Here is a 57,671-nt window from a genome sequence, read left to right as displayed (position 1 = left end):
AGTATGAAGATGGGGAAGCAGGCGACTTTGTGATAAGTTTGAATAACAGCAATGTGCCTCCGTTACACATCTCACCCCGTTATAAACAGATGTGGGATGATTTAAAGAAAAAAAAGAAACAGAACAAACAGACGAAGGAAACGAAATCGTTTATCAAAAATAAGATAGAATCTGCCCAGTGGTTTATTGATTCTATCCGCCAGCGCCAGAATACCCTGATGAATACTATGCAGACGATTGTTGCGCTTCAGGAAGATTTTTTCAAGCATGGCGAAGGCTTAAAGCCAATGATCCTGAAAGACATTGCAGAGCGCGTAAATTTAGATATTTCAACCATATCCAGAGTGGTGAACGGAAAGTATGTTCAAACTCATTTTGGGGTATTTGAATTAAAGTATTTTTTTAGTGAGGGGCTGGAAACGGAGAGTGGAGAGGAAGTCTCCAGTCGGGAAGTGAAGAATGCGGTTCAGGATATTGTGGATAATGAAGATAAAGATAAACCACTAAGTGACCAGGCTATTGCCGATTTGTTACAAGGTGAAGGATATAAAGTAGCCCGGAGAACGGTCAGCAAATACAGAGAGAAGCTTAATATTCCGGTAGCACGTCTTCGCAAACAGATTATTTGAGTTGCAGGCTTAAATCAATAGCAGCCCAAAAGGGGCTATTAAATCCTGTTACCCAAATAACGATTGCCAATAAAATGAGCAAATACAATCCTGCCGTTAAGAGTAAATACCTGACGTTTTTAGTTGACAGTGATTGGGAGGCATCCCATGCGGTTATGAGAAAACTACCACTGATAACAGTTACAATGAGCGTGGCGAGTATCAAAAGTATATAATCAGTCCCGCCTGAAGCATATAGCGCTATAGCTGCTGTAGCAAATAGGAAGTTAAGTTGCAGGGGCCAGGCAAAAAGCGTTATAATCTGTGTAACAGAGCGAAGTGATTTATGACTGAAGTAGAGCCAGAGAATGCTAATCAACGAGAAGAGCAGGATACAGCAGAGGATGAAGACGAAAATAACGTAAGGTTTGGCCCCAAGGAAAAAGAGTGAGGGAAAGTAAGTAGCCAATGCCTGTAGGCCTAACGGTGACCAATAAGTATCAAAAATGGCATACAGCGCGGCACTGGCCAGCAAGGCATGTTGAGCTATAATTACAAGCGCTGGAATTGGAGAGCGAATATGCCTCTTGAAAATATCATTCACAAAAAACGTATGTCCGGTAAAATATCGGAATAATGATTTTCGGTAGAGTGGGCTCATGTGGTAATGGTATGCCAGGGTGCCCCAAACCAGCAGAAGGATAATGATAGCCAGCGAGGGCTGGGTTGCCGTAGGCATAGACTCGGCAGGAACCGGAAACAGAAATTCAGAATCCGTAGCCAGGGTATGTAGTGTTTCTTTTAAGCGGGGATGGGCATCAAGCATATTTAATAGCCACTGACCATCAAAAAATAAAATCCGACTGCTATAGCTTGTAGCGTACAGCCGCTGGATGACTTGTTTTAGGGGCTTAAGCTTATACTGAAGCTCCGTGGAAGGGGAGTACCGATATGCAGCAATAGTCTCGTCGGTGGGTATATCCAGTGAGTAGATATTATTTGAAGAAAGTGCGATATCATAGACCATAAAGTCAACGGGCAGGCCAGATGATGGTTCTATTATCCGATTGTCCGAATAATAGGCCTGAATAGAGTCTAATGTCCCAATATCGTTAAAAAAAGCGGTAGCCTGTTTTTGAAAAGGGGCTTGGTCTATGGCCCCAAACTCAAATAGCTTTATGGCCTGAACGGAAGGCTGGCTGACAAATGCTGTGAATTTTTTGCGAACACCTTCTCTAAAAGAAGAGTCGGCCTGAGAAAACGTAAATATCGTTGGAAAAGAGAGACCAAGGTTCCCGTAGACTTTCAGTTCCTGATCTTGAATAGTTGACCAAAGTTCATTGGAAGGCACGGATTGTAGCTCAATAGCGGTAACCCCGGCTTCCCGAAATTGTTGAAGCTCTGCAACGGCCTGAGTATTACTTTCAGGAGGATTCCACTGGATGCCAAAGTTCTGTTGGGCTTGCAAGGAACAGGCAGACAGTAGAAGAAACCCGACCAGACCGACGAGCATGTATAAAGCCGGATTTCTCAATGACTGTAGTCTAGAACCTATAACGTTAAGAGCTTTGCAGTATATTCGACAAGGCCTCTTGTTTTGTTGGTCAGCCTTGGTTAGAGAGTCCTGCTGCAAAGAGTGACTCATAAATTATGCAAAACCCTCAATCTAATTATTTGGGATCAATAGTTTTTTCGATCGGAAGCTCAGTAGTTTCCTTAAAGCTGCTTAACACCACATTCGATCGACTTTTGCTTACGCCATCCCAGGATTGGATGCGGGACAACAGCGTTTCAAAGGAGTCGGTATTCTCGGTGCGTATTTTAAGAATATGCGAGCCATCACCGGTAATAGAATGGCATTCCAGGATTTCGGGTTCTTGGGAAGAGCGTTCAATGAATTTAGGATAATTCTCCGAGCCATCGACTTCTACAAAGACAAAGGCTGTGATATCAAATTTAAAAAGCTTACCATCCAAAATGGCCCGATACCCTTTGATCAGGTTCTTTTCTTCCAGCTTGCGCATACGTTCTGAAACCGATGGCACCGACAGATGCACAATCTCTGCCAACTGATTCCGCTGAGCGCGGCCTTCTTTCTGCAGATGCTTTAATATTTTGATATCAATTTCGTCCAGTCCTTTTGCCATAACAAACCTTTACTTCCTAAATTTTCTACGATTAGCTTAAATTAAACTAAAATAATAAGGATTTCAAGATATAGAGTATAGGTAGAGGCGAGATAATTTAGATTTATTGTGCCCAAACAAAGTCAAAAATTTCAGTTAAAACGTTGATAAAACTATTTTATCTTTAGCAAAACTATTAATTAAAGAAAATGCAAAGAAACAGATGTTAGACGTCACATATATTCGTAACCATGCTGAGCATGTTAAAGAAGGAATGCGTAATAAAGGAGAAGAAAACTCCGGGATTGTTGATCAACTGATAGAGGTTGATGAAGAGTGGCGTTCATTGGTGAAAAAGACGGACGATCTGCGTAGTGAAAGTAATACCAAGGCACAGAAAATTGGTGAGCTGATGGGGCAGGGCAAGAAGGATGAAGCCCAGAAAATCATTGAATATACCAGCAAGCTGAAGCAAGAGATTAAAGAAAAAGAAGAGAAGCTGAATGTCTTAAAAAAGGACCGAGGGAAATTATTGCTCCAGATTCCAAATGTGCCGCATGAATCAGTGCCCGTAGGAAGCTCCGAAGAAGATAATGAAGTGTTTAAAACGTGGGGTACACCAGCAGAAAATGATTGGCGGATTCCCCATTGGGAGTTGGTGGAAGAACAGGGATGGATTGACTTTGAACGCGGAGCAAAAGTAACCGGCGCGGGCTTTCCATTTTATGTGGGGCCGATTGCTAAGTTACAGCGTGCATTGATCAATTATTTTCTGAATAAAGCCGGTGAACAAGGATACACCGAGTTGCAGGTACCCTATTTTATCAACGAAGATTCGGCGCGTGGTACGGGACAAATTCCTGATAAAGAAGATATGATGTATGAAATTCCCCGGGATGAATTTTTTGCTATCCCAACGGCCGAAGTGCCGGTAACTAATTTTCATCGGGATGAAATTCTGCAAAAAGAGAATCTCCCACTAAAATATGTTGCCTATACTCCATGTTGGCGCAGGGAAGCGGGTTCCTATGGAAAGGATGTTCGTGGTCTGAACCGCCTGCACCAGTTCGATAAGGTCGAATTAGTGAAGATGGTACATCCGGATACGGCTTTTGATGAACTTGAAAATTTGCGGGAATATGCGGAATCGCTTTTGGAAGAGCTCAATATTCCTTACCGGACACTACTGATGTGTACGGGGGATATGGGCTTTACACAAACTAAGAAGTATGACTTGGAGGTTTGGAGTCCGGCGCAGCAGCGATGGCTTGAAGTGAGTTCCTGCTCTAATTTCGGTAGCTTTCAGGCCCGGCGGATGATGCTTCGGTTCCGTAATGATGAAGGAGATACCGAAATTTTGCACACACTTAATGGTTCAGGACTGGCACTACCTCGTGTATTAGCTGCGATCCTGGAAATTTATCAACAAGAAGATAGCAGCATTGAGGTTCCCGAAGTTTTACAGCCCTTCATGGGTACGGAAACTATCGGTGCTGAATAATCATTTAACGTGTTTAGTGGTTGACAGGGGTTTTGCAAAGGTCTCTGATAATAAATTGGATATAGACGCAATCGTAAAGAGTCGGTGCGGCCTACCCTTAAGATGGTCTGCATTTTATTCCCAACAAATTGGGAGTATCCGGGATGACAGGCGGTCTTTAGTTAGGGTTTAACCCCTAACACGTTATTTAACATTTATCGACAACTGAAAAGAGCAATGGAAAATACTATTTGGGGAACAGTAGATCTCAAAGAGAAGGATACTCATTTTCTACAGTTAGGAGATCTGTGTCTATGGATCAAAAGCAGGAATACTGAAATATGGATTGCCTATTGCTATACTGATGAAATCAGCAAAGCTGTTGATGAGTCGGTTCCACCTGATGAGGTAAAATGGAGCCGATGGGCGCATAAAAATGGGAATGAGCAGTTACGCCTGCTTCCGGCTTTGGCCGACTTGCCGCTCATTGTACATTCGGAGTATTCGTTAACCATAAGTCCACGTACCGAGATCCAGGTTTTTAGCCGGGTACCTTTGTGGGTTTCAATTTCGCTGGCTGACAATGGCTACAAGTTGCTGGAGTTGCCAGTGTCCAAACTGTCACGAACGTGGTTTGGGACTCCACTCGAAGGCGAGCTTTGTTACCATACAACCACTAAAGCCCGCAGAGATCTGTCTCAAATTACTCCTGAGCCTCATTTAGTCAGCTGTCCCATTACAATATCCAATAAGTCATCGGAAGCCCTCGACTTCGAACGTTTTTGTTTTCGGGTAGAGCGACTGGGAATCTATAAGTACAACGATGCTTTGTGGGCCGATGAAACGCAGATTACCTATCGGGGAGAGGAGCAACACAGCGATGTGATTATGACGGGCAAGCTACCGGAAGGCATTGAAAAACAGATGCAGCTTGCCAAGCCAAGAATGCAAATCCATTCAAGTCTGGCAACACGAACCTTTAAACGAATTTTTGAAGATACTTTGACTCTGGGACGTTAATTATGGATTTCTTACAAGAATCTCTTTTTGATATAAACACTTATCTATCCGAAGAAACCATACAGGTAGCAATAAAGCTGGCTATTTTTATAGCTATAATATTACCCGTTATTTTTCTATTGAGAGGATGGGCCCGCCGGTTTTTCACCAAGAAATATGCTCCCCACTATGGCATGCTGGCCGGGAAGGTCGTGCTCTATTCCGGAGTAGTGATCATTATTATTACGGTTATGACCCAGTTAGGGATTAGCCTGGCCCCTCTGCTGGGAGCTGCAGGCATCGTCGGTATTGCCCTTGGTTTTGCCTCACAGACCAGTGTCTCCAATATCATCAGTGGTTTATTTCTGATTGCCGAGCAACCTTTTAAAGTGGATGATATTATTACTATCAATGCTACTACCGGCATCGTTATGTCTATTGATGTGCTTTCTGTGAAGCTACGCACATTCGATAACCAATTCGTACGAATACCCAACGAGACACTTATAAAATCTGAAGTAATAAATGTCACCCGTTTCCCCATACGCCGGTTGAGTGCCAAGGTATCGGTAGCTTATAAAGAAGATATTGGTCAGGTGCGAGAGATTTTAATGGAGGTAGCTGAAAAGAATCAATACGCCCTTTCAGAACCTGAGCCTCTTATCGTTTTTGAAGCGTTCGGGGCTTCCTCCATCGATCTTTCGTTCAAGGTATGGTCGCTATCGGAAGAGCATATTTTGTTGAGAAATACCATCCAGGAAGAGATTAAACAAACTTTCGATAACAAAGATATTGAGATTCCATTTCCTCACGTCTCTTTATACACGGGCTCTGCGACCAGTCCCATTCCTATTCAGATGGTGGATGGGGCAGAAAAAGAAAATCCAGAGGATGGGGAAGAGACTTTGGGATAAGTCTCAAAAAATTGTAAATAGCTTCGGGCAGGAAGGTTGATCAAATACTGATAGCTTTAATAATTCGTTTACGGCCATTATCAGATCCTATAAATTTAAAGGCACTGCTAAGGTCCAGCCCACCACACAAGGTGGACTCCATCTTTTTTAGAGCCAGATTCGGTAAACGGGTTTACCTGCCGCATAATTTGGAAACTCATACATCTCTTTTGGATTTTAACCACTCGACGCGTTACTACCGGTTATAAAATGGGATCGTTTCTTTAACCTGAATGGGCAGTGTGGCTCCCTCTTCGTTGAAATATTTCCAGCTGCTGCCTTGTTTGCACGGCAGGGGGAAGTTATACAGGCCACTATGTCTATTGGGTATATCGTCACAGATAGCGGGAATAGTGACCTTTCCAGAGTCATTGACAACTCCGAACTTTTGACCTTTTTGCACCAGAAAAAGGTTAGCAATGGTAGAGGGATAAATTTCATCATACTTCGGTTTGACCAAAACCTCACCTTCAGGTGTCGCATATCCTTTTAAGTAACTCTTCTGGTCATCCGAATAGTTGTACAGCAGCAGATGACCATCTGTAAAGTAGTATGGCATGTAGCTGTTGGGTTTAAAATCGTAGGAAACCGGTACTACGGCTGTTCCTGAGGTATCAATGAATCCGTAGAGGGATTGGTCTGAGCCTGGCTGTTCTTTTTTGACCATTGCCAGGCCTTTCCAGAAGGAAGTGGCGCCGTCATACTGAAACGGAATGACGACTTCTCCGTTCGGGTTGATGAACCCGATCTTTCCATCTTTCTGAACCTTGGCTAATCCTTCTTGAAAGGAAGATATGGCCGTGGGAAATCCATTTTGGGTGTATTCTCCTTCAATGAAGGTTCGACTTTCGATATTATACAACTGTTGACCTCCATCGGGACGCAAAATAATAACTAAGTCACCGGAATTGGCCAGTTCTATGCCCTGATGCTTAGGCAGGGAATACACTTCGTGTGTATTCATGTCAAAGGATATGTAATTTTTTCTCGATCCATTACGAGATTCATACAGCACCATATGTGAGTCGCCAATGTAATTTATACCGGCATATTTAATGGGGACCAATAGGTTGCCATCGATTCCGGCTACCCCAATGGAATCTCCTTTTTGTAGCAAAAAATAGGTCCATTCGTCCCCCAGACCTTTTATCGAAATATTATCATAGGAGGGTGGGATAGCTTCCTCTTGCTTTTTAATGTTGTAATAGCCCACTTTTTGATTCTTAGTTACCCGGGCAAGAGATGGCGCATCATAATCGCGGATCGTAATCTCTTCATACTTTGGTGGAACCACGGTTTTACCGTTGCTATCTACCAATCCCACAAGGTCACCTTTGGTAACTTTTACATATGGATCTAAACTGGAAATACGGGTGTTAATGAGATTACTATACTGGGGATCTACGGTTTTTCCCGTCTCTGGATTATAAAATCCGTAAAGGTTATTCAGCTTAAATGTTAGTAGTTCTATCACCTTATTAGAGAGGAGAGGGGTTATCGTATATTTTCCGAGATCAGTTGCGCCGTCGGGTAAAACGCTTTGGCCGGTTTTATCCAATACTACTTTTTGCCCCTTTTGGGATGATAGGAATAGATGTCCATTGTAGGCAAGGCGAAACGGCTGGTCATATTGTGAGGGAACAATAATGGCGCCGGTGGTATCGGCAATACCACTTTTGGAATCTTTGCTAAGTGGTACAAATGGTGCTGGTAGCAGGAAGCCGGATGAATCAGCATTGTAATCTATAAAATCGTATTTGTATGGCAAGACTAATTCTCCAATCGGATTTAACAGCCCCCATTTCCCATTTTGGCGTTTTTTGACAAATCCATCTGCCAGCTCTACGGTACGCTTATCTGAGGGATCTTCTTCTAGCTTAGAGGCCGGTTTAATCACCCCCGTTTTTAGGTTAATGATCATCTGCTGCCCATTTTTATAAAGCGTTTTTACTCGCTCACTGCTTTGCATATAGACGTCTCGGTGCTCATATTCAAAAGGAATGAGTACTTCATTGTCAAAGTTTAAAATGCCCCATTTGCCCTGCTTCTTGGCAAATACATAGGTCCCTTTTCCTAAGCACGTTCTGCAATAGTCAAATGCCTGGTATTTTGCAGGAATGATTATTTTATCCGTTTGAGTATCATAGATGCCCCAGGCGCCGTTTTTCTTTACGTCAAACCGCCGCCCGTCTAAGTACTTCACCGAATCGAATTTAAAAGGAAGCACAAACCCATTTGGACCATAATAGGACTGCTTGCCGTTTTCCGTTACTTTCCAAAGGGAAGAGGAGTGGGTATCAAGAACATTATATTTAGGCAAATGGGTATCAATAACATCATATTTAGGTTTAAGCAGCCAATCGCCGGTGGAGTTCAAGACTCCTAAGCTTGAGTCTTTACGAACTTTCTTAAAATAACGGGGTAACTTTCCTTCCGGGACAGGTCTGGGCTCCTCATTAGGTTCCAACAACCGGCTTATATTTCCGATTACAAACTGGTCAAATACCCGTTGGCCATCCTGATTGATATAAAATGAACTGGAATCCTGTTCAACCCGGGCGAACCCCCGAATGAACCGAGAGCCGGCTTCATACTTTATTGTATCTTGCTGTACGGGCTCTTGTTGCGATGCGGTCAGCTTATTTGAGGTACATCCGGGTGAGATAAATAGATAAATTAAACCGCAAAAAACATAGATGTTGTTCAAATTAATAATAGTAGATGATTTGGATATAAAATTATAGTTCTATTTTAACCCGTGTACAGTTGCTCTTTTTGATGGGCTGTTTTGGTAAATGCCGGCTAATATTTTTGGAGTACCGGGAGATTTAATAGAATAGAGTTCATAGGATCCTTTACAAACCTATAATATAGTAATTGGCTGTGCCAAGCGTGGACGCTTGAAATAGCCAGTCAAAAAGGAGGTTTTGCATAGGTCTCTTACACTACTTGGTTGGGATCTGTTATTTGATTGACCCTACCATTTACTCAATCAGCTAATAACCAGATTAGGAAGCTGCTGCATACATTTTTTGGTCTCTAAATTGATACAGGAGATCCAGAATAGGTTGCATTTCACTTTCCTCCATAATGGCCCCACGCAGGCCCCGGCTGTTTCGAACGCCCTTCAGGTAATTGCCATAGTGTTTCTTCATGATGATAACCCCGTACCGCTCGCCATGGTGTTTTACGGAGCGACGCAGCTGCTCTGCGCATAAGTCAATACGGTCATCAACCGTGGGTTCGGGCAAAAGCTCCCCGGTTTCAAGATAATGATGGGTCCGCTCAAAAATCCATGGGTTCCCAATGGCACCCCGGCCAATCATGACGCCATCTACACCCGTTTCGTCGAACATGCGTTTGGCATCCTGGGGAGAGGTCACATCCCCATTGCCAATAATTGGAATTTCGAGTCCCGGTGTATTTTTAAGTTTTTTCAGCCATTCCCAGTCGGCTTCGCCCTTGTACTTTTGGTTGCGGGTACGCGCATGTACCGTTAGCGCCTTGACACCAAGGTCTTGCAGCATCAGGGCGGCATCCTGGATCCAGATGTTGCGATAGTCCCATCCAAGCCGTGTTTTAACAGTAACGGGCTTATCTTCAACCGCATCGATTACCGATCCGGCCATACGTTCCATCAGATCCATATCTTTTAGGCAGGCACAGCCAGCCCCGGTTTTGACAATTTTGTACACTGGGCAGCCAAAGTTGATGTCCACCACATCCGGATTGTTAGATTCAGCAATTTTAGCAGCACCCTCCATGGCTTCTTCACGTCCACCAAAAATTTGTACGCCAAATGGACGTTCCTCGTCACTAAAATCCATTTTATGCATAGCCTGGTCGGCATCCCGGATGATGGCTTCAGAGCTGATAAATTCAGTGTAAACAATACTTGCACCTCTTTTTCGGCAAATAGTGCGGAAAGGGGAATCTGTGACATCCTCCATAGGAGCCAACAGCAATGGTTTATGACCTAAGTCGAGATCAGCAATTTTCATCAGAAAGTGATTGAATATTTGGATATTTAGAGGTTGGGAAAATACAAAATTTATAACATAAAGTTATAATGAGCTGGCAAACAGAAAGATGATGCTCAATATTGGACACGGATGAAAAGGGTAGAAGCGATATTATGGTATTTGAAAAGCCCTCAATCGTTCTAACTGATTGTATAAAGGGAGATTAGGCAGTGAATATGGTAATCATAATTTCATTAATGACATCAACTTCGAAAATTGTTATAATAGCGCTTTAACCCTTAATTTCATTTTAATTATCAGAAAACGGGATCATGGCATTAGCATCCAAAAGTATCGAAGAACTGTTAGGTGATGAAGCAGAAGATTTGCTGACTCACAAATGTGAAACAATATCCAAAGAAAACCTCCATTTACCTTCTGGCTCTTACGTAGATGAGGTATGGTACCATTCCGACCGGAATGCGCGCGTGCTACGGAATCTGCAGGCGTTGCTGGATCATGGCCGGCTGGGAGGCACAGGATATACTTCAATTTTACCGGTGGATCAGGGAGTCGAACACTCCGGCGGAGCCTCATTCGCACCCAATCCGGATTATTTTGATCCCGAAAATATTGTAAAGCTTGCTATTGAAGGCGGCTGTAACGGGGTGGCTTCTACTTTTGGAGTGCTGGGTTCGGTAGCTCGGAAATATGCTCACAAAATTCCATTTATTGTTAAGATTAATCATAACGAGCTGATGACCTATCCGAATACGTACGACCAGGTCATGTTCGGTTCAATTGAACGGGCTTACGAAATGGGTGCGGCAGCAGTAGGAGCTACGATCTATTTTGGATCGGAACAATCCAGCCGTCAAATTCAGGAAGTAGCTAAAGCATTTGAAAAAGCCCATGAATTAGGTTTGGCTACGATTCTTTGGTGCTATACCCGTAATTCAGCGTTCAAAGTAGATGGTGAAGATTATCATGCATCTGCCGACCTTACGGGGCAGGCCAACCACCTGGGAGTAACGCTTCAGGCCGATATTATTAAGCAAAAGCAGCCGGTGAACAACGGCGGTTACAAGGCGTTGAATATGGGTGATTCTTCTTATGGTAAGCTTGATGAGGATATCTACAATAAGCTGGCCAGTGAACACCCCATTGACCTGACTCGCTACCAGGTGGCAAACTGCTATATGGGGCGTGCCGGACTGATTAATTCTGGAGGAGGTTCCGGAGATAACGACTTTGCTCAGGCGGTCCGTACAGCGGTAATTAACAAACGTGCCGGCGGTATGGGACTTATTAGTGGTCGTAAGGCGTTTCAGCGTCCATTGAAAGAAGGGGTTAAGCTCTTGAACTTTATCCAGGACGTGTATCTGGATGATGATATTACTGTAGCTTAGTTTCATACACTAATCTTTTTAAGGCCTTATGGAATTTTCCATAGGGCCTTTTTTTATAAGAATAAGGAGCCTGCTTTATATAGTCAGTTAGGCCAGAAGCTGATATAAAGGCTTCTATTTTTCATTTCTATTAGTTAGCTTTGATGGTTATTTTGGCCTGTCGGTTTTTAGATTAATTTTGAGCATAAAACCCTCTTTCTTGGCAAATAGTGACGAACAAATACAAGAAAATCCTAATCAGTATTTCTCAAAGAAATACCTTTTCCTGTCCATAGCGCTTAGTATCGCTACCATGGGTTTTCTGATTTATTATACCTACACTCCGGGCGTCCTTAAGCACTTGAAGCCTAAACGATTACCGGGGCTTGGCATTGCCGTTATTGTTTCTTTTCTGCGCCTCTGGTTTGTGGCAGCCAAAATTCGCTATTTGTCAGAAAAAAAGTTGGGTTGGTTGGCTTCGTTTCGGGTTATGCTGAGCTGGGACTTCACCTCTTCCATTACGCCTTCAACCATCGGAGGGGCGCCTATGGCAACCTATGCATTGACTAAAGAGGGTTTTAAACTGGGACAATCCACGGCTATCATTTTATATAGTGTGCTGTTAGATCAGCTGTGGTTTGCGTTGGCTGTTCCTATACTGGTTGTGACGGGTCTTTTCTTTGAGGTTGTTCCGAATAATACGGGGATGGTTGGGCACGCTTCCATGCTGCTTTTATACATTGGTCTCTTGAGTTATGCAGGACTCATGGCTTATGGAGTGTTGATTAATCCGGATGCCATTAAGAAGGTTGTTAATAAAATATTTAAGCTGCCTCTTCTTCGAAGATGGAAAGATACAGTGGAAGGGGAGGTCGATAACTTGGTGGAGTATTCTCATGAGCTGCGTAAGAAACCCAAAAGCTTTTTACTGAAAACCTTTTTCTTTTCAACGATGTCGTGGCTGGCTCGTATTGCGTTACCAACGATTGTTGTGCTCAGCTTGCTGCCTGCGGATGTTATTTTATCGGTGCTTCGGAGTCTGGCTATGAACTTAGCCTTCCTGATTATGCCAACCCCCGGTGGAAGTGGAGGGGTAGAAGGACTTTTTGCAATTTTCCAGGGACCCTTGATGGACCGAAAAGCTTTTATCGGTCTGGCTGTTTTCGCTTGGAGAGTAATCAGTTACTACATAACGATTGGCTTTGGGATGATGGCTACCACTTGGTACATCAACCGGTCGGTCTTGGAAAACCGCAGTAGTAATGCTGATGAGGCCATAGAGCACGATATTACTTCATCCAAATCTGTTTAGATAGATTATGCCCAAAGATCGAATGCAATACGTCTGCGACGAATGTGGACACACCTCAACAGAATGGTTAGGAAATTGCCCCAATTGTGGAAGTTGGCACAGTTTTAAAGAGTTTAAGGTAGAACGAAAAACCAAGTCTGAGAAAGAGCATAAGGGGAAGGTGGAGGGACTGGATAAATCACCGGATCCCCAGAAGTTAGAAGAGATCGAATCGCAGTCCGATGATCGGTTTATAAGTAAAATTCAAGAACTTGACCGTGTGTTGGGCGGTGGATTTGTTTCCGGTTCTTTTGTGCTTATTGGAGGCGATCCCGGTATCGGAAAGAGTACGCTTACTCTGCAGATAGGTAAAGCGAACCCGGATTTAAAGATTTTGTATTGTGCTGGCGAAGAGTCTGCGGGCCAAATTAAGCAGCGGGCCAAGCGTCTGGGCGTCAATTCGGATAACTTTTATGTCTACACCGATACGGATATCAACAAGGTGCTCAAAGAGGCTCGCAAGCTTGATCCGGATCTGCTCATTGTCGATTCCATCCAGACGGTATACCGTACAGAGTTGACAAGCATGGCGGGCAGCATCCAGCAGGTAAAAGAATGTGCGGCCTTACTTCAGCAGCTGGCTAAGAAACAGGATATTACTACGCTGGTGATTGGACACGTAACCAAAGAGGGGAGCATTGCCGGTCCCCGTGTGCTGGAACATATGGTGGATACGGTGCTTCAGTTTGAGGGCGATAGCAACTATAACTACCGCATGTTGCGCAGTTTGAAGAACCGGTTTGGTCCGGCCCAGGAAGTGGGCGTTTTTGAGATGAAGCAGTCAGGTTTGGTGGATGTATTAAATCCCTCTCAGCTGTTCTTATCGGATTATGACAGCAGCGTGAGCGGCAATGCGGTGATCTGCTCGATCGAAGGATCACGTCCCCTGCTGGTGGAGGTACAGGCGCTGGCCACACCCAGTAATTATGGCACGCCGCAGCGGACGGCCAATGGATTTGATCATCGCCGGCTTTCGCTCCTGCTGGCGGTGTTGGAAAAAAGAGGAGGCTACCAGTTTTCGGGACAGGATGTCTACCTGAATGTAGCCGGTGGGTTGAAAGTTAATGATCCGGCGGCCGATTTGGGCGTCGTCTGTGCGCTGGTTTCAAGCCTGCTGGATGAGTCTATCGACAGTAAGATTGCTTTTTTGGGCGAAGTCGGTTTGGGAGGTGAAATCCGTGCGGTCAACCAGGTAGATCAACGGCTGGGTGAAATAGAGAAGATGGGGTTTGGCAAAGCAATAATTCCAAAGGCCAGCAGCCCCGAGCGAAACCATGATCTCCAGTTTCTTGGGGTGTCCAATATTATGGCGGCCATAAAAAAAGCCCTTTAGCAAAAGCTAAAGAGCTTTATAGCAAGAATCATCGGCGCTTAGTACTGGTGACGCTGACGGCGCTTCTGTTCACGAATACTTTTCTTTAAAGCCTCACGTCGTTCTTTAGAAGGCTTGGTATACTGCTGATTATCTTTGTATTCGTTGAGAATGCGTGAACGAGCAACCAGCTTCTTAAAGCGGTTCACTGCTCGATCAATGCTTTCGTTATCTTTGACTTTAACTCCGACCATGTTGATGTAAAAATTAAGTTCTTTTTCGTTCTTGGACGCCAAATATAAGCATGATTTTAATAAATGTACACTTATTTAGGCGAATTTATTTCCGTGATGATTATTTATCTTCAACTTCGTTCTGAATGAGGGGAGAATTGTTTTTGCTAACCGATCTGCATTAGTTGGGAACTGTTTTCAAAGCTATATAATAGTAGTGTTCCTTTTAGCTTGATGTAATCCCGAATGCTCTAATATTCTCAAGTTATCATGCGATATTTCTTGTGACGATCCACACCGTCATCTCGACCGGGGGGGAGAGATCGTCTAACTATAAGACTAAACAGAACAGTAGAAGATTTCTCTCTATCGTTCGAAATGACCCGTCGAGAATATGATGGTTCCGCCAAGGTCTCTATAAACCTACGAAGAATGCTTATCCGGCATTTTGTTTTCTGTAGCTGATAGTAGAAGGGGCTACTCCAAAATCCTCATCCAGAAGGATGTTGTCATATTCAGCTACGCCAACTTTTATCAGGGCTTGGTGATGGATACTATGATCTAAGTTAAATAGTAACTCCCGGTAATAATTGCTTTCTACCAGCAGCGTCTGTCCGGCAAGTGTCTGCTCTATCGAAATATTTTTATTTGGTCTTTCAATTTCTTCCGTCAGCCATTCTAATTTTTGCAGGGCAATCCTACTATTAGTTTCTATCGTTTGATTGCGTGCTCTGTGATCATAGTTGACAAGCCCTTCGTCGTACCCCTCTAAAAGGCAGCCAAAGATTTCAATAATATGCCGGTAGTGTTTGCCGATACTGGCATCGCTTAAGGCGGTACAGGATTTGCTATACTGCTGATTGGAGAGCTGGTGCAGTAAATCTACCAGGGAGTGCAGGTTATGCTTTATAGTGTCAAACAAGGGCTATAGTCTCTGCTATTTAATTTTTTAACGATCTATAGTCTAATAAATGATAACGCTTAAACCAATCCCTAATTCAAAGCCCGAACCGTAAAAACTCTGGGTCTCTTTAGTGCGGTGATTTACCGGCGTTTTTTCGCCCGTTACGGGGTTTGTCTCATACTTGATGTCGGTAACGCGGCGTGTTACGCTAGTCATGATTCGGTATCCGGTCTGTGTGAAGAGAGACACCGAACGGCTGAAAGCCCATTCCCATTCCAGGTAAGGTTGAAATGACTCAGTAATATCGTCTTCGATGATACTGCCAATCTCTTCGTAACTCCGTTTGTAATCATTAACAAAGAATCGATCGAACTCGAAGCCAACTTTGAAGATACTATGGTAAGTTTCTGCAAAAACCTTTGCAGCGTTGAAGCCATAAGAAAAGTCTATAGAAGAATCGTATCCCCGGGAAAGGTGCAGGCCTGCTTCTACAGAATAATTCGTTGCTGAGAGTGAAACTTTTTGTGCAGAAGCTCCTCGATGGATATCACTATTAATTTGAAAAGAGGGCAGATAATTCATCTGTGTATCTAGGGTAACAGCGTATTGACCAAAGGATACTCCTGAAATGAGGCAAAATACGATTGTACAAAAAAGGTAGCGCATCTGTGAGTTGTGTTTTAGTGGATACGAATACTTATGCCGGCTCCAAACTCAAAGCCCGAGCTGTAGAAGTCGTAATCGCGGTCTACTCGATACGATCTGATTGAGCCATTTTCATAGCGGGAAAGTATTTTTTCAACCACTCCTGTTTCTGTTCGGATAAAGCGGTAACCGGCTTGCGCAAAAAGGGAGAAGTAACGCGTAAAATCCCACTGCCATTCCAGGAAAGGTTTAAAAGATTCATGGTATTCATCTTCCAGCAGGGCGCCAAGCTCAACGGTATCCTTAAAAGATTTCATTTTGAAACGCCCGGCATTGAGCCCGGCCTTAAGCAGCTGTACATCATTGATTGGATACAGATAGGCAAAATTTAGTCCATAGGCAATGGTTATGGATGAGTCATAACCATCGGAAAGATAAGCACCCAATTCAAAAGGAGTTTCTTCCAAACCATAGGCAGAAATTTCCAGTTCCCATGGAGTTATACTGCTATGGCTTTGGTTATAGAGCTCAAAGTTTGGGGCCCTCTTTTGCTGAAAGCTGACTAAAATGCCCTCATGTTCCTGGGCATACAGGTTGGAGGCGAATAGAATAAGCGTTGCACAGCTAAGCAGTAAACGCATAAAATGTTAAAAGTTAAGCTGAACGTTGAAGAGTAATGTGCTTCCGTACTCATTACTATCTTTATTCAAAGGGACGCTGACTTCGGGGTTAGCAACCAGGTAGAAGGAGTCCGACAGTTTGAAAGACAGATCAAAACCGAACTTTGGACCAACAACAAAACCGTCAAATCCCTGCCGTAGATGTGCGGAACTGTAAGGCGTGGTATAATTGCCGTAGCCCAAAAAGGCTCCAATATTGGGCAGGAGGGAAATAGAGCCGGATAATGGGAAGTTTCGATACAGCGAAGAGGAGATTATCCCGGAGGTCAAAGACGGTTCCGAAATATCATTATAGGCTTCCGTATTAAAAGTTATAGCTTGATAAACAGAAAGTTCCGAACGCAGTAAGAACTGGTCAGAAAGATCGGTAGTACGACCCAAGATAACTCCAAGGTTAAGGAGAGTCGTTTTAGGATTTGGACTATTATTGAATTTATATTCATTGGACAGAAATTCGGTATGGACCGTTACGTCATACCGTTCGTTGAAACGGTAACCCACCGCAGGACCGATAAGCTGAGCATCTTCAAAAACACCGCCACGCAGGTACAGCGATTTTACCACGGGTGTATAGAAGCCGGGGTCGCTTTTGTAGGTGGTTTGTGCATGTGAAATTGATGAAAATCCCAAAAATAAAAGTAAAAATAGAACAGTAGCGTTCTTTTTCATAAGATAAATAGTCTATTGAAGAATATAGTTTTACCTATAATATAAAAAAGAAGGTCGTTTTTCAGGTATGTCTTTCCATTGGATAGCTAAATCCATAAACAAAAGAAATAGGCTATAAGCTTCTTAGGTATTCCATTTATTTATAGGGATAAACTCTCCAGTGATTGTAAATATCCCCACTTGAAGCGTATGCATGATTTTAACCAAGAAGGGGATACCAAATACTAAAAATTAAACTGCGTATTGAAGAACAGCGTGCCGCCCGAGGTGTCATGGGTAAGGTTATACTGAATATGATACTGGGGCTTAAGTGCCAAATAAAAATCCCGGGAAAACTTAAATAGCAGGTCTAATCCCAGTTGAGGACCTAGTTGAAATCCGTCAAAACCCTGGCGGAAATGAGCTAAAGCATAGGCAGGAGAATAATCACCATAGCCTAAAAAGCCACCGGCATTGGGGAGCAGAGAAATAGAAGTGGAAACCGGCACGCGGATATATATTGCTGAAGATCCCTGTCCTGAAAATAGGTTAGGTTTATCTAAGTTGAGACTTGAGTAACCCGAAGCATCAAAATTAAAGGACTTATAGACCGATAGTTCCGATCGGATGAGCCAGCTTTTGGCAAAATCAGCAGAACTATGGCCGAGGATAAAGCCCACATTTAATCCTGAATAATTATGGGTATCATCGTCCTCACTGCCAAGATCGCTGGAGAGGTATTCGGCATGGAGCGTAAGGTCATGATTTTCATTAATCCGGTAGCCTATTGCGGGACCAATTAACTGGGTATTTTCAAAAGAGCCACCTTGTAGATAGAAGGATTTAACAACCGGAGTAAAATAGCCAGGATCACTTTTATAGGTTGTTTGTGACCAACTGACGGATGTTAAAGAAAAAGAAAGGCAAAGGAATAAAATTAAAGATTTCGTTTTCATATGGAATAATGATTAGATGATATAATTCACGCAAACATATAAAAATACTTTTATTTATTGTAGTAAAGATTAAAAGTGCGTTATGCCTGTGTAAATATTCTAAATGCTATTTATCACGAATTTTTCGGGTAATCCATTTTCTGCTACCCCCAGGCCAAAGAGGGCATAATCATATTTAGCGGGATCTTTTGGATCCAGTAAATTAAGCGACTCGGTCAGCTCTTGTACTGCCCACCAGTCGTTATAGGTCCGGCCAAGTAATCCCAGCTTACGCGCTTGTCGTGCTACATGCACATCCAGGGGGATCATCAGCTCGGAGGGCGACATAAAATTCATGAGACCAAGGTCAACGGCACTGTTTTGACGAATCGCCCAGCGGAGATAAAGATACAACCGTTTGCAGGAGCTCTTTTTTTCGGCATTGGAAACATGTTTGAATGTTCGTCTTGGCGTATCAGGCTGAAGGGCAAAAAAATCTTCATGAAAAATGGCCATCAGGGGACGCTCCTGCTGCCCTGCTTTTTGGTAACAGGCTTCCCAGAAGTCTTCGAAGGAGCCGTAATCCAGCAGAATAGTTTGCAGGATTTTTGTCAGCCATTTCATATCCACGGGCTTGAAGGTGCGGTGTTTGAATCCGTCAAACCGTTTGGCATCACGATCCGAAAAGTTGGTGATAAAATCGGTAGGCCGATTATCCATCCGGTTCAGGAAATCGCGTACCTTTCGGATGACCACATCACGGCGGCCCCACGCCATGGTGGCTGCAAAAAAGCCGGCCAGCAACCGATCTTCTTTCTTATTAAAAGCGTGCATGAACAGCACTGGATCGGAGTCTATATAATCGGGCTTTTCGATGCGCTCTACCCATTCATCCAGAAAGGGTTTAAGTTTTTTGATCTCTTCTTGGGATCGTTTTTTGAGGTTTTTAGGCATGATTATTTTATGAATTCAATCTCCCTAAATCCCTCTTCTCCAAGAGGGACTTCAATGAGGTTATACTTAAATGTTAAATTCGTGATGAGGAGTTCCTCCTTGGAGAAGGAGGACAGGAGGATTGATTATCAAAATTAGTTTCAGAAGTGAGTTAGTCACCAATAGCATCTAATTCTAAATCTCCAGCTCCTGTTGGCCTTTATTGACATTCATCAGCTTTTCGGTGAGTTTACGATTGGCCTTGGGAAAAGGGTAGTCTTCCAGCTCGTCAATTGGGATCCAGCGGATTTCCTGGCTGCTTTTGGGTTTTGGGGTGCCGCTCTCCAGTTCACAGAGATAGGCATGCATGGTGATTTTGAAATGGGAATAGGCGTGATCCAGCTTCATAAAAGGCTTTGTGATAGAAACCTCAACATTTAGCTCTTCTTGCAATTCCCGTTTGACGGTGTCTTCCATTTGCTCATCTTCTTCCTGTTTGCCACCGGGAAACTCCCAAAGTCCGCCGAGCATCGCATCATCGGGGCGTAAGGCAATCAAAACGTTGTCATCTTCACGCATGATAATGCCAACACCAATCTGGTGGTGAGGCCGTTTCTTTTTCTTGGATTTATACGGAATTTCATCAGTCCGGACGGTCTTATATGCTACACAGTCTTCCTGGATAGGACACTCTTCACAATCAGGATTGGAGGGCGTGCAAACGGTTGCACCCAGCTCCATTACAGCCTGATTAAAGTCGCCGGGTCTATCATCGGATATCAGTTCATCAGCGTAATCCTGTATCGCATTCTTCGTCTTGGTACTGCGCACATTGTCTTCAATACCATAATAACGGCTTAATACTCGAATGACATTTCCATCTACAACCGCATGTTTTTTTTGGAAGGCAATACTCAATACGGCTGAGGCGGTATAAGGCCCTACACCTTTCAGTTCATTGATTTCGTCCCAGTTGTCGGGCACTTTGCCGTCAAATTTATCTACCACCAGTTTCGAAGCTGCATGGAGATTGCGGGCACGACTGTAATAGCCTAAGCCTTCCCATACTTTGAGCACCTCCTGCTGATCGGCCGCGGCTAAATCATGCACCGTAGGAAAGGTTGATACAAAGCGTTCAAAATAGGGGGTGGCTTGGTTTACACGCGTCTGTTGCAGCATGATTTCAGAAAGCCATATTTTGTAAGGATCGCCGCAATCCCGCCAGGGCATTTCGCGCTTATTTTGATCGTACCAGCTGAGTAAACGAGACTGAAAGTCAGTTCTGTTCAATGGATTAGTTTAACTATTAAATCGAATTGAAATTACTATTGTCCTGGGTTACCGCGCTTTACATTTTCCACCACATTGATAGTGACATCAACTGAAGAAGCTGCGCCATACTGGTCGGTAGCAATAACACGGAAGGTATTTTCACCAGTCTGGCGTGGAGTTGGGGTCCATCGGACCATTCCGGTCGATTCATTGAGAGAGGCCCCGCTGGGTAGATTTACGCCAAGAAATCGGATCAAATTTTTATTGATGCCATCCGGGTCAACAGCATTAAGTGGAAAAGAAAACTCCTCACCAACCGGAATGCTGATCGACCGAATAGGGGTAAATCGCGGGGGGGCATTGTATGAACGCACATGGATATCAAAACTGGTTGTTGCCGTCTGACCATTTTGCGCAGAAGCAATAATGGTTACCCGGTGAGAGCCCACATCATCAGAGCTCGGTTCCCAGTAGAAACTTTGTCCTCGCAATTCAGCTTGCTGTATATCGGGCGACTGATAGGTGAACTGTATGTTTTGACCGGCCTGCAGACCTTTTAGTTTAATGGGGAAAAGCAGACTTTTAGAATGCGGGACGGTGAAATCTTGTATTTCTTCAAGGGCTATCGTGCCGCTATTATTTGGGATGTTACTATCAACACTTTCGGAGGGCTTGGCTGCTTTTGAAGCGTTTATTTTGGTTATCTGGTTGTACTCACTGAGCCACAGCTGGCCTTTACTAATCGCCACGTAGTTTCCGGCCTCTTTGTTCTCTTTCCAGAGCTGGGGCTGTTGATTTTGATAGGAAGTCCACAACCGATTCGATACTCCTCTGATAACCAGCCAGTCCTCCCATTTTACAATATGTGTTACTTCTTCAGCAATGTTACCCAATTGGGAGAGGTTTCCATCTCCTTCAACCTCAAAGATATCGCCGTTGGCATTGGACCCATAAAGTGTTTGCCCAATCAAGAATAGGTTATCAACCTCTTCGGATAACGAGAGCGTTCGGTTTAGAGTTAGTTTTTCATCCTCAAGATTGAGTTGCAGCAACTGGTTGCTATCCGTTAAGGCAAAAAGCTGGTCGCTGGTACCTTCAAGGTTGATGATGGCATGATTACCCAATTCTTGTTCTGCGACAAAGGTAAGCGTAGAATCAACGGCTTCAGGTGATTCCAGCGAAAGTTCACCAAGTCCACGATTGCCAAGGGCTATAAAGAGGTTGGTGCTTATTCTTTTGACATCCAGCGGCTGGGATGGCAAGTTGGTTGAAGAGTAGACGCCCAAAACGGAAGTAGGTTCAAGTACGGTGAGGCGGTTGTCATCACCAAAAAGATAGGCAAAACGGATGTCAGCAATTACCTTATCACCGCGTCGCTGCATGCCAGTCGAAGAATACAGCCACTGCAGCGAGTCGGGGCGAGACCGGAACACCGCCATCCCCTCAGTTTCAGAGAGAGCATAAAAATGAGCCGGCGAGCTGGCTATGGTTTTGACCGAAGGAATATCCATAACAAAGGAAAAGTCCTTAGTCAGCGTCATTTGAGCTTTGAGCGAAACAGTCGTCGCCATTAAGAGAATAAGAAGAATACAGGAACGCATTAATTTCATAGATTTTATAACCAATGATGTCGTTGATACCAGTGAATTGTTCGTGAGATACCCTCTTCCAGCGAAAATTCAGGCTTATAACCAAGCTCTTGTTGGGCTTTATCGCTGGAGCAGGTCCATTCCAAAATCATTTCTTTGGCCTTTTCTTTATTAAGAACGGGGTAGATCCCAAAAAATGATCCGGTTTTTTCCACAATACCGGCAATTTTTTGAACCCAATCCGGCTTTACATAAATAGGGATAGCTTTTTTACCAAAAACCATCGTTGCTGTTTCACGAATCTTATTCCAGGTATGGGGTTCGCCATCAGATATAAAATACGTATGGATACCGGGTTCATTCTGTTGGGAAGCCTTTAAGATAGCCTGAACGACATCGCCTACATAAATCATCGATATTTTAGGTTTTTCGCCGTCTCCAATAATCGGACAGATTCGTTTGCTGACCATCTTGAAAAATGAATAAATCTGATCTTCCCGCGGGCCATATACCGCAGGCGGACGTAAAATAGTGACCGACATTTTGTTATCAATCAGCTCATGGATGCGCTGTTCCATCTGTTTTTTTGATTTTCCGTACATACTGACCGGCTCCAAAGGGTCGTCTTCGGTAACGGGTTGCCCTTTGCTTGGCCCTGCCGCCGCCAGGGAAGAAAGAACCACTACTTTGGGGGTGCCGGCCTTTTGTGCCACTCGCAACAGGTTTTCGGTGGCGTCCACATTGGCACGTTTCAGCTGTTTATACGTAGGTGCTTTAACACGGCCTGCAATATGAAAGATGACGTCAACACCTTCCACCGCTTGTTTGAGGGTCGAAAAATCGTCCAGGTTGCCCCGAATGGGGGTGATATCTTTATCTTTTAACCATTTCTGATTATTTCGGATCAAACAACGCACTTCAGAATAGGCATTATGCTGTAGCAAGGCATCCACAAGGTGGCTTCCAATAAAACCTGTGCCGCCGGTTACGAAGGCTTTCATCAAATTTTGTATATTTGGTGACTAAGTTAAGGTGTTGCCCAACAGTGATCAGGGTTATGCCGCAAAGATACAAATCTCAATGATGCATTGGAAAATTTATGATTGATCCACGAGTAGCAATTTTTACTGGTAATTATAACCATATTCAGGATGGGGTTTCCCTGACTTTAAATCGGCTGGTAGCTTATTTGGAGTCAAAGAATATTCCTGTCATTGTTTTTGGCCCAACCATAGATGAGCCGGCTATTGATCACGAAGGAGAATTTGTGCCCGTACCATCTATGCCGGTACCCGGCCGACCAGAATATCGTGTTACCGTGGGATTTCCGGAGTCGGCCCAGAACAGGTTGCGGGAATTTGAGCCCACCCTCATTCATCTGGCAACCCCCGATGTGTTAGGATTTCGTGCCATGCGTTGGGCACAAGCAAATAACATTCAGATCGTGGCTTCGTACCATACACACTTTACCAGCTATCTCAAATACTACAACTTAGATATGCTTAAAATGTTGGGATGGAAATACCTGGAGTGGTTCTACAGCCAGTGTAAGCATATTTATGTGCCTTCCCCCTCGATGGCGAATGAATTGAACGAAGAGGGAATTGATGAAGGAATCCGAATTTGGGCGCGGGGGGTTAATACCGATGAATTTAATCCCAAACACCGGGATATGGAATGGCGACGTTCCGTTGGTTTCCAGGACTCGGATAGAGTAGTGAGTTTTGTTTCCAGGTTGGTATGGGAGAAAAATCTGCAGACGTTTGTGGATACTGTCAAACGGTTACAGCAAGAAAATGAAGATATAAAAGCAATGATCGTGGGTGATGGGCCGGCGAAGAAAGAACTTGAACATATGCTTCCGGAAGCTCATTTCACCGGCTTTATCACTGGCGAAGAGCTGAGCAAAGCTTATGCCAGCAGCGATGTCTTCCTATTTCCATCCGAGACCGAAACGTTTGGGAATGTTACCCTCGAGGCGATGTCTAGTGGGTTGCCGTGTGTAGTAGCTGATGCAACGGGCAGCCGCTCACTGGTTGAATCTGGTGTGAATGGGTATTTGGCAGCTCCACGAGATACCCAAGAGTTTGCTCAATGTGTTTCTAAGATTATTGAAGAGGAGTCTTTATGGGATGAGATGAGCCAGGCAGCTCGTCAAAAAGCGCTGGCTTATTCTTGGGAGAACGTCAACGGTAAGCTGTTGGATGATTACCGTGAAGCGTTAAGCGAGCCACGGCCTCAATTGAAATTTTAAGTCAACCTATTTCTTTTGCGCATACTATATGTATCACATAGTCACCCGGATGAAGGGGAGATTCTTGACAACGTTGGCGGAATGCAGCGGGTAAGCCAACAGCTTATCCGGGAATTAGAGCGAAAAGATTCCGTACAGGTATTTAAAGAAACGGTAAATGCCTCCGGCAAAGGTAAGATCGTGGCAAAGACTGCTTCTTTTTTATTTAAGGAGCTTATGGAACTGCCGCATCAGGTGCGGGAGCACCAAGCTGATATTGTCTTATTTTCTTCTATGGTTACCGCCAGCCTGGCCTATTTGGTTCGAAGCCGCATAAATATCCCAATGGTAACGATTAACCACGGCCGTGATGTAACACTGCCGGTTGGGATCTATCAGTGGTTGGTACCCAGGGTTTTTGATAAGCTGGATGGCGTAATATCAGTATCCAGAGCCACCCGGGAAGAATGTATTAAGCGAGGTATGCCTCCCGAAAAAGGAGTAGCCCTGCCTAATGGCTTCGATTTAAACAGGCTGGGGCACTTCCCAGATAAGAAAGAATCACGTGATCGGCTGAAGCGAAATTTTAATATTCCACTGGACCAAAAGCTTATGCTGCTCACCGTTGGCCGCAAGGTTAAACGTAAAGGGCATGAGTGGTTTATCCGGGAAGTGATGCCGAAGCTGGGGGATCAAGTTGTTTATGTGACCGTAGGTGATGGACCGCAATACGATAACATATCCGAGGCCTCCGAAGATATGGGCTGCAGCGATCGTATCTTTTTGCTGGGGCGTCAGCCTGATGAAGTCTTAAAGCAGGCATACGCTGCGGCTGACCTTTTTGTGATGCCCAATATTCCGGTAGAAGGAGATATGGAAGGATTTGGCATTGTACTGCTGGAGGCTAATATGGCCCAGACACCGGCCGTGGCAGCGGACCTGGAGGGAATTAAAGATGTGATAGCCCAAGGAAAGAACGGCTATCGCGTACCAGCACAAAATGCAGATGAATTTGCCGCGAGAGTACGAACGATTTTAAGCAATGGCGAGTTGCAGAAGCTGTCGCAGACAACACGGGAGTATGTGCAGACCCAATTTAGCTGGAACCATGTAGCCGATCAGTACGTACACTATCTACAGCAGGTAGCTGATCAATATGGGTAAAATAACATTATCTTATTCATAATTTGATTGATGCTTAATATGGAAGTATATTTGCAACGATACGCACTCATATAAAAAGTCGAAAGTAGGAACGAATGGCCAACTCCAAATCCGACGTTACAACAAAAGATATTTTTTCTAAAGCCTATAATTTTACCAAGGCTGAAGAAATAAAATCCGAAGGTTTATATCCTTATTTTAAGCCTTTACAAGCCACTGATGGGACCATTGTCCAAATTGATGGTAATGATGTGATAATGGCTGGGTCTAATAATTATCTCGGACTGACGAACGATCCCAGGGTGATTGAGGCTGCACGGGATGTCATTAAAGTATATGGAACCGGCTGCACAGGTTCGCGTTATCTGAACGGCACGCTTGATTTACACCTCGAGTTAGAAGATAAGCTTGCCGACTTTATGCGCAAAGATTCCTGTGTTCTTTTTAGCACCGGGTATCAGACGAATGAAGGTTCTATTCAAACTATTGCCGGACGTAAAGACATTATATTTTCGGACAAAGATAACCATGCTTGTATTGTAACTGGTACACTTGTCTCGAATGCCAAGACTATGCGTTACCAGCATAATAATATGGAGCAGCTGGAAAAGCTGTTGAATAGAGCAGATGAGCAGGCCGGAAAGATTATTGTTAGTGATGGTGTCTTTTCCATGTCAGGAACCATTGCCAAGGTCCCCGAATTAGTCCGCTTAAAAGAAGAGTTTGGTGCGCGCTTGTATCTCGATGATGCTCACGCCATTGGCGTTGTTGGAGAGGGAGGACGCGGATCGGCATCTACCCACGGTATGATGGATGATGTGGATCTGATCAGTGGAACATTTTCTAAGTCCTTTGCCTCATTAGGCGGCTTTTTGGTTGGTGATAGAGAAGTGATAGAGTATATCCGTCATAATTCGCCAGCTCATATATTCAGTGCTTCAATGCCCCCGGCCAATGTAGCGACCGTCCTTAAGGCGTTAGAGATTTTAAAAGAAGAAACCTGGCGCCTGGATCGACTGAAAGAAATTTCTGATTACATGCGCACAGAGCTGCGTGATATGGGCTTTAACGTTTGGAGCAGTGAGACGCCTATCATTCCCGTAGTGATTGGCGAAATGGAAGAGTGTTTTAGATTTTGGAAGAAGCTGCTTGAGGCCGGTGTCTATGTCAATGCCGTGGTACCTCCAGCGGTACCCCAGGGCATGTCGTTGTTGCGGACTAGTTATATGGCAACCCATACGGATGAGCATCTCGATCGTATCCTGGAAGCATTTCGTAAAGTTGGTATTGACCAAGGCATCATCGATCAAAATGGTCATTCCTTGCTGGAAAATGAATAGATGGTGAAATCTTCGCAACGTACACTAAAGATCACACTGGTCAGGGAAAAACAGGATCGTAAGCGATTCCTTGAATTTCCATATCAGCATTATGCTGACGATGAGCACTGGATCGCCCCCCTGAAGATGGAGCAAAAAAAGCTTATCGATGAAGATGACAACCCCTTCTTTGAAAACGGGGAAATAGCCCTGTTTTTAGCCGAACGTGATGGAGAAGTATGCGGACGGATAGCCGCTATTCGAGATCATCGGTACAATGAACACCATAACAATAAAACCGGTTTCTTCGGTTTTTTTGAGTGCGTTAATGAGCAATCGGTAGCCAACCTGTTGCTTAAAGTAGCCTCCGGATGGCTCCAGGAACGAGGACATACTGATGTGCTGGGGCCTTCCAATCCGAGTATGATGGACGAAATTGGTGTTTTAGTGGATGGGTTTGATCATGATCCCAGCATTATGATGCCTTACCATAAGCCCTATTACGACAAGCTGATAAAAAATGCGGGCTTCCGGAAAGAGATGGACTTATACGCCTATCGGGTTACGCAGGCCACGGTATCGCTGGATCGTATGTACCGTGCCGAAGAAGTGGTGCGCCGCCGGTTGCCCATGCTTAAAATTCGAGAAGTAAATCTTAAAAACCTGGATGAAGAAGTAAAGATCGTCCGGGATATCTATAATAAAGCATGGTCAGGGAACTGGGGGTTTATCCCCATGACGAAGAAAGAATTAGAGGATTTGGCCAAAGATTTGAAGCTTATCCTTGACCCCAAGGTGGCCCATATTGCCGAAATAAACGGAGAGCCGGTAGCTTTCTCTATTGCACTTCCAGATCTTAACCAGGCACTCAGGCATCTGGATGGGACCCTCTTCCCCACGGGGATTTTTAAGTTGCTTTGGCACAAACGCAATATTAACCAGATTCGGACGGCACTGATGGGCGTTATACCGGAATACCAGGGGAAGGGTATCGATGCGTTACTGCATAAAGAAGCTATCATTAGTGGCAAGCAGGAAGGATATAGATCTTCTGAGCTAAGCTGGGTGCTTGAGTCCAATAAGGGAATGATGCGGGTAGCTGAGAAGATTGGAGCTCAAATTGAAAAGACGTATCGGATGTACGCTAAAGAGCTTTAATTTTCCCTTCATTTTAGAAAAAATAGTGCTTAAGCGCCCTATGAGCCCCATTTAAACGTAGGCCGAAAGATCTTTGCTTGGCTTCGCCAGGCTTAACCTATATTAAATTTTGGGCTATTGACGCTCGCGCAGCGACTTTCCTCTCTTTAAAACTCCAAATTTTCCTAAAAATTTGCTACCTTTGAGTGCCTGCTAAGATTGCACATTGGTTGCAGTATAAATCCAAATTTTTAGAATAGAACAATAGTGTATTATGAGTGAATACCGAATCGAGAAAGATTCAATGGGAGATGTAAAAGTGCCTAAAGATGCCTATTACGGTGCCCAGACCCAGCGTGCTGTGGATAATTTTCCGGTCAGCAACCTGCGATTTAGCCGTGGTTTCATTAAAGCATTGGGGCTGGTAAAAAAGAATGCGGCATCAGTGAACGCTAAGCTCGGTGAAATTGAGGAAGGGGTCGGTAAGGCGATCCAAAAAGCGGCCCAAGAGGTGAGTGAAGGGAAATTTGATCACGATTTTGCCGTAGATATCTTCCAGACCGGTTCGGGCACCTCTACAAATATGAATGCTAATGAGATTATTGCCAAGCGTGCCAACGAGCTCAAAGCAGAGGATGTAGAGACGGAGATTCATCCCAACGATCACGTGAATTATGGTCAGAGTTCTAATGACGTAATCCCAACGTCTATCCGGGTTGCAGCCATTATGGCTGTTCAGGAAAATCTGATTCCAGCACTATCGCATCTCAAGGAAGCTTTTGAAACCAAAGGGAATGAATTTTCGGATGTAGTTAAAACCGGCCGAACACACCTCATGGATGCCATGCCGGTTACTATCAAACAGGAATTTGATGGCTATGCCCGCCAACTACAGCTGGGTATAGAACGGCTGGAATCTGCGTTGGAACGAGTTTCTGAACTGCCCCAGGGCGGGACGGCCGTCGGTACGGGGCTTAATACCAACGCCGCTTTTGGTTCCGGGATGGCTGAAGGTCTCTCAAAGGATATCGACTTTGAACTGAGGGAAGCCGAAAACCATTTTGAGGCACAGTCAACGGTGGATGCACCTGCTGAGCTGAGTGGACAGCTTAAAACCATCGCCACCGGATTGATGAAGATCGGCAACGATCTGCGGTGGATGAATTCTGGTCCTAATAGTGGTCTCAGTGAAATTACGCTGGAAGCCCTTCAGCCCGGTTCTTCCATTATGCCAGGTAAAATAAATCCGGTTATTGAAGAATCTATCACTATGGTGTGTGCACAGGTAATTGGTAATGATTCGGCCATTACGGTAGCGGCGCAATCGGGCAATTTTGAATTGAATGTGATGCTGCCGGTCGTGGCTCATAACCTGCTGGAATCCATAACCATTTTAGGTAATGCAATACGAAATCTTGCTGATCGTTCCGTATCCAGGCTGACCGTTAACAAGGAAAGAGTAGCAGATATGGTTGAACGCAATCCGGTATTGGTAACTGCGCTTAACCCGATTATCGGCTATGACTTGGGATCAAAAATAGCCAAAAAAGCTTTTAAAGAGGGCCGACCCGTGAAAGAAGTGGCCCGGGAAATGACGGATCTTTCTGATGCAGAGCTGGATGAAGCGCTGGATCCAATAAAAATGACTAAAGGTGGTTTTATGGAGTAACAGTTTACTGAATGGGAGCAGGTCTCCCGGTCTTGGTTATTTTGTATTTAAGCGATATTGATTATGCCGCAGCTGATTTGTGGCTGAACTGAAATAAAGATATTATGGCACCTACGGAAACGACGAAAAAAGATATTACCTGGTCGAACGGTACCTCTGATGTCAATTTCACGGAGACGGAAATCCAGCAGATCCTGGCAGATTATAAGTTGGCTGTTACCAGCCGGGAGGTTTCTTATATTGGCCGAAAAGAAACGCTGACCGGTAAGGCTAAGTTCGGTATTTTCGGTGATGGTAAGGAATTACCACAGATCGCTATGGCCAAATACTTTCAAACGGGGGATTTTAGATCTGGCTATTATCGAGACCAAACCTTTATGATGGCGATTGGCGAAGTTACTGTGCAACAGTTTTTTGCACAGCTTTATGCCCATGCCAATGTAGAAGCTGATCCACATTCCGGGGGGCGTCAGATGAATGCCCATTTCAGTACACGAAGCCTCAACGATGATGGTAGTTGGAAGGATCTGACACAGATTAAAAATACCTCGCCTGATATTTCCCCCACTGCCGGACAAATGTCGCGTCTGTTAGGGTTAGCCCAGGCCTCGAAAATCTATCGCGAGCATGAGACCTTATTAGATCAGGAAGAGTTCCAAAAATTTTCGACCGAAGGAAAAGAGATTGGCTGGGGGACGATAGGTGACGCCAGTACTTCCGAAGGTATTTTTTGGGAGACGGTGAATGCCGCAGGTGTGTTACAGGTGCCGATGGTATTGTCTGTCTGGGATGATGGGTACGGTATCTCTGTGCCACGCAAATATCAGACAACAAAAGAGAGTATTTCTGAAGTGTTGTCTGGATTTCAGCGAACCGAAGAGAAGGATGGGCTGGAGATCCTTACGGTCAAAGCCTGGGATTACCAAGCGTTGTTGCAGACCTATCAAGAGGCTGCTGAATTGGCTCGGGAGGAACATGTTCCGGTCCTTGTGCATGTGCAGGAAGTGACACAACCTCAGGGGCATTCTACTTCGGGCTCGCATGAACGGTATAAGTCGGATGAACGATTAGATTGGGAAGAAGAGCATTGCTGTATCGCCAAGATGCGAGACTGGATTTTGGAGGAAGGTATAGCAACGGCTGAAGAATTAGAAGCGCTGCAAGAAGAGGGAAAAAAAGAGGCACGGTCGGCAAAAAAGGCTGCCTGGCAATCTTTTACTTCAGAACTTGGTGAAGATCTTGAGGAGGTTAATGAGATCTTAGACAAGATTATTAAAGAGAGTTCTCACAGTAAATTATTGCGAACGGTAAAACGACAGATGAATGCATCGATGGTCCCGTTACGCCGACATACTGTATCCGGGGCTCGTCGGGCTTGCCGAATTATCCGTGATGAAGATTTACCTGCCAAGAAAGAGTTACTGGCTTGGTTGGAAGAAAGCCACAAAGCAAATAAAGAAAGGTACCATTCGCACCTTTACAGTGAGACAGAGCAATCTCCATTAAACATTGAAGAAGTAAAACCCGAATATAACGCAGATCCCAAGCAGGTTGATGGACGCATTGTACTACGGGATAACTTTGAGAGGCTTTTTGACAAATATCCACAGACGCTGGCTTTTGGAGAAGATACCGGAAAGCTTGGAGATGTCAACAAAGGGCTTGAAAATATGCAACAGAAATTTGGCGAGCTTCGGGTAAGTGATACGGGCATCCGGGAAGCCACGATATTAGGTCAAGGCGTTGGCATGGCCTTGCGGGGACTTCGTCCCATTGCCGAAATCCAGTATTTAGATTACCTGTTGTACTGTTTCCAGGGGTTAAGTGATGACCTTGCAACCATGCGCTATCGCAGTATGGGCGGGCAGAAGGCCCCTGTGATTGTTCGTACCCGCGGGCACCGGCTGGAAGGTATCTGGCATACCGGTTCACCGATGGGAATGATTTTGAATGGCATTCGGGGCATCCATTTGTGTGTTCCCCGAACCCTCACTGATGCTGCCGGTATGTATAATACACTTTTAAAGGGTGATGATCCTGCATTGGTCGTTGAGCCACTCAACGCTTATCGTCTTAAAGAAAAGATGCCTGAGAATCTTGGAGAATTTACGGTACCACTTGGAATTCCTGAAATTATTTCGGAGGGTCAGGATATCACTGTTGTCTCCTATGGTTCTACCTGCAATGTATGTGAAACCGTCTTGCCTCAGATCGAAGATATTGGTATATCGGTAGAGTTAATTGATGCCCGAACACTGCTGCCGTTCGACCGCAAGCATATGATTGTTGAGTCGCTAAAAAAGACAAATCGTATTCTCTTTGTGGATGAAGATGTCCCTGGTGGGGCTTCAGCTTTCATGCTTAACCAGGTGTTGCAGGAGCAGAAGGGATACTATCATCTTGATTCTGAACCACAATGTCTCACTGCCAAAGAGCATCGCGGGGCCTATGGGTCGGATGGTGACTACTTCTCAAAGCCCAACGAAGAGGATATTTTTGAAGCTATATATGGAATTATGAGTGAGGCAGACCCAGCAAAATATCCGCCCATTTACTCGTAAACTGAGCTATTTATGCCGAAAAAGTTAGATCTGTGATCTACTCGTAGATATTGGCATTGGATAAATAATTAAGCACCAATAGTTGATTATCTCTCCATACTCATCCGGTGGCTGAGTAAAATTATTTTGCCATTATTTTAAAAATTTGCAAAAATAATTTGAAATGATGAGTTGGTTTATCTAAGCTTGTCCTTACATTGAAAGAAAAACTAAGGGATAAGTAAAAGGGATGGCCGACAAATATATTTTGGCTCTGGACCAGGGAACGACAAGTTCAAGAGCAATTATTTTTGATAAGCAAGGGAATACTAAATCGATAGCCCAAAAAGAATTCCAACAAATTTATCCCAAACCCGGATGGGTAGAGCATGACGGCCTCAAAATTTGGTCTAGCCAATCCTCGGTAGCCGCAGAAGCAATAACTGAGGCCGGGTTGCATGCCGAAGATATTGCAGCTATAGGCATCACCAATCAGCGTGAGACTACCCTTCTCTGGGATCGTAAAACCGGTAAGCCCGTCTATAATGCCATTGTGTGGCAAGATCGAAGAACCTCAAAATTTTGCGATGCACTGAAGGAGCAAGAGGGATTAGTTGAAAAGATTCGGGATAAGACGGGGCTTATTATTGATGCCTATTTCTCAGCAACTAAAATAAAGTGGATCCTCGATAATGTAGAAGGGGGTCGGGAGCGTGCCGAAAACGGGGAGCTTGCCTTTGGTACTATGGATACCTGGCTTATTTGGAACTTTACGCGCGGCGATACGCATGTTACGGATGCAACAAATGCTTCCAGAACGATGCTGTATAATATCAAAAAAGGGGAATGGGACCGTGAAATTCTGGATTTGTTAGATATTCCCAAAGCACTGCTTCCTGAAGTAAAATCTTCGAGCGAGGTCTACGGAGAAACCAAAATTCTTGCGGATAATATTCCTATTTCTGGTATTGCCGGCGATCAACAGGCAGCTCTTTTTGGTCAGCGGTGCATTGAATCGGGGATGGTAAAAAATACCTATGGGACGGGCTGTTTTATGATTATGAACACCGGACAAAAGCCCATTACTTCAGAAAATAATTTATTAACGACGATAGCCTGGGAAATTGACGGTAGCGTAGAATACGCCCTTGAGGGGAGCATCTTTATTGCCGGGGCGGTGGTTCAGTGGCTGCGTGATGAGCTGGGGTTAATCCGTGAAGCTTCAGAAATAGAAGCCCTGGCTGCTTCTGTGGAAGATAACAACGGAGTCTATTTAGTTCCTGCCTTTGCGGGGCTGGGTGCTCCTCACTGGAATCAGCATGCCCGCGGTACTATGGTTGGGTTAACGCGTGGTGCCAATGCCGGGCATATAGCCCGGGCCGCGCTCGAGAGTATTGCCTATCAAACAATGGATGTAATTACGGCAATGGAGGCTGATTCGAACATAGAAATTAAAGAGTTACGGGTAGATGGTGGGGCAGCAGCCAATGATCTGCTAGTACAGTTTCAGTCTGATTTATTGCAAGTACCGGTATTAAGGCCTAAAACACTGGAAACAACGGCATTAGGAGCGGCTTACCTGGCGGGTTTAGCTGTGAATTATTGGGAAAGCCAAGAAGAAATTAACAGCCAGTGGCAACAAGATGAAAAGTTTGTTCCCCAGCTTTCTGATGATGAAATAGAACCAATGAAGGGAGAATGGAATAGAGCCTTGGAAACCGCTTTAAGCTGGTCCAAAAATGGGGCTAAGCAATGACTCCCAGTGAAAAGTGATGTATGTAGCTGAAATATTGGTAATCAATAAGCTAATATCTTTAACTCTATAATTACGAAATATTTATGTCTCCATTTATTGCAGAAATCATTGGCACAGCCATCCTGATACTACTCGGAAATGGAGTAGTAGCAAACGTTTTGTTGAATAAGACAAAAGGAAAAGACAGCGGATGGATTGTCATAACCTGGGGATGGGGAATCGCGGTTTTTGTAGCAGTATTTACTATGGGACAGTTTAGCGGTGCCCACATTAATCCGGCTGTGACCGTTGGGCTTGCAGCAGCAGGTTTGTTTAAGTGGTCCCTGGTGTTCCCTTATATTGTAGCACAGCTCATTGGAGGTGCCCTTGGAGCTTTATTGGTATGGTTATCGTATCGCGACCACTTTCAAGAGACAACAGATGAAGGACTTATTTTAGCCTGTCATAGTACAATTCCCAATATCAGGAGGTATTCCTCTAATTTCTTAACCGAAGCAATTGGCACGCTAATCCTTGTATTGGGTGTGCTGTATTTAGTATCACCGGGATTTATTGGAGCCAACGGCCAGCTTTTAGAGACCATTACGATTGGTGGTAAGGAAGTAGGCTTTGGGTTAGGGGCCTTATCGGCTCTCCCTGTAGGACTGTTAGTTCTGGGGATAGGATTATCGCTTGGCGGTCCAACGGGGTATGCCATAAATCCGGCGCGGGATTTAGGTCCAAGAATCATGCATGCTCTTTTGCCCATTACTAATAAAGGCACCAGTGATTGGAGCTATTCCTGGATTCCGGTACTGGCTCCTATTGCAGGAGGAATATTGGCTGCCGGTATTTATATCCTGTTATCAACATAAGTCAGGACCATAGGAGAAGAATTGAATAGCAACAAAGAAACCTTTATCAAAAAATGTTCATAACATTTACTTAATATTTTGGTAAAGACTAAATGGTTTGGAGCAATTATATTTGAACCCATTAAGGAATGAAGGATAGTAAATGATATTCTAACTGGCTGAACTTTTAACGGCTTATAAGATGACGATTGGTTCGTGATGCTCTCTAAAAGACAGTTCAACAAGCTTTTTGATACCCACGTCCAGGCGGTATCTAACTTGCTCTCGTACTATACATCCGATAAGACAGAATTAGAAGATTGGGTGCAGGAAGTATTTATTAAGGTCTGGGAAAAGAGAGAAATCATAAATCCTGACCATCCAAAAGTGAAGGGTTATATACTCAAAATGGCCCGAAACCATGCGCTATATTCCCTCCGAAGCAAAAAGAGAAAACCCTCCTTCGATTATGATTATGCTAAAAAGGTACCCGTCTCAGTTCATACCGTTGATGGCCAATTAGCAAAAAAAGAGTTATCTAATGCCTATCAGCAGGCGCTGGAACAGGTGCCCACCAGGGCAAAGCAAGCCTTTAGGTTAAGCCGGGATAAAGGTCTGACGTACAATCAGATAGCAGACCAAATGGGCATCTCTCCAAAAACGGTAGAGGGGCAAATTAGTCATACGTTGAAAATATTACGCGTAGAGTTGGATGAGTTTCGAGTCTGAGATCTTAGCTTCTTTGTAAGTTCCTTTTCCACAACTTCTTGAAGGTGGACGTCCTGTCTTTAATCGCTGAGATTCTCCTTCACTTCTTAATCCATCACCTTCATTGGCATATGAAAATCAGTCAGCAGGTGATTTTTCTGTCCCTCATGTTGATAAAACCTCATTTAAAAAAATAAAAAAATTATGAGGGTACCCTTGGGTTTTAAGCATATATATAAATGGAAGGAAGAAAAGAATCTAATGTATGATGAACGACCCCGGCGACATATTACTCAGGCGTTATTTAGAAGGAAGCTGTACCCAGGCCGAAGAGGAACAAATAGAGGCTTGGCTGCAACAGGATTCTTCACATGCTGATCGATTGGAGCAGTTTGCTATCAGAAATGCCGGTAGTAGTACAGGAAACATTGATGAAGGACATATTAAAGCAACCTTGTTGCAGAAGATCGATGATAGGACTCCTGATGCAACAGCTGACTCATCAATATCATCTCTTCCAAATACCTATTTACACAAAAAAGATAAATACCAATGGGTCGCTACGGCAGCGGTTATACTGTTAACACTCTCAGCGAGCGTGGGTATTTATGTATGGCAAAGTCATTTTTTAGACCAAGAAATTACCTATGTGGAACGCACGATGCCGGCTGGTAAAACGGCAATACTAACATTAAGTGATGGAAGTAAGGTACATCTAAACTCGGAAAGTACGTTACGCTTTCCTGAAAAGTTTGGAACTGCAAGTCGTAAAATATTTTTGGAAGGTGAAGCCTTCTTTGAAGTGGCACCAGATGAGGAACGTCCTTTCAAAGTTCATGCCGGTAATTTAAAGACTACCGTTTTAGGCACCGCTTTTAATATAAAAGCATTTCCTGGTGAACAAGATGTGAAAGTGGCGGTTGAGCATGGAAAGGTATCGGTAGAAAAGGGGCAGGCTGACTCTCCAGATGCAATGTTATTAACCCGCAACCAATGGGCTGCATTTGACAAAAAAAGCCAAAAGTTTACAAAAGAATCTGGTGACATTCGCCGGCTAATATCCTGGAGGGATGGAGTTTTATATTTCCACAATAAAACTGTAGCAGAGATTGTGGCAACCCTGGAGCGATGGTACGGCACAGAAATTAGCATCGAAAATGAGGCCATAAAAAGTTGTGTGTTACATGGCGAACAACAGGAAGAAAGTTTAGAAAATGTGTTAGAAGCTATGCAGTTTGCTCTGGATGTGGATTATAAATCCACAGAAGGGGGGATAATTATAACAGGAGGAAGATGTAAATAAACCGGTTATAACATATACGAATAAAAAAGGCCCGCTTACCTAACAATGTTGGCGCATGTAGTAAGCGAGCCGTCAATTAACGAGTAATAAAGAACCCATTAATCTTTTATAAGATATGAAAAAAACAATACTAAGAACAGCCTATCGTATGTCACGTGATGCCTTACTGGGATTACTAATGTGTTGTTTGTTAGCTCCATTAGTCATGGCAGAACATAGCTCTGCCCAAAGCATAGAAGATGTTTTTGTCGAGATTGCTGCTGAAAATAACTCAGTTGAAAGTGTTTTTAGCGGTATCGAATCTGAGACGTCTTTTTCTTTTCTATATAGCAAATATCGGATAGAAGCGATGCCTTATCGTGTATCATTCACAGACAAACGACGTTCTGTAGCTGACATTTTAAGGTTGGTTGCAAGAGAGACCGGCCTAAAATTTAGGCAGATTAATAAAACGATAACGGTTAACGTATCTGATTTTAAAACGGTAGGAAAAGATGATCCGGTTGCAGAGACCGTGGAAGGAACTGTTTATGACGCTAATACTCAAGAGAGTCTGCCTGGTGTTAATATTATGGTTAAGGGAACTACGACAGGGACCTCTACTGATAGTGAGGGAGCTTTTGAGCTTACTGTCGAGAGCCTGCAGGATACGTTGATAGCCACATTTGTGGGGTATAAAACGAAAGTTATACCTATAAATGAACGTGAGAAAATCAATATTGAAATGCAGCAGGAGGCTATTACTGGAGAAGAAATGGTTGTAGTCGGCTATGGTACCCAAAAAGAAGAAAATCTGGTTGGCTCGGTTAGTGAAATGGAAGTTGAGGATATTGCAACGCGTCCGTCTGCTGATATAGCAAGTTCTTTGCAGGGAGCTATTCCGGGTTTAAATGTTAGAAATGCAGGTGGTGGAGATCCATCGAAGACGGCTTCCATTAATATTCGTGGTTTTAACTCGATAAATGGCGGATCGCCTCTTGTTTTAGTTGATGGAATCGAGGAAGATCTTGCGAATGTAAATCCCAATGATATTGAAAGTGTTACGGTCTTGAAAGATGCTGAAGCTGCAGCTATTTATGGCGCGCGAGGTTCTTTTGGAGTCATTTTGATAACTACCAAAACGGGTACGGAGGGAGAGTTTGAAGTAGAATATTCCAATAATACCGGTTTTACAACCAATACGACTCGTACGGATTTTGTGACTAATCCCGCTACCTATGCCCGGTGGGCGGATGAAGCCATTGGTTCGTATCATAGTGGTTGTTATGTGTGTTATGAGGGTGAGGATTGGGATATTGCCGAACAAGTGGGGAAGGGTGAGATAGAACCCTATTATGAGGAGCAACCGGATGGGACCTATAAATTCTATGGGAAAACTGATTATTATGATCTCCTGTTTAAGAAACGGCGTCCACATGTGATGCATAATATATCTGTCTCCGGAGGCTCTGATAAAATTAATGGATTTATATCAGGGAGGATATACCAGCGGGATAAAGTTCAAAATATTCAGGATTCTAAGCTAAAGCGATATAACCTCCAGGTTAGCTTGAATATCACTCCCTATGACTGGTTAAAACTATCTGCTATCAGCAAATTCAGTAGCAGGTTTAATGAAGAATTTGCTGGCACCAAAAATGGTTGGGGCGGTACCTTTGGTGTTAGTAAATGGCGTGATGCTTTTCCCAATTATCCAGCTTTTATAGACGGGTATGGCGTAAGTATTGGACGAACCAGAAATGGGTATGTAGGCCGCATGGGGGCCTTGAAAGAGGGAGCTGCTCATCGCCGATGGAAGTACGAAAAGCAGACAAATACATTAAAAGCTGAGGTAAACCCTGTTCAGGGATTAGAGCTTAAGATGGATTACAGCTACTCCATTGACAGAAATGATCGCACATATACCTATACCCCCTTTTCTTATCTGTCAGGTAATGAACTTGAATTAATAGAGGGGGCTGGCCTTAATCGGCATAATGAGTGGCGTTGGAAGGATTATTACCAGGCTTTGAATATGTATGGAACATATACCCAGGATATTGCAGACAAGCATAATTTTAAGTTAATGCTTGGTTATAACCAAGAGGTGTTTGACCGTGACAGAGTGGGAGCGAGAATTGAGGATCTGCTCACAAGGGATAAGGCCAATATCTCATTTGGAACTGAAATGTTAGATATGTCAGGATCGACATTAGACTGGGCTCTTCAAGGTTATTTCGGCCGTTTTAATTACAATTATGATGGCAAATATTTACTGGAGGTGAATACCCGTTATGATGGATCATCTCGTTTTCCAAAGGATAATCGGTGGGGATTGTTTCCGTCAGTAGGTATAGGTTGGCAAGTAGATAATGAAAAATTTTGGACCTCCGCTGTAGACAATGTGATTTCCTCATTAAAGTTGAGGGCTTCATACGGAAAGCTGGGCAACCAAAGTGTAGGGGTAAACACCTTCAGAGAACTTATAGGGATGGGTAGGAAATCTTGGTTAGTTGATGGTCAAGAAGTTAATTATGCCCGGGCACCAGAACCACTTCCGGCGAATATTGCCTGGGAAAAAATTACGTCAACGAACATAGGTGTTGACATGGGGTTTCTTGAGGATAAACTATCGGCTTCTGTTGATCTGTATGAACGCAATACCAGCGATATGTATCTGCCCGGAAGGCCACTGCCTGCTGTATTTGGCGCTTCAGAGCCGAGAAGAAACTATGCATCTATGCGAAACAGAGGGTTTGAATTAACCGTTGGTTATAATGACCAGTTTGATGTCATGGGTTCTGAACTTTCTTTTAATATACAAGCAAATGTATCAAACAATAAGGCTGTCATCACAAAATTTGATAATCCAAATGGTTTACTAAGCACCTTTTGGGAAGGACAGGAAGTTGGCGAAATTTGGGGCTATCGTATTGATGGCCAATTTCAATCAAATGAAGCTGCAGCGGCATTTGAGAATAAGTTTGGCCGAGATAATTTAGTTGAAGTTTACAGGGGAATACTTGACTACGGGTCAAATTCTGATTGGAATTACCTGAAGGGAGGAGATCTTAAGTATGTGGACGTAAATGGAGATGGTATGATTAACAACGGCGCTAATACCCTGGAAGACCGTGGAGATCTGGTACCCATCGGAAACGCCATGCCACAGTTTCCTTTTGGCTTCAACATCAATGCCGACTGGAAATATTTCGATCTCTCTGTAATTGGGCAGGGCGTTGCGAAACAACATTGGTACCCGTCAGGTCCATTGTATTGGGCTACTTTTCACAGACCATATGTATCTTTTATCAGGAAAGATTTGTTGGATAAAGTCTGGGATCCGAAACATCCGAATGATCCCAATAGAATTTATCCTCAACGGCAAAGGGCGTATAATGCCCTTAGTTCAGGACGTATGTCAGCTAATCTCAATGACCACTATTTAACAAATATAGGTTATCTGAGAATCAAAAATTTAACTTTGGGCTACACCCTTCCGCTGAGCCTCACACAAAAAATTAATGTCAAACGGTTAAGAATCTTCTTTAGTGGTGAAAATTTATTTACCTGGACCTTTGGAGGGTTAACGGATTACCTGGATCCTGAAGCAGTAGGGGCCCATGTAAGTTATTCAAATCCCAATGGTGTTAGTGCCAAACCTGCTACCAATACACAGCTATATCCCATGGGTAAGACGTATTCTGCAGGTGTGCAAATTAGCCTGTAATGGTTCCCCGCCAATCTCTAAGCAGATTTATCAGCGAATTTTTTAACTATATAATGAAAATAGGTATCACAATGAGTAGGATAATACAATTGTCAACAATCGTAATGTTGTTCCTAATAGCTGCAAGCTGTCAGGATATACTTAATCAACCTCCTGATGATGCTATAACAGCAGAAGAATTTTTCAATACAGGTGATGATTTAAGAGTGTACACCAATGATTTGTATGCTGTATTGCCCAAGAAATCGGTGTATATGGATGACGCCGCTTCAGATAATATTCTGGGAGTGAGTGCTGCCAGCAGAGTTGAAGGCTCACGTACGGTACCAACAGGCAGAGGTAGCGGAGGATGGTCTTGGGGGTATCTGCGAAGAATAAACTATTTCCTCGAAAACTATGACAGGGTAGATGATGCGGGTGCCAAGGCCAAATACTCTGGCATAGCCAGGTTTTTTCGAGCCTATTTTTATTACGAGAAAGTGAAACGGTTTGGAGATGTCCCCTGGTATAGCGAAGTGTTGGAAGCGGATGATGAAGAATTACTGAATAAAGCCCGGGACTCACGAGCATTAGTCATGGACTCCGTTCTTACCGATATAAATTATGCTGTCGATAATATTCCTGCAGAAAAAAAATTAAATGAGGTTACAAAATACACGGCACTTATTTTAAAAGCCCGGATCTGTTTGTTCGAAGGGACTTTTAGAAAATATCATGATTTAGAAGGTTCCGGTAAATTCTTGATAGAGGCGGCCTCAGCTGCTGAGGAGTTGATAGATTCCGGGGCGTACACTTTGTATATCAATGGTGGTGAAGACCGGGCATATCTGGATTTGTTTGCGAGAAGTAATCAAGATATGACTGAGACCATTTTAGCTGTGGATTATGAATTTGGCAAACGAACGCACGATTTAGCCTATAGGATGACGGCACCGACGCAGGGTCGGTGGGGGCTCACAAAAGAGCTTGTCAATAGCTATTTAATGCGTGACGGTAGCCGATTTACCGATCAGGCTGATTATGAAACCATTGGATTCTATGAGGAGATGCAGAATCGAGATCCAAGATTAACCCAAACTACAGCAGGACCTGATTATGCTACCTATGGTTCGGATGATCGTGAACCCGTCAATTTAGATATAACGAGAACAGGATACAGAGTGATAAAAGCGTTGCCCCCGAAAGGGCCACAATGGGGCTCGGGTGGATCGTATAACGATGTTATCCTTTTCCGTTATGCCGAGGCGTTACTGATTTATGCTGAAGCAAAAGCAGAGTTAGGAACGCTTACGCAAGCAGATTTGGATATGTCGATTAATAAATTGAGAGATCGTGTGGGTATGCCCCACTTAAATATGGCCGATGCCAATGCGAACCCCGATCCTTATCAGGAGGCTATGTATCAGAATCTTGAGCAGGGGGCCAATAAAGGCGTAATTCTGGAGATCCGACGGGAACGTAGAGTAGAAATGGTTAATGAAGGGCTGCGTTGGAGCGACTTAATGAGATGGAAAGAAGGCAAAAAGGTTGAAAAACCGATAAGGGGTATATACTTCTCAGGTTTGGGAGCCCATGACTTTAATAAGGATGGTAATTATGATGTCTATGTACATGATGGAGATGACTCGGGAGCACCTGCGGAAGTAACGGCAAAAATTAATATTAATGAACGACCTCTTACCAATGGGACATCCGGAAACTTAAAACTGTTCTCCGGTGGCACATTTGAGGAGCCCAAGGACTATTATTATCCGTTACCAAAAGAAGATTTAGAATTAAACCAAAATTTAGAACAGAATCCGGGCTGGTAAAAGTAGTGGGATAAGCAACGATCCCATTTGACCGCTGCTTTGGCGGTCAGATGGAGAATAGAAATATAAGGTAGATTGTAAATAACAATGTATTAACAATGAGCAATAAAAATAACGACGATGGGAAAAAGTCATCAGAACACGAACAGTCCAGGGAACAGGGTTGGCTGTCAGAGTCTATAGATCGAAAGGGCTTTTTGAAAAGAACCCGGCGGCTGGGCAGTTTTGTGATCGGTGGTGGTATCATCGGATCATTATGGCCTCTCGCGTGTAGTAATAGCAAAGCAACCAATGCCCCGGTTCCTCATACGCCTTCTAAAACGGAAGGTTACCCATTTCAACTGGGAGTTGCTTCGGGCGATCCCCTGCCTGATGGCGTTGTGCTGTGGACACGCCTGGCTCCCGAACCGCTCACTATTGGGGGCGGCATGGAATCTGAACCTCGTGAAGTACAATGGGAAATAGCCGAGGATGATTCGTTTAATAACATTGTGAAAAGCGGTACTGCTATCGCGAAATCACAATGGGCCCATTCGGTACATATCGAAGTTGAAGGTCTACAACCAAACCGTGAATACTACTATCGATTTAAGGCCGGATCGGAAGTGAGTCCCGTGGGGCGGACAAAAACCACTCCAGCGGCCAATGAGATGGTCAGTCAGCTTAATTTTGCCTTTGCCTCTTGCCAAAATTACGCCTCAGGCTATTATACGGCCTATGATCACATGATTAATGAAGACCTGGATGTCGTCTTCTTCCTGGGGGATTATATTTATGAAGGCGATGGACAAGGACATATAGGACGGGGACATATTCCCAAGAAGACTATTCACTCACTGGCTGATTTTCGTATCCGGCATGCGCAATATAAGAGCGATCCTTCCCTGCAAGCAGCCCATGCAGCTTTCCCTTGGGTTGTGACGATGGATGACCACGAGGTGAAAAATAATTGGGCGGGAATAAATGAATCGGCTGATCCTCAAAATGAAGCTGCATTCCAGGATCTGAAAGCGCGAGCGTTCAAGGCTTATTATGAGCATATGCCGTTGCGGATGCCGGCCAAGCCGGGCGCTGATATTGAGACACAGTTGTACCGGCGATTTATTTATGGGAATCTGGCACAATTCAATGTGCTTGACACCCGCCAGTTCCGAACTGATTTTGCATGTGGAACAAGTCATAGTGCAAACTGTGCTGAGCGACTGGATCCGGCGCGTACAATGCTCGGAGATGAGCAGGAGCAGTGGCTATTTAATGAGCTGCAGGAATCATCAGCGGTGTGGGATATCTTGCCCCAGCAGGTATTTATGGGACAAATGGATCGCAAGGAAGGTCCGGGTGAGAGCTATAGCATGGATAAGTGGGATGGTTACACCGCATCACGTAACCGACTATTTGAGGCTGTCAAAGAGCATGAAGTCTCAAACTTTGTAGTCTTAACCGGAGATATCCATCGTAATTTTGTGAGCGATTTGTTAGAAGATTTTAGTGATCCACAATCGCCGGTGTTGGGAACGGAACTGGTGGGAACAAGCATCTCATCTGCTGGTGACGGGGCTGATATAACCGCATCCGGGAAGAAGTATTTAGCCGAAAATCCGTGGATAAAATTCGTTAATCGCCAGCGGGGCTATGTGCGCTGCCAGGTAACACCGGAACAGCTCAAAGCCGACTTTCGGGTCATGCCCTATGTAGAGAAAAAGGGCGCTCCTATAAAAACAAGGGCCTCGTTTGTGGTTGAAAATGGCACCCCGGGAGCAAAGCGGGTATAGCGGTTAGCTTTTTCCTATATTTTGACAATATGATTATCATGGTAATTTAAACGAAGGCTTTTGCAAAAGCCTCTTAAACGTAAATAAAAACTTTTTTAAGATGAATATGAGCTCAAAATTGGGATTGTTGTTATCTACATTATGCTGTCTGCTGGTACTCCAGGGATGCGGGAGCAGTGAAGGCGAGACTTCTGAACAGCAGGATAATCAGGCAAAGGTACCCCCCTCCATCGAAATTATCGCCCATCGCGGGGATTCCTATAAGAATCCGGAAAACACGATGGCTGCGGTAGAGTCGGCCTGGCAAAAAGATGCCGATGCGGTAGAAGTGGATGTATATTTATCAGCCGATAAAAGGGTTGTGGGCATTCACGATAAAACGACTGACCGTACCGGTGATAAAGACTTATCGGTTATGGAAACCAGTTCAGAAGAACTGCGAACGGTGGATGTGGGTTCATTCAAAGATGAAGCGTTTAAAGGCGAGAAGATCCCCTTTTTGGAAGAGATAGTGGCTTCCGTCCCCAAGGGCAAACAATTGTTTATCGAAATAAAGGATTCGGAGCGTGCGGTACCCTATATCAAAGAGATTATTGAGCAGAGCGATAAGAAGGAACAGATGGTAATCATTGCCTTTGATTGGGAAGTGGTAAAAGCCAGTAAAGAGCAGTTGCCGGAGGTACCGGCCTACTGGTTGCGCTCGGCTTCACGGAATGCGATGGGTCAGTATGAACCTATTGATGCAGAACTCCTTCAAAAGGTAAAAGATCATAATATCGATGGTCTGGATATTCATTTTGAAGGGGCTACCCCAGAACTGGTAAAAGCGAGCCATGAGGCCGGGATGAAGCTGTATGTGTGGACCGTCAATGAAGGTAAAGCTATGAATCGTATGGCCAAAATGGGCGTAGATGGTATTACTACCGACCGCATAACACGAGCAAAAGAGGTGTTGAAGTAACTTTACTGAGGTATAGTGGTAAGGACCATCAGAAATTATGCAGTGCAGCTAAAACAAACGCGGCAAACGAATTTCTTGCCGTGACCTTTTAGTTCATTTTCGGACCGAGCCAAAATGAAGGTGAGATAATTTATCTATAAAAGTTTGTGTGAGTATACTACCAGTGAGAAAGATCTATTGACTTATACCTATTGAACTCTCAAGGACTTTTCTATTTAGAGCAGCAATAAATCGAGAATCACAAAGGCCCAGATAGCAGGAAGGTAACCAAAAGAGGCAAACATTAGCTTCTTGGCGGAGGCTTTATCACGGTTTATACTAAAGATAAGACCATAAAAGAGAAATATTATGCTACTGATGAGGGCGCCCGCCAGGTAAAGCCAGCTGTTCATGCCTACGTAAAATAAACCATAGCAGATAGGAAGAAGGGCAAGCAGGCAGGGGAGAATCAGTGCCGTTGCTTTGAATCCGGAAGAATCGTTTCTGGGGAGCATGCGAAAGCCTGCATTGGAGTAGTCATCTTTACAAACCCAGGCAATAGCCATCACGTGAGGGACCTGCCACAAAAATACGATGGCAAACAGTATCCACATGGCGGTACTACCTAAATGTCCGGTAGCGGCTGCCCAGCCGCCAACAGGGGGTAAGGCCCCGGGAATGGCACCAATAAACACATTCACAACGGATACCCTTTTCATAGGGGTATAGACTCCAAGATAAATCAATGTGGTGAGGAGCGAAACAATCGCAGCTACATAATTGACTACAAACATCAGGTAGATCAACCCGGCAAAGATAAGTCCAAGAGAAAATAGAACACTTTGGCGAGGAGAGATTTTACTGGAGGGGACCGGACGTTTTTGAGTTCGTTTCATTCGTCGATCAAAACGCCATTCTAAAAATTGGTTATGGGCGGCAGTCCCCCCGGCAATCATCCAGGTGCCAAAGGCAGCATGAAGCATCAGTATATAGTCGATACTACTGCCAGAACCAAGGATAAAGCCGATCAGCATACTGGCCAAAACCGTAAGCGTAATGCCCGGCTTGGTCAGCTCATAATAGGCTGTCAGCTTTTCGGTGTTTAGAAACTTTGAAAGAGTAAAATCTGTGCTTAACTTCATGCCAAATCAATAAATTTTGGAAGGCCTTAAGGTAGCAATATTTATTGAAAAGTGGTACTCTAAAGAATGGATCGATTTTGTTGAATCAAAAAGGTATGACGCTTAATACGTATCAAAAAGTAGCCTTAACTACAGTAGGAGCAACGATTTTCCTGATCTTCGTCGGGGGGCTTGTGCGCGCGTCCGGCGCGGGGCTCGGTTGCCCGGACTGGCCCAAATGCTTTGGCATGTGGATCCCACCTACAACTGTTGCTGAGCTGCCGCCCGGCTTTGATGCTTCGGCCTTTAATGCCCTTAAAACCTGGACCGAATATATTAATCGGCTGATTGGTGCCATCATCGGCTTATTAATAACTGCCACCTTTGTGCTTTCATTCCGATATCGAGAAGAAGAATCCGCCGTATTCTACAATTCTGGGGCTGCCTTTGTGCTTGTTTTAGTGCAGGGCTGGCTCGGCGGGCAGGTCGTGATCACAGGCCTTAATGAGTGGTTGATTACCCTTCATATGCTGCTGGCGATGTTCATCATGATGATCCTCATTTTCGCCGTCTTTAAAGCATCAGAGCAGCAGTTTTCCATTCAGCTCTCCCGCTCAGCCCGTCGCTGGCTGTTGATAAGTGGGGGACTGCTGCTGCTCATAACATTTGTACAACTCAGCATCGGTACTCAAGTGCGCGAAGCCATTGATCTGCTTAAGAATATGGCTTCACCGCCCGACCGCGCTACTTGGATTTCCCAGGTAGGTTCTGTGGATGAGCTGCATCGATCCTTTTCCTGGGGCGTGCTGATCTGTGGGGCAATCACCTTGTATTTTGCCCGATGGCACGCCCAGTCGCCGTTGTTGTCAAAAATAGGTAACTGGATCTTTGGCTTACTCCTGTTCCAGACCGCTACCGGCATAGGGCTTTACTACCTGGGCATGCCGCCGGTTTATCAGGTCGTTCACTTAGTCGGCATAGCTCTTATTATTGCACTGGAGTTTGTGCTGCTGTTGCTGGTAATGCAGGCCGATGAGAAACATGCTGTAGGATAGGAAGCCAATTCATTTTGATCCCTCTTCTTCGTTCTTCATCCAAACGGGCTTGGTTTCCGACTGATGGTCCTGCCCGAGGATATCCTGGTACAGCTGCGGCCGGCGGGCGTTGCGGTATCGCCATCCACCGGACTGTTTCAGCTTTTCCCTGGTAATTCGTGCAACGGTTATCTTATCATCAAAGGATTTTATCTCGGAGAGAACTTCGCCATAGGGATCGAGGATCATGGAATTGCCATTTTTGAGCTGATCCCCATCGTAGCCTATCGGGTTGGTGAAGGCGTAATACACGCCGTTGTCATAGGAGCGGGCGGGTAGCCATCGCATAAGCCATCGTCGTCCCTTGGGGCCGTCAAATTCGAGGCGCAGTGAAACGGGATCGTCTTCGCGGTTTTGCCACAGCGCATCATCTACAAAACCTCTGCCAGGCATGGTGGAGGGAGTACAACCGGTCACATGAGGCGCAAAGATCACCTCGGCGCCCAACAGGGCCGTTGCACGCACATTTTCGATGATATTGTTGTCATAGCAAATGAGGATGCCACATTTCCATCCGAGCAGATCGAAGACGACGTATTCGTTACCCGGTGAGATATGACCATTGATGAAGGGATGCAGCTTTCTGAATTTGGCCAGGACTCCATCCCCTGAGACCGCAATGTAGGTATTGTAGAAGGTGTCATTCTCCTGTTCTACCAGTCCGGCGAGTATAGGGATATCGTATTGTTTTGACAGGTGCATTAACTTCTGCGTACTTTCGCCATCGGGTACCTCTTCTGCCAGTTCGTTCATCTCCTTGAGGGCCAGATCTTTGGTAAAAGTATAGGCTGTGATGCACATTTCGTGGAAACTGATGAGGTCTGCTCCTTCTTGTTTGGCCTGCCTGGTCAGTTTTTCAATGACAGACAGGTTATAGGCTTTATCTCCGTCTTTGGGTTGAAACTGGGCAACTGCAATATTGAGGTGTTGATTTTCTTGGTGGTTGCTCATCGTCTGGTTAAGGTCTAAGATTCTGGATTAGGTACTGTCGCAGCTTATTATTTTCGGTATCCGGGGACTTATAATTTTATAATTCCTGATCAGTTCTTCAGGATGCCCCTCTATCATAAATAGATTACGATGTACGGTTTTTACAAACAGTCTGGCAGCGCCACTGCTGCACCTGTTGACTCCTGGATTGAGATAAGGTATCGGGTTGTGTCATAGCTCAAACGGTACTAAATAAAGATTTAGTTTATGAATGGGATGATATTAAAACTAAGCGGTCACTTCCAGTATAAGGGTCAGTAGCCTGTATTTATTACGGAGGGAGGTCAAGAGGGTGAAGGAATGAAGCTCTTTGTTTTATGGTGTCTTTTGGATCATACGAGGCGTAAGAAAACTGTTGCTCCATTTTTAGAACAATGTCGTACTTCTATCACTTTTTTGAATGACAAAAAAGTAATCCAAAAACTCACCGGCTGAGAATCATGGAGCGCTCCGGTCTCGGATGGGATCACTTCAATGGTCCTTCCCGTTAGAGAGCAGCTTCACAAATGCCACCGGTGTGAAATGATCCTGATCATCCTTCGAACCTCCGCCCATGATTCGTTAGGCCGGAAGAAGAATCAAAAGCACCATATCTCAAGAAGAGACCTATTGGCCTTGAAAAGTCAGGGATCAGCCTAGATTTTTTAAAAGCCTTTTGGATTAAGACTAAAAGATTTAATGCCCTTCATACGATTTAAACGGCACTTTATACACCCTATATCAGTTATATATTGTCCTCAAAATGTCCTATAATAGGGATGGAATGGCCCTGAAAGCCTGTAAGCATCAATTTAAGACAAAATATAATATGAGACTCAAGTTAACAAACGAATTTATAGAATCTCATCCATCCCCGACAGATAAAAAAAGTATCACAATAAAGGATTCAGAAATAACAAATTTAGGAATTAGAATTTTTGAATCAGGCACAAAAAGTTGGATCTATAGGTATAGTATCAACGGCTATGCCAAACGCTACACAATAGGCCGTTTCCCTACCATAGGTATCAAAGAAGCAAGGCAGGAAGCCCACAATTTAAAAAAAGATGTGGCAAAAGGGATAGATCTCAACGTTCGAAAACAAAGAAACAAACGAAAGAACGCTGGTACTAAATTAATTGATGTCATTCCCAAATTTAAAAATATCCATTTCGGCCACCTTAGAAAAGCTACAAAAGATTCATATAGGCAGATTCTGGACAATCATTTGAAACCATTTCATAAAAGAAGAATTGATGATATTACCTCAGAGGATATAACAAACTTTTTAGATAGTTATGCCAATAAGGGAAAAAATTACATGGCGAATAATATCCGGCGCGTATCACATATATTATTCAACTATGCTAAAGACAGGGGATACGTTACAGAAAATATCATTTCAGATACCAGCCCCTATAAAGTCAAATCAAAAGATGATGATAATGATGACAGGTATTTATCATTCAAAGAGCTTTACAAAGTCTGGAAAGCCTCAAACGATTTAAAAAATCCCTTATCCCTTTACTATAAAATTTTAATTCTATTAGGCAGTAGAACAACCGAAACTATGCACCTTAAATGGGATGATTTATCATCAGATGATATGCAAATAACCATTCCAGCAGAATCAACAAAAAACGGTAAACCTCACGTGCTACCCATGAGCGAAAGAATAAAAAATATGTTTGTGGAACAGCATCAATTTACAGGGAATTCAAATTATATTTTCGAATCTTCAAGGGGAAACAATAAGCCTTTTAGCTCAACTCATTATTATCAATCGAAGCTTAAAAACATAACTGGAATAGATGATTTTAATAATCATTTGATACGGCATTCTATGGCATCCCATATGGCAGATATAGAAGTAGATCCCTTTTCTATTTCGTATGTTCTAAACCATAAAATCAAACAAGACGTTACGGAAAAATGGTATGTCAAGAGTCAGTATATTCCATCCAAAAAAAGAGCGTTAAATGCTTATCACGACGAACTATTTAAACAGTTTTCAAAGTTCAGAAAACAGGAGCTTAAAGACGAAAATCCATTAACTGATATTGATGATAAATTAGGAGGGATCAGTATTAATAAAGCCACCAAATTTACAGATAAAAAAGAGTCTGTAAACCTTTCTCAACAGCAGAAGAAAACGGATGATGAATCTTTACCTTTCTAATCCCAAAAATCCCCTTATATAGCCCACAAACACAATATTTCAACCTTTTCACGGAAATAACAAAAATACAGGCATGTCCTACCCTTACTTACAGATTTTAAGCTCTTAGAATTGAATCCTACAGTAGGGAATCCCCGTTTAAATAAAATTGAGCGGGGTTCTTTATTTTTGGAAATATGGGTATCCAACATTCCAGACTTTTTATAATTTTAGACTGTTATATTGGATTTGAGGAAATAAAAAAAGCCGTCAAGCTATCAACTTAACGGCTTCAAGTCCTAAATAGCAACTACTCTATTAGAACTTCTCAATAACACTTTTTAAACGTTCATAACCATAAATAATTATTAAATTTTTTCGAAACTGTAGGGCAAAAATAACCGTTGCTTATTCCCGGCTGGAAATAAATTATCTACTTCATTTCTAACCCTATTAGGAATCATAATTCCATCCTGTAAAGGAACGAACGGCTGGTTATTATCGATAAGATAGTCAGTAACAACACGTGTATTTGTTAACTCAATTCTGGCCATCCTGTTGTTAAATTGTCCGTTATCATTCTTGTTTATTTTCATCAGTCTTTTAATAATTTTAGGGAAAAAATCTTTTAAAAATTTAATTCCTATATGATCATCATTATGATATATCACATTAGGTTCAAAGTTTAAACACTTATTAAAAGGCTTTTTAAATTCCTTTCTATCAACTCCTAAGTAATTCGCAGGAACGTCGTAAATTAGCCCGCTACAGGCAAGTAACATATATAAGTATATATTATCATACTCAAGAGTTTCCACCAGTCCAGACGGAAAATCTAACTCATCATTACACTGCACAAGTAGTTGAGCGTTAAGGTCAAGAAATATAAATTCCGTAGTTATTCCATCGCCTTTTTTAAAAAAGCTGGTTAAACTGTTCACTATTATTTCCTTTTTTTCATCATCCTTGCAGGCAGTATGAAGTATTTCAGCAGTTTCATTAATCACATCCAAATCAGACTGAACTTTTGCATATCTATATTTCTTATTACTATAGATAGATGTTGAAGTATATTTCTTTGTTGCCGTGATAAGCTGGTTAGCTAAAGAGTAGGGGAAAGAGTTATCTATATCCCAGCTTATGTACTCTAAATTAGGATGATCAGTATGGAATAATCTATCCCTAAAATCTGAATCTAATCCACCTTCGGCACAGTGAACCCGAAAGTTTTTAAACGTGAATTTCTCTTGTCCCTGTTTTCTCGAATGATACTTTTTTATGCCTTCCACATCCTCAATTCCTTCATCATCAACCGACCATCTGTCCAGCTGGTCAATGATTTTATAAGTCCATTTTGGGTAGTTATCAAATTTAGAAGGACCTTCTTTACCAGTAAACTTATTGAAAAGTGAATCTTTAACTTTAATAGTCTCAAGTTCCCAATCCCATTTCTGGTGGTAAAAGTTATGATCAATACAATACTTCTTTGCTTCAGCTCTGTTTACATTAGCATGTTCTGTTGAAGTGTATGAATCATTAACGTTTATTATCTTCTTTCGCTGAAGGAATCGAAGGAATAGCATCCGATATTTAGGAGTTAAATAAGATTCCTGAATTGATGCCATCTGTGGAACCATCTCCACAAGTTCATCATACTTTTGTGAAGGATTATAAAGGGAATGCAGTAGCAATAACAGTCGTTTATAGTTCTGTTCTTCTTGATCCCTCAGCCACTTGTCAACGGCTTCCAGTTCGTCTTTTTTTGCATTCTGATAGTGTTCCTCATCTTTACTTTTCAGATGATTTAAAAACTCTCCTGAATAAAGAAATTTTCTGAATTCTGACTTTAGGTTATAGTTCTGAAGTTTATAAATAGTTAGTTGTTTCATGTAGTTGTAGTTGCAAAATTTAAATGTTATTGAGTTTATATAACGATCAATTATAAGTTATATTTTATTTCTATTGATCGTCTATATTTACATACGTTTGAGATTCAACTTTATGTAAATATATTTACTTAGAATAAGATGAATAAAAACAACAACTTAGCTAATATACTTCAATATTAAACTAAATAGAAAGTCCCTAAAATTGTGCGAAATGGAATAAAATATGAGATCTATATAGGTAGGCTCTACATAAATCACAATTAATAGATATCCCTTATTGAAGCCTATAAATGCCTATATTAAGGGGATGGCTTCACTTCTAAGAGCATAAATTAAGAAAGGAATGGTAACATATATGTATAAAATATGAGATTGATTTAGGTAGGCTCTATATATTACAAAATAACATTAAATGTAGTTACTTAAATAGCCCTAAAAATAGGAAAAAAATATGAGATCGTTTGAGGTAGGCTAAAATTAACTCTGAAGCATACAGAGGCCGATTTTCTTTCTACTATGTTGGTAGTATTTAAGCGCTACTCTAAGAGCATCATAGTGTCTGCCCTCCTGTCTCCCCGACGCTCCGCTTCGCTACGCATAACGCTTTCGCTTCGCTTCAGCTCGTGGAACGTATAGTGATTTAATGTAGTATATTTAATATATATTATATAAACATAAATAACATAGATCCCACACCCACCAAAGACTTAGAGAAAATATTTCATACACTTCCTTCTTACTTCATCCATGATCAAAAGATAAATTAATAATCAAATAAATAACTATCTAAAACGTTAATGAAATAGAAGACGTGTTAATGTATATGATGATTATTAAAAGCTGTCATTTAGACATAAATATAAAATAAAATCACTGATAATTAACGATACATCAGAAATAAAATAATCATCAAATAAAAAATATAATTATGATACATTACATTGATAAGAAGATTGATAGATTTGCCGAATATGTAGCACGATATTATTTGGAAGAAATAAAAAACAAAGGATCTACCAGAAAGGGAAACGATAAAACGACGAAAGCATCTGACTGTATTAATATTCAATGATGATATGAAATGCTTTTGATCAATACTTAAATGTAATAGCATCAGAGTGCTTCACTTGCTTTCCTAATTCATTACTTACTTTGTTACGTTACAGAAAGGCTCAACCTGTAGAAAACAATTCAATATCAGGTTGAGCCTTTTCTATATACGCACAAATATATATCCCCTTCCAGCACTTCCTTACTAAATCCCTTCTTATAGCCTATAAAGCCCAATAAATATCAAATAAATATACCTGAAAAGTTATGCTAATCTATATGTAATAGTAAGCAATCGATAAAGGATTAAGCAAGGAAGATGATGGAGAAAGTAGAAAAACAGATAAAACATTTAAGAGAGAAGATAGAAGACTTTGCCCAAAATCCGGCTTTAAAAGATGAGCAAAAACACTTCTATATATCGATGTATCAAACGAAGTTAGACTATTTATTGAGCAAGTAAGTAAACAGGAATTAGAACTATTCAAGAGAGAATAAAAAAATGGCAGAACAAGAAAAATTATATAAGACCATCCCCAACGTACCAAAAGTTTTTAATGGTTATTCGGTCAAGCTTTTTAGAAAGTATTGCCAGAAAAAATTAAATAATGGTGAATTAAGATCATCAGATATACGATCAATTAGAACACTGTGTTTTTTAGAGGGTGTTATACTGCATAGGATTGAATTTGCAATCTATGTAATACACGAGAAAGACGAAGACAATGAGTACTACAATGATTTAGCAGATTATGATACATACATAAAACTGTCAAAAGAGATTAGAGAACTTAAGAACCAAATTTTTAACAACTAAATTATTTTAAAAATGAGAAAGACATTAAGAGAAATAAAAACAGAAATGAACGATAAACTAAATGAAATGACTCAGCATAATGAGTCAAATAACGTTGAAGCTTATAACTCAGCAGAAAAGGAATTTAAAGAGTTAGAAAAGAAGTATAACGAAGCCAAAAAAGATAGAGAGATAAACGACGATAATTACGAAAAAATAGGAAGCAATAATTTAAATCAAGAGATTCAAATGAACGACAACAAAAAGAAGACAAAATTATACAATTCAGCGGATAGACTTTACACACCTTCAAACAGTGATATCCAGCTCGAAGATGCTTTAACGGCTATTGTAGATAAGCCCATTACAGATGAGCAAAAAGACTTCATTAACAACAGTGTAACGTCAGATAATTACGAACTTTCAGAAGTCGTTTCATCTCAAATTATCGACCGAGTACGAAAGAAAAATAAGTTAATCCAGGCGGGAGCACTAACGGCACAAGTCGATAATAACACGAAGTATATCACAGTAGATTCAACTCCTAATGCTGTATTTCATGAAGAATTAGTTGAAGAAACAGCAGACACAGGCGATCACTTCGGCAGTATCAAAGTAGATTCAAATACTGTAATGAGTCACTTTGTAGTCTCAAGAGAGATGATGCAGGATAGTCGCAATGGTGGAGATGCTTTATCATTGGCCTTAACAAATAGTCTTTCAAATGCTATTATGGAGAAAAGTTATACTGCATCAGGCAGTGCCGAACCATCAGCTTTAAATTCAAAAGTAACACAAACCCAGACTTATAGCGGTTCGGTTACACACGGTGAATTTGTTAAAGCGAACAGGCAATTGATTGAACAAAATGTAGAGCAGGAGAACGTAAGCTTTATCTATAGCCCAGCGACGTGGGAAGATATTTCATTATCTACAGATAATAACGGCAGGTACCAAGATGCACCCTCAACGATTAGAGATGTTCCCACATTTACAGATGCTAATTTGTCAAATGGTACTGCTTACGTAGGAGATGCAAGTAACTTGATCTATGCTTTTCAGATGAACGTAACGTTAGAGAAGTACAATTCAGTTACCGCAAATAGATTCGGAACCACGTGGCTGGCAGTAGCACGATATGATCTACTTCACTTAGATCCTTCCAGCTTCGTACGTATTGAAAGTCAGTAAACAAATTAATGAAGGCAGTCAGCACATCTATTGCATTTATATGTTTTTATAGATTATCTATCTCAAACTGCCTTCAGGTTCTTTTAATCTCTCTTAATGAGAGAGCAAAAAACAGGCAGGTGTAGTTTCTTTTAGTCATTGAAAAGTTTTAGAACTGTCTTAGTATATGATTGTAGAGCCTGTCAGTCCATCGAGGTTGGCAGGCTCTCTTTGCTTAACAACACTATTATATAACATACAAAAAGGTAGGGGGAATGCCGTTTTCAGGCTCTAAAGGTCGATTCTATAAATCACCGACTCAGCAGAAAAAAAAATCAAAAAACGTTTGGGGGGTAAATTTTTAAACTTAAAAATCAGGAGAGATGAAATATAAATCAGTACCACAATTACCAAAATTATTAAAACAGTTAGATTCTGAATACGCTAAATCCCAATGGCGGGTTTATTGTAAATATTATCTCGAAAGAGAAAATTTAGATAAGGCATTCCTTAGTAGAATTGAAAATTTAATTTTCATGGAAGTACAGCAGAAAGAAGTAATTCAAAAAATGATAACTACAGATGATGAGTCAGCTTTAGCAGATCTAAGAAAAGCATACTTTCGCTATGAGGTCAAAATATCTAAGCTTATAGGAGAGTTAAAACTTTATCCTTTAGCAACAAATTTTATCAATCCAGATTCCACCAGACAGCAGAAAAAAAGAGATGAAGAAAGAGAGCAACAGGAAAAACAGAAAGCTAAAGAAAAACTATTAGGCTAATGGATATTGAAACCTTAAACGAATACGGAAAAAAAGTATATCATTGTTACCAGTATCAACTTAAAGAGAATGATTCATACGACGAATTAACAGACAGAGATATATCATCAGTTGCATATTTAGTTCAACTTCTCAAGGAGATGCAGGAGGAATACAATTCAGCAGATATTAAAGATTTAGCAACAGATTATTATACGGATCTACATCAGCAGATTGTGAAATATGATGTAGAGATTAACGACTGGCATAAACAGCTATCTATACAATCATTAGATGAGTTTACAGAGTCAGCAAGTGCTATATAGCATACATATCACATGTGGGAATAGATAAGGCATACATAACCATTACTAAATTTTTTAAGGTCTTTAGAATCAATCCTACAAAGTCAAAAAATCAAATAAACGGCATTTATAGCATATAATGACATTTATTTGATAATCATCATTTTGATGGCTACCCTATTAATCTTACTTCACCAAGATTAATAAAAATACATATCAGTATGTTCAGAATTACAAGAGTTGAGTTAATAGAGAAGATTAACAATAGAAATGATGCCCCAGAAAATACAATATCAGACTTTCAAAAGATTGTTAATGATTTAATTCGTGACTGGAGAGGTAAATTTATTTATAGCGATATGGATCAAACTTTAACAGCAGATTCAATAGAAGAAGCTGAGGAAATATTTAATCAGATAAGAGAGGATTTATTAGAAGATACAGAATAAAGATGATCCTGTAAATATTTTGAAAAATAATAAGCAAATACTATGTTAGAATTGTCTTGATGTTATGAGATAAGCCAACGTATATGAGCCGTGAAGTTTAGTAGCTTCACGGCTTTTCTATTTTTATTTTAGATCCAAAAATTCATTTATGGAATACATTTCAATATTTATATCAGTAGTAGCTGTTTTCTTTACTTATCGAGGCTTAAGTAAAATGAAGGAACATAATCGTAAATCAGTAAAACCATTACTACAACATAGAAAATCAATTCACAATTTGGATAATGGTTTTGATGTCAAAATTTATAATAAAGGATTAGGCCCTGCTATAATAACAGAATTCTATGTAAAGATTAATGATGAAAAAATAGATGGAAAGAATTCAATAGAGATTCAGAATAAGATAAAGAAAGAGTTAGAGGAAAATATAAAAGGTTTAGATATTGATAAAAGTGTCAAGTTAGAATATAGTGCGTTAAGTGATAACAGCGCTTTAGAGATTGGAGAAAGTTTTTGTTTAATAAGAATAATGGATATTGATTTGGATGTTTTAGCCAAAGTAATAGAAAATATTTCTATTTACTGTACTTATGAATCCTTCTACAATGAAGAACAAGAAATCACAATAGATTTAAATACAATATCAGAAGCTATAAGGGACGCTCATTAAAATTAAATATTGTCCTTTGATTGTCCTCACCAATATAAGTAAAAATAATAAATACCTGTAAATTACTGCCTATCAATAAGTTATATACGCACAGGAAAGTACTTTTAAATTTCTTTTGGATCATGCCAAAAGGTGGAATATAAATATGGATAAAAAGCTGTACAAAAGTGGTAAAGAAGAATAACTAACGACTTTGATTAGGGTCTAGTGAAGCATAGCATATTATAAAAGTTTGTAACATATTGCTATGCAATGAATAATAAGTATTATAAGCGTTCAAAAATTTCTGAAGCTAAATTTCGGCAACTGATCCGCTATTTTGCGATG

Annotated in this window: 46 protein-coding genes and 1 pseudogene (1 of these 47 running past the window's edge); 30 read left to right on the top strand and 17 right to left on the bottom strand. The window is 42.4% G+C overall.

The features are described 5' to 3' along the window. Positions 1–629, top strand: the 3' end of a protein-coding gene (gene rpoN / locus J6I44_RS12625) for an RNA polymerase factor sigma-54 (protein WP_265766504.1). The gene continues 898 nt to the left of window position 1, outside the view; 629 of the gene's 1,527 nt are visible here — the last part of the coding sequence; the start codon falls outside the window, past its left edge; the stop codon is at positions 627–629. Here the strand turns inward: rpoN and J6I44_RS12620 are convergent. Next, positions 622–2,121 (bottom strand): hypothetical protein, encoded by a 1,500-nt coding sequence (locus tag J6I44_RS12620; RefSeq protein WP_265766503.1) that lies wholly within the window; start codon positions 2,119–2,121, stop codon positions 622–624. The two genes, rpoN and J6I44_RS12620, sit on opposite strands and share 8 nt — an antisense overlap. Positions 2,122–2,278: 157 nt before the next feature. Further along, a complete protein-coding gene (locus J6I44_RS12615) occupies positions 2,279–2,755 on the bottom strand; it encodes an Lrp/AsnC family transcriptional regulator (protein WP_265766502.1) in 477 nt (158 codons plus the stop codon). Between the two features lie 202 nt (positions 2,756–2,957). On the opposite strand from J6I44_RS12615, the gene serS reads away from it, so the two are divergent. From serS to J6I44_RS12600, 3 genes are all read left to right on the top strand, one after another. Beyond that, complete coding sequence (gene serS / locus J6I44_RS12610) at positions 2,958–4,235, top strand: serine--tRNA ligase (protein WP_265766501.1); 1,278 nt, start codon at positions 2,958–2,960, stop codon at positions 4,233–4,235. 216 nt (positions 4,236–4,451) lie between these two features. Next, complete coding sequence (locus tag J6I44_RS12605; protein ID WP_265766500.1) at positions 4,452–5,234, top strand: DUF432 domain-containing protein; 783 nt, start codon at positions 4,452–4,454, stop codon at positions 5,232–5,234. Positions 5,235–5,236: 2 nt separating this feature from the next. After that, positions 5,237–6,127 carry a mechanosensitive ion channel family protein gene (locus tag J6I44_RS12600; RefSeq protein WP_265766499.1) on the top strand — a complete coding sequence of 297 codons (891 nt, stop codon included), beginning with the start codon at positions 5,237–5,239 and terminating at the stop codon, positions 6,125–6,127. Positions 6,128–6,362: 235 nt separating this feature from the next. On the opposite strand, the gene J6I44_RS12595 is transcribed toward J6I44_RS12600, so the two are convergent. After that, positions 6,363–8,873 carry a WG repeat-containing protein gene (locus tag J6I44_RS12595; RefSeq protein ID WP_265766498.1) on the bottom strand — a complete coding sequence of 837 codons (2,511 nt, stop codon included), beginning with the start codon at positions 8,871–8,873 and terminating at the stop codon, positions 6,363–6,365. Positions 8,874–9,174: 301 nt separating this feature from the next. Continuing rightward, the gene (gene dusB / locus J6I44_RS12590) at positions 9,175–10,167 is read right to left on the bottom strand and encodes a tRNA dihydrouridine synthase DusB (RefSeq protein WP_265766497.1); all 993 of its coding nucleotides are present in this window, start codon (positions 10,165–10,167) and stop codon (positions 9,175–9,177) included. A gap of 293 nt (positions 10,168–10,460) precedes the next feature. On the opposite strand from dusB, the gene J6I44_RS12585 reads away from it, so the two are divergent. The 3 genes from J6I44_RS12585 (at position 10,461) to radA (ending at position 14,200) form a co-directional block, all read left to right on the top strand. Beyond that, positions 10,461–11,537 carry a class I fructose-bisphosphate aldolase gene (locus J6I44_RS12585; RefSeq protein ID WP_265766496.1) on the top strand — a complete coding sequence of 359 codons (1,077 nt, stop codon included), beginning with the start codon at positions 10,461–10,463 and terminating at the stop codon, positions 11,535–11,537. 199 nt (positions 11,538–11,736) lie between these two features. After that, positions 11,737–12,828, top strand: a complete 1,092-nt coding sequence (locus J6I44_RS12580; protein WP_265766495.1) for a lysylphosphatidylglycerol synthase transmembrane domain-containing protein — start codon at positions 11,737–11,739, stop codon at positions 12,826–12,828. 7 nt (positions 12,829–12,835) lie between these two features. Then, positions 12,836–14,200 carry a DNA repair protein RadA gene (gene radA / locus J6I44_RS12575; RefSeq protein ID WP_265766494.1) on the top strand — a complete coding sequence of 455 codons (1,365 nt, stop codon included), beginning with the start codon at positions 12,836–12,838 and terminating at the stop codon, positions 14,198–14,200. A gap of 38 nt (positions 14,201–14,238) precedes the next feature. On the opposite strand, the gene rpsU is transcribed toward radA, so the two are convergent. The 10 genes from rpsU to J6I44_RS12525 form a co-directional block, all read right to left on the bottom strand. Beyond that, positions 14,239–14,475 carry a 30S ribosomal protein S21 gene (gene rpsU, locus J6I44_RS12570; RefSeq protein WP_265766493.1) on the bottom strand — a complete coding sequence of 79 codons (237 nt, stop codon included), beginning with the start codon at positions 14,473–14,475 and terminating at the stop codon, positions 14,239–14,241. A gap of 373 nt (positions 14,476–14,848) precedes the next feature. Beyond that, positions 14,849–15,334: a hypothetical protein gene (locus J6I44_RS12565; protein ID WP_265766492.1), complete on the bottom strand. Its 486-nt coding sequence runs from the start codon at positions 15,332–15,334 to the stop codon at positions 14,849–14,851. Between the two features lie 42 nt (positions 15,335–15,376). Further along, positions 15,377–15,982, bottom strand: a complete 606-nt coding sequence (locus J6I44_RS12560) for a hypothetical protein (RefSeq protein WP_265766491.1) — start codon at positions 15,980–15,982, stop codon at positions 15,377–15,379. A 14-nt stretch (positions 15,983–15,996) separates the two neighbouring features. Then, the gene (locus J6I44_RS12555) at positions 15,997–16,602 is read right to left on the bottom strand and encodes a hypothetical protein (RefSeq protein ID WP_265766490.1); all 606 of its coding nucleotides are present in this window, start codon (positions 16,600–16,602) and stop codon (positions 15,997–15,999) included. 6 nt (positions 16,603–16,608) lie between these two features. Next, positions 16,609–17,310, bottom strand: a complete 702-nt coding sequence (locus J6I44_RS12550) for a hypothetical protein (protein WP_265766489.1) — start codon at positions 17,308–17,310, stop codon at positions 16,609–16,611. 224 nt (positions 17,311–17,534) lie between these two features. After that, complete coding sequence (locus J6I44_RS12545) at positions 17,535–18,245, bottom strand: hypothetical protein (protein ID WP_265766488.1); 711 nt, start codon at positions 18,243–18,245, stop codon at positions 17,535–17,537. A gap of 99 nt (positions 18,246–18,344) precedes the next feature. Then, positions 18,345–19,178, bottom strand: coding sequence for a TIGR02757 family protein (locus J6I44_RS12540; protein WP_265766487.1), 834 nt, complete (start codon positions 19,176–19,178; stop codon positions 18,345–18,347). 174 nt (positions 19,179–19,352) lie between these two features. Then, a complete protein-coding gene (gene mutY / locus J6I44_RS12535; RefSeq protein WP_265766486.1) occupies positions 19,353–20,447 on the bottom strand; it encodes an A/G-specific adenine glycosylase in 1,095 nt (364 codons plus the stop codon). Between the two features lie 35 nt (positions 20,448–20,482). Next, positions 20,483–22,030, bottom strand: coding sequence for a putative Ig domain-containing protein (locus J6I44_RS12530; RefSeq protein WP_265766485.1), 1,548 nt, complete (start codon positions 22,028–22,030; stop codon positions 20,483–20,485). Positions 22,031–22,044: 14 nt separating this feature from the next. After that, entirely contained in the window at positions 22,045–23,019 is a 975-nt protein-coding gene (locus J6I44_RS12525; RefSeq protein WP_265766484.1) for an NAD-dependent epimerase/dehydratase family protein, read from the bottom strand. Between the two features lie 98 nt (positions 23,020–23,117). On the opposite strand from J6I44_RS12525, the gene J6I44_RS12520 reads away from it, so the two are divergent. The 14 genes from J6I44_RS12520 to J6I44_RS12455 all read left to right on the top strand — a co-directional run bounded on the left by J6I44_RS12520 (position 23,118) and on the right by J6I44_RS12455 (position 44,933). Further along, positions 23,118–24,272, top strand: a complete 1,155-nt coding sequence (locus J6I44_RS12520) for a glycosyltransferase family 4 protein (protein WP_265766483.1) — start codon at positions 23,118–23,120, stop codon at positions 24,270–24,272. 15 nt (positions 24,273–24,287) lie between these two features. Beyond that, entirely contained in the window at positions 24,288–25,415 is a 1,128-nt protein-coding gene (locus J6I44_RS12515) for a glycosyltransferase family 4 protein (RefSeq protein ID WP_265766482.1), read from the top strand. Positions 25,416–25,510: 95 nt separating this feature from the next. Then, positions 25,511–26,755 (top strand): aminotransferase class I/II-fold pyridoxal phosphate-dependent enzyme, encoded by a 1,245-nt coding sequence (locus tag J6I44_RS12510; RefSeq protein WP_265766481.1) that lies wholly within the window; start codon positions 25,511–25,513, stop codon positions 26,753–26,755. Next, entirely contained in the window at positions 26,756–27,892 is a 1,137-nt protein-coding gene (locus J6I44_RS12505; RefSeq protein WP_265766480.1) for a GNAT family N-acetyltransferase, read from the top strand. It begins immediately after the preceding gene. A 253-nt stretch (positions 27,893–28,145) separates the two neighbouring features. Next, positions 28,146–29,540 (top strand): class II fumarate hydratase, encoded by a 1,395-nt coding sequence (locus J6I44_RS12500; RefSeq protein ID WP_265766479.1) that lies wholly within the window; start codon positions 28,146–28,148, stop codon positions 29,538–29,540. A gap of 104 nt (positions 29,541–29,644) precedes the next feature. Further along, positions 29,645–32,101: an alpha-ketoacid dehydrogenase subunit alpha/beta gene (locus J6I44_RS12495; RefSeq protein ID WP_265766478.1), complete on the top strand. Its 2,457-nt coding sequence runs from the start codon at positions 29,645–29,647 to the stop codon at positions 32,099–32,101. A 229-nt stretch (positions 32,102–32,330) separates the two neighbouring features. After that, on the top strand, positions 32,331–33,836 hold the full coding sequence (gene glpK / locus J6I44_RS12490; RefSeq protein WP_265766477.1) for a glycerol kinase GlpK: 1,506 nt from the start codon (positions 32,331–32,333) through the stop codon (positions 33,834–33,836). A gap of 83 nt (positions 33,837–33,919) precedes the next feature. Further along, positions 33,920–34,690 (top strand): MIP/aquaporin family protein, encoded by a 771-nt coding sequence (locus J6I44_RS12485; protein WP_265766476.1) that lies wholly within the window; start codon positions 33,920–33,922, stop codon positions 34,688–34,690. A gap of 198 nt (positions 34,691–34,888) precedes the next feature. Continuing rightward, entirely contained in the window at positions 34,889–35,398 is a 510-nt protein-coding gene (locus tag J6I44_RS12480) for an RNA polymerase sigma factor (RefSeq protein WP_265766475.1), read from the top strand. A gap of 244 nt (positions 35,399–35,642) precedes the next feature. Next, positions 35,643–36,680 carry a FecR domain-containing protein gene (locus tag J6I44_RS12475; RefSeq protein ID WP_265766474.1) on the top strand — a complete coding sequence of 346 codons (1,038 nt, stop codon included), beginning with the start codon at positions 35,643–35,645 and terminating at the stop codon, positions 36,678–36,680. A 115-nt stretch (positions 36,681–36,795) separates the two neighbouring features. Continuing rightward, positions 36,796–40,389 (top strand): SusC/RagA family TonB-linked outer membrane protein, encoded by a 3,594-nt coding sequence (locus J6I44_RS12470; RefSeq protein WP_265766473.1) that lies wholly within the window; start codon positions 36,796–36,798, stop codon positions 40,387–40,389. A 71-nt stretch (positions 40,390–40,460) separates the two neighbouring features. Then, the gene (locus J6I44_RS12465) at positions 40,461–42,200 is read left to right on the top strand and encodes a RagB/SusD family nutrient uptake outer membrane protein (RefSeq protein ID WP_265766472.1); all 1,740 of its coding nucleotides are present in this window, start codon (positions 40,461–40,463) and stop codon (positions 42,198–42,200) included. Positions 42,201–42,298: 98 nt separating this feature from the next. Then, positions 42,299–43,972 (top strand): alkaline phosphatase D family protein, encoded by a 1,674-nt coding sequence (locus J6I44_RS12460; protein WP_265766471.1) that lies wholly within the window; start codon positions 42,299–42,301, stop codon positions 43,970–43,972. Between the two features lie 106 nt (positions 43,973–44,078). Next, on the top strand, positions 44,079–44,933 hold the full coding sequence (locus tag J6I44_RS12455) for a glycerophosphodiester phosphodiesterase (RefSeq protein WP_265766470.1): 855 nt from the start codon (positions 44,079–44,081) through the stop codon (positions 44,931–44,933). Between the two features lie 215 nt (positions 44,934–45,148). On the opposite strand, the gene cyoE is transcribed toward J6I44_RS12455, so the two are convergent. Continuing rightward, positions 45,149–46,054: a heme o synthase gene (gene cyoE, locus J6I44_RS12450; RefSeq protein WP_265766469.1), complete on the bottom strand. Its 906-nt coding sequence runs from the start codon at positions 46,052–46,054 to the stop codon at positions 45,149–45,151. Positions 46,055–46,149: 95 nt separating this feature from the next. Between cyoE and J6I44_RS12445 the strand changes: the two genes are divergently transcribed. Beyond that, complete coding sequence (locus tag J6I44_RS12445; protein WP_265766468.1) at positions 46,150–47,088, top strand: COX15/CtaA family protein; 939 nt, start codon at positions 46,150–46,152, stop codon at positions 47,086–47,088. Positions 47,089–47,097: 9 nt separating this feature from the next. On the opposite strand, the gene J6I44_RS12440 is transcribed toward J6I44_RS12445, so the two are convergent. Next, entirely contained in the window at positions 47,098–48,078 is a 981-nt protein-coding gene (locus tag J6I44_RS12440) for a nitrilase family protein (protein ID WP_265766467.1), read from the bottom strand. Positions 48,079–48,925: 847 nt separating this feature from the next. Between J6I44_RS12440 and J6I44_RS12435 the strand changes: the two genes are divergently transcribed. Further along, on the top strand, positions 48,926–50,275 hold the full coding sequence (locus tag J6I44_RS12435) for a tyrosine-type recombinase/integrase (RefSeq protein ID WP_265766466.1): 1,350 nt from the start codon (positions 48,926–48,928) through the stop codon (positions 50,273–50,275). A 347-nt stretch (positions 50,276–50,622) separates the two neighbouring features. On the opposite strand, the gene J6I44_RS12430 is transcribed toward J6I44_RS12435, so the two are convergent. Continuing rightward, positions 50,623–52,143, bottom strand: a complete 1,521-nt coding sequence (locus tag J6I44_RS12430; RefSeq protein WP_265766465.1) for a hypothetical protein — start codon at positions 52,141–52,143, stop codon at positions 50,623–50,625. A gap of 1,552 nt (positions 52,144–53,695) precedes the next feature. On the opposite strand from J6I44_RS12430, the gene J6I44_RS12425 reads away from it, so the two are divergent. The 7 genes and pseudogenes from J6I44_RS12425 to J6I44_RS12395 all read left to right on the top strand — a co-directional run. After that, on the top strand, positions 53,696–54,010 hold the full coding sequence (locus J6I44_RS12425) for a hypothetical protein (protein WP_265766464.1): 315 nt from the start codon (positions 53,696–53,698) through the stop codon (positions 54,008–54,010). A 12-nt stretch (positions 54,011–54,022) separates the two neighbouring features. Next, entirely contained in the window at positions 54,023–55,180 is a 1,158-nt protein-coding gene (locus J6I44_RS12420) for a phage major capsid protein (protein ID WP_265766463.1), read from the top strand. A gap of 362 nt (positions 55,181–55,542) precedes the next feature. Beyond that, positions 55,543–55,941, top strand: coding sequence for a hypothetical protein (locus tag J6I44_RS12415; RefSeq protein ID WP_265766462.1), 399 nt, complete (start codon positions 55,543–55,545; stop codon positions 55,939–55,941). Then, positions 55,941–56,246 (top strand): hypothetical protein, encoded by a 306-nt coding sequence (locus tag J6I44_RS12410; protein ID WP_265766461.1) that lies wholly within the window; start codon positions 55,941–55,943, stop codon positions 56,244–56,246. The genes J6I44_RS12415 and J6I44_RS12410 overlap by 1 nt, the downstream gene beginning before the upstream one ends. Positions 56,247–56,446: 200 nt before the next feature. Then, positions 56,447–56,674, top strand: a complete 228-nt coding sequence (locus J6I44_RS12405) for a hypothetical protein (RefSeq protein ID WP_265766460.1) — start codon at positions 56,447–56,449, stop codon at positions 56,672–56,674. Positions 56,675–56,822: 148 nt separating this feature from the next. Continuing rightward, positions 56,823–57,344, top strand: coding sequence for a hypothetical protein (locus J6I44_RS12400; protein WP_265766459.1), 522 nt, complete (start codon positions 56,823–56,825; stop codon positions 57,342–57,344). 252 nt (positions 57,345–57,596) lie between these two features. After that, a pseudogene (locus J6I44_RS12395) lies at positions 57,597–57,671 on the top strand (IS1595 family transposase); the annotation flags it as partial.

Origin of the sequence: Fodinibius salsisoli (assembly GCF_026229185.1) — a bacterium.
GTDB lineage: Bacteria > Bacteroidota > Rhodothermia > Balneolales > Balneolaceae > Fodinibius > Fodinibius salsisoli.
This window is presented reverse-complemented; position numbering and strand designations above follow the sequence as displayed.

Bases quoted from the DNA above. Each gene is read 5' to 3' on its own strand.
- J6I44_RS12620 (WP_265766503.1), bottom strand. From the start codon at position 2,121: ATGCTCGTCGGTCTGGTCGGGTTTCTTCTACTGTCTGCCTGTTCCTTG.
- J6I44_RS12615 (WP_265766502.1), bottom strand. From the start codon at position 2,755: ATGGCAAAAGGACTGGACGAAATTGATATCAAAATATTAAAGCATCTG.
- serS (WP_265766501.1), top strand. From the start codon at position 2,958: ATGTTAGACGTCACATATATTCGTAACCATGCTGAGCATGTTAAAGAA.
- J6I44_RS12605 (WP_265766500.1), top strand. From the start codon at position 4,452: ATGGAAAATACTATTTGGGGAACAGTAGATCTCAAAGAGAAGGATACT.
- J6I44_RS12600 (WP_265766499.1), top strand. From the start codon at position 5,237: ATGGATTTCTTACAAGAATCTCTTTTTGATATAAACACTTATCTATCC.
- dusB (WP_265766497.1), bottom strand. From the start codon at position 10,167: ATGAAAATTGCTGATCTCGACTTAGGTCATAAACCATTGCTGTTGGCT.
- J6I44_RS12585 (WP_265766496.1), top strand. From the start codon at position 10,461: ATGGCATTAGCATCCAAAAGTATCGAAGAACTGTTAGGTGATGAAGCA.
- radA (WP_265766494.1), top strand. From the start codon at position 12,836: ATGCCCAAAGATCGAATGCAATACGTCTGCGACGAATGTGGACACACC.
- J6I44_RS12560 (WP_265766491.1), bottom strand. From the start codon at position 15,982: ATGCGCTACCTTTTTTGTACAATCGTATTTTGCCTCATTTCAGGAGTA.
- J6I44_RS12555 (WP_265766490.1), bottom strand. From the start codon at position 16,602: ATGCGTTTACTGCTTAGCTGTGCAACGCTTATTCTATTCGCCTCCAAC.
- J6I44_RS12550 (WP_265766489.1), bottom strand. From the start codon at position 17,310: ATGAAAAAGAACGCTACTGTTCTATTTTTACTTTTATTTTTGGGATTT.
- J6I44_RS12545 (WP_265766488.1), bottom strand. From the start codon at position 18,245: ATGAAAACGAAATCTTTAATTTTATTCCTTTGCCTTTCTTTTTCTTTA.
- J6I44_RS12540 (WP_265766487.1), bottom strand. From the start codon at position 19,178: ATGCCTAAAAACCTCAAAAAACGATCCCAAGAAGAGATCAAAAAACTT.
- J6I44_RS12530 (WP_265766485.1), bottom strand. From the start codon at position 22,030: ATGCGTTCCTGTATTCTTCTTATTCTCTTAATGGCGACGACTGTTTCG.
- J6I44_RS12525 (WP_265766484.1), bottom strand. From the start codon at position 23,019: ATGAAAGCCTTCGTAACCGGCGGCACAGGTTTTATTGGAAGCCACCTT.
- J6I44_RS12520 (WP_265766483.1), top strand. From the start codon at position 23,118: ATGATTGATCCACGAGTAGCAATTTTTACTGGTAATTATAACCATATT.
- J6I44_RS12510 (WP_265766481.1), top strand. From the start codon at position 25,511: ATGGCCAACTCCAAATCCGACGTTACAACAAAAGATATTTTTTCTAAA.
- J6I44_RS12505 (WP_265766480.1), top strand. From the start codon at position 26,756: ATGGTGAAATCTTCGCAACGTACACTAAAGATCACACTGGTCAGGGAA.
- J6I44_RS12500 (WP_265766479.1), top strand. From the start codon at position 28,146: ATGAGTGAATACCGAATCGAGAAAGATTCAATGGGAGATGTAAAAGTG.
- J6I44_RS12495 (WP_265766478.1), top strand. From the start codon at position 29,645: ATGGCACCTACGGAAACGACGAAAAAAGATATTACCTGGTCGAACGGT.
- glpK (WP_265766477.1), top strand. From the start codon at position 32,331: ATGGCCGACAAATATATTTTGGCTCTGGACCAGGGAACGACAAGTTCA.
- J6I44_RS12485 (WP_265766476.1), top strand. From the start codon at position 33,920: ATGTCTCCATTTATTGCAGAAATCATTGGCACAGCCATCCTGATACTA.
- J6I44_RS12480 (WP_265766475.1), top strand. From the start codon at position 34,889: ATGCTCTCTAAAAGACAGTTCAACAAGCTTTTTGATACCCACGTCCAG.
- J6I44_RS12475 (WP_265766474.1), top strand. From the start codon at position 35,643: ATGATGAACGACCCCGGCGACATATTACTCAGGCGTTATTTAGAAGGA.
- J6I44_RS12470 (WP_265766473.1), top strand. From the start codon at position 36,796: ATGAAAAAAACAATACTAAGAACAGCCTATCGTATGTCACGTGATGCC.
- J6I44_RS12465 (WP_265766472.1), top strand. From the start codon at position 40,461: ATGAGTAGGATAATACAATTGTCAACAATCGTAATGTTGTTCCTAATA.
- J6I44_RS12460 (WP_265766471.1), top strand. From the start codon at position 42,299: ATGAGCAATAAAAATAACGACGATGGGAAAAAGTCATCAGAACACGAA.
- J6I44_RS12455 (WP_265766470.1), top strand. From the start codon at position 44,079: ATGAGCTCAAAATTGGGATTGTTGTTATCTACATTATGCTGTCTGCTG.
- cyoE (WP_265766469.1), bottom strand. From the start codon at position 46,054: ATGAAGTTAAGCACAGATTTTACTCTTTCAAAGTTTCTAAACACCGAA.
- J6I44_RS12445 (WP_265766468.1), top strand. From the start codon at position 46,150: ATGACGCTTAATACGTATCAAAAAGTAGCCTTAACTACAGTAGGAGCA.
- J6I44_RS12440 (WP_265766467.1), bottom strand. From the start codon at position 48,078: ATGAGCAACCACCAAGAAAATCAACACCTCAATATTGCAGTTGCCCAG.
- J6I44_RS12435 (WP_265766466.1), top strand. From the start codon at position 48,926: ATGAGACTCAAGTTAACAAACGAATTTATAGAATCTCATCCATCCCCG.
- J6I44_RS12430 (WP_265766465.1), bottom strand. From the start codon at position 52,143: ATGAAACAACTAACTATTTATAAACTTCAGAACTATAACCTAAAGTCA.
- J6I44_RS12425 (WP_265766464.1), top strand. From the start codon at position 53,696: ATGGCAGAACAAGAAAAATTATATAAGACCATCCCCAACGTACCAAAA.
- J6I44_RS12420 (WP_265766463.1), top strand. From the start codon at position 54,023: ATGAGAAAGACATTAAGAGAAATAAAAACAGAAATGAACGATAAACTA.
- J6I44_RS12415 (WP_265766462.1), top strand. From the start codon at position 55,543: ATGAAATATAAATCAGTACCACAATTACCAAAATTATTAAAACAGTTA.
- J6I44_RS12410 (WP_265766461.1), top strand. From the start codon at position 55,941: ATGGATATTGAAACCTTAAACGAATACGGAAAAAAAGTATATCATTGT.
- J6I44_RS12405 (WP_265766460.1), top strand. From the start codon at position 56,447: ATGTTCAGAATTACAAGAGTTGAGTTAATAGAGAAGATTAACAATAGA.
- J6I44_RS12400 (WP_265766459.1), top strand. From the start codon at position 56,823: ATGGAATACATTTCAATATTTATATCAGTAGTAGCTGTTTTCTTTACT.